General features: G+C 39.7%; 59 protein-coding genes, 5 tRNA genes, 2 pseudogenes, 1 CRISPR repeat array and 1 riboswitch (1 of these 68 running past the window's edge). Of the genes and pseudogenes, 56 read left to right on the forward strand and 10 right to left on the reverse strand.

Going from position 1 to position 57,671, the window contains the following annotated elements:
* The first annotated feature begins 572 nt into the window (after nt 1–572).
* The 4 genes from P0108_RS03115 (at nt 573) to P0108_RS03130 (ending at nt 3,803) form a co-directional block, all read left to right on the forward strand.
* Entirely contained in the window at nt 573–1,166 is a 594-nt protein-coding gene (locus P0108_RS03115; protein WP_004114736.1) for a DUF4097 family beta strand repeat-containing protein, read from the forward strand.
* A 91-nt stretch (nt 1,167–1,257) separates the two neighbouring features.
* The gene (locus P0108_RS03120) at nt 1,258–1,542 is read left to right on the forward strand and encodes a hypothetical protein (RefSeq protein WP_004114737.1); all 285 of its coding nucleotides are present in this window, start codon (nt 1,258–1,260) and stop codon (nt 1,540–1,542) included.
* Nucleotides 1,543–1,650: 108 nt separating this feature from the next.
* Nucleotides 1,651–3,129 (forward strand): Lsa family ABC-F type ribosomal protection protein, encoded by a 1,479-nt coding sequence (locus P0108_RS03125; RefSeq protein WP_102704483.1) that lies wholly within the window; start codon nt 1,651–1,653, stop codon nt 3,127–3,129.
* 410 nt (nt 3,130–3,539) lie between these two features.
* Nucleotides 3,540–3,803 (forward strand): hypothetical protein, encoded by a 264-nt coding sequence (locus P0108_RS03130; protein ID WP_004132019.1) that lies wholly within the window; start codon nt 3,540–3,542, stop codon nt 3,801–3,803.
* Between the two features lie 126 nt (nt 3,804–3,929).
* Here the strand turns inward: P0108_RS03130 and P0108_RS03135 are convergent, their stop codons facing one another.
* Nucleotides 3,930–5,111 carry an alpha/beta fold hydrolase gene (locus P0108_RS03135; protein WP_274980781.1) on the reverse strand — a complete coding sequence of 394 codons (1,182 nt, stop codon included), beginning with the start codon at nt 5,109–5,111 and terminating at the stop codon, nt 3,930–3,932.
* A gap of 38 nt (nt 5,112–5,149) precedes the next feature.
* Nucleotides 5,150–5,671, reverse strand: a complete 522-nt coding sequence (locus tag P0108_RS03140; protein ID WP_064621679.1) for an HXXEE domain-containing protein — start codon at nt 5,669–5,671, stop codon at nt 5,150–5,152.
* Nucleotides 5,672–5,800: 129 nt separating this feature from the next.
* Between P0108_RS03140 and P0108_RS03145 the strand changes: the two genes are divergently transcribed.
* The 5 genes and pseudogenes from P0108_RS03145 (at nt 5,801) to P0108_RS03165 (ending at nt 10,659) form a co-directional block, all read left to right on the forward strand.
* Complete coding sequence (locus P0108_RS03145; protein ID WP_064621680.1) at nt 5,801–6,358, forward strand: TetR/AcrR family transcriptional regulator; 558 nt, start codon at nt 5,801–5,803, stop codon at nt 6,356–6,358.
* Nucleotides 6,359–6,547: 189 nt separating this feature from the next.
* Nucleotides 6,548–7,374 (forward strand): annotated as a pseudogene (locus P0108_RS03150) (exonuclease domain-containing protein).
* Between the two features lie 686 nt (nt 7,375–8,060).
* Nucleotides 8,061–8,945 (forward strand): GIY-YIG nuclease family protein, encoded by an 885-nt coding sequence (locus P0108_RS03155; RefSeq protein ID WP_004113326.1) that lies wholly within the window; start codon nt 8,061–8,063, stop codon nt 8,943–8,945.
* Between the two features lie 297 nt (nt 8,946–9,242).
* On the forward strand, nt 9,243–9,590 hold the full coding sequence (locus P0108_RS03160) for a hypothetical protein (RefSeq protein WP_102704480.1): 348 nt from the start codon (nt 9,243–9,245) through the stop codon (nt 9,588–9,590).
* A gap of 214 nt (nt 9,591–9,804) precedes the next feature.
* Nucleotides 9,805–10,659 carry an Abi family protein gene (locus P0108_RS03165; protein WP_102704479.1) on the forward strand — a complete coding sequence of 285 codons (855 nt, stop codon included), beginning with the start codon at nt 9,805–9,807 and terminating at the stop codon, nt 10,657–10,659.
* A gap of 580 nt (nt 10,660–11,239) precedes the next feature.
* Here the strand turns inward: P0108_RS03165 and P0108_RS03170 are convergent.
* Nucleotides 11,240–12,043, reverse strand: a complete 804-nt coding sequence (locus tag P0108_RS03170) for a sulfite exporter TauE/SafE family protein (protein WP_102704478.1) — start codon at nt 12,041–12,043, stop codon at nt 11,240–11,242.
* 129 nt (nt 12,044–12,172) lie between these two features.
* On the opposite strand from P0108_RS03170, the gene P0108_RS03175 reads away from it, so the two are divergent.
* The 11 genes from P0108_RS03175 to P0108_RS03225 all read left to right on the forward strand — a co-directional run bounded on the left by P0108_RS03175 (nt 12,173) and on the right by P0108_RS03225 (nt 20,610).
* Entirely contained in the window at nt 12,173–12,511 is a 339-nt protein-coding gene (locus tag P0108_RS03175) for a hypothetical protein (protein WP_102704477.1), read from the forward strand.
* Between the two features lie 46 nt (nt 12,512–12,557).
* Nucleotides 12,558–13,049: an NUDIX hydrolase gene (locus P0108_RS03180; RefSeq protein ID WP_004136327.1), complete on the forward strand. Its 492-nt coding sequence runs from the start codon at nt 12,558–12,560 to the stop codon at nt 13,047–13,049.
* A 174-nt stretch (nt 13,050–13,223) separates the two neighbouring features.
* A complete protein-coding gene (locus tag P0108_RS03185) occupies nt 13,224–13,403 on the forward strand; it encodes a hypothetical protein (protein WP_041160496.1) in 180 nt (59 codons plus the stop codon).
* A gap of 349 nt (nt 13,404–13,752) precedes the next feature.
* A complete protein-coding gene (locus P0108_RS03190) occupies nt 13,753–14,187 on the forward strand; it encodes a cytidine deaminase family protein (protein WP_064621773.1) in 435 nt (144 codons plus the stop codon).
* Nucleotides 14,188–14,315: 128 nt separating this feature from the next.
* Complete coding sequence (locus tag P0108_RS03195; protein WP_428994836.1) at nt 14,316–15,227, forward strand: Fic family protein; 912 nt, start codon at nt 14,316–14,318, stop codon at nt 15,225–15,227.
* 596 nt (nt 15,228–15,823) lie between these two features.
* On the forward strand, nt 15,824–16,387 hold the full coding sequence (locus P0108_RS03200) for a hypothetical protein (RefSeq protein WP_064621777.1): 564 nt from the start codon (nt 15,824–15,826) through the stop codon (nt 16,385–16,387).
* A 9-nt stretch (nt 16,388–16,396) separates the two neighbouring features.
* Nucleotides 16,397–17,323 (forward strand): hypothetical protein, encoded by a 927-nt coding sequence (locus P0108_RS03205; protein ID WP_064621779.1) that lies wholly within the window; start codon nt 16,397–16,399, stop codon nt 17,321–17,323.
* A gap of 488 nt (nt 17,324–17,811) precedes the next feature.
* Complete coding sequence (locus tag P0108_RS03210; RefSeq protein ID WP_473730747.1) at nt 17,812–18,129, forward strand: recombinase family protein; 318 nt, start codon at nt 17,812–17,814, stop codon at nt 18,127–18,129.
* Nucleotides 18,130–18,244: 115 nt separating this feature from the next.
* Nucleotides 18,245–18,739: a recombinase family protein gene (locus P0108_RS03215; RefSeq protein WP_180963745.1), complete on the forward strand. Its 495-nt coding sequence runs from the start codon at nt 18,245–18,247 to the stop codon at nt 18,737–18,739.
* A gap of 57 nt (nt 18,740–18,796) precedes the next feature.
* Nucleotides 18,797–19,573 carry a hypothetical protein gene (locus tag P0108_RS03220; RefSeq protein ID WP_102704474.1) on the forward strand — a complete coding sequence of 259 codons (777 nt, stop codon included), beginning with the start codon at nt 18,797–18,799 and terminating at the stop codon, nt 19,571–19,573.
* 311 nt (nt 19,574–19,884) lie between these two features.
* Nucleotides 19,885–20,610 (forward strand): hypothetical protein, encoded by a 726-nt coding sequence (locus P0108_RS03225; RefSeq protein ID WP_102704473.1) that lies wholly within the window; start codon nt 19,885–19,887, stop codon nt 20,608–20,610.
* A gap of 166 nt (nt 20,611–20,776) precedes the next feature.
* Here P0108_RS03225 and P0108_RS03230 read toward each other — a convergent pair whose 3' ends face one another.
* Nucleotides 20,777–21,076, reverse strand: coding sequence for a hypothetical protein (locus P0108_RS03230; protein WP_102704472.1), 300 nt, complete (start codon nt 21,074–21,076; stop codon nt 20,777–20,779).
* Between the two features lie 367 nt (nt 21,077–21,443).
* Here P0108_RS03230 and P0108_RS03235 point away from each other — a divergent pair.
* Nucleotides 21,444–21,611: pseudogene (locus P0108_RS03235) on the forward strand (ATPase); the annotation flags it as partial.
* A 268-nt stretch (nt 21,612–21,879) separates the two neighbouring features.
* Here the strand turns inward: P0108_RS03235 and P0108_RS03240 are convergent.
* Both P0108_RS03240 and P0108_RS03245 read right to left on the reverse strand, forming a co-directional pair.
* Nucleotides 21,880–22,212 (reverse strand): type II toxin-antitoxin system RelE/ParE family toxin, encoded by a 333-nt coding sequence (locus tag P0108_RS03240; RefSeq protein ID WP_064621866.1) that lies wholly within the window; start codon nt 22,210–22,212, stop codon nt 21,880–21,882.
* The gene (locus P0108_RS03245) at nt 22,209–22,523 is read right to left on the reverse strand and encodes a type II toxin-antitoxin system RelB/DinJ family antitoxin (RefSeq protein ID WP_064621864.1); all 315 of its coding nucleotides are present in this window, start codon (nt 22,521–22,523) and stop codon (nt 22,209–22,211) included. The genes P0108_RS03240 and P0108_RS03245 overlap by 4 nt, the downstream gene beginning before the upstream one ends.
* Before the next feature lie 415 nt (nt 22,524–22,938).
* Here P0108_RS03245 and P0108_RS03250 point away from each other — a divergent pair, with 415 nt between their 5' ends.
* From P0108_RS03250 to P0108_RS03260, 3 genes are all read left to right on the forward strand, one after another.
* Entirely contained in the window at nt 22,939–23,997 is a 1,059-nt protein-coding gene (locus P0108_RS03250) for a hypothetical protein (protein WP_410311223.1), read from the forward strand.
* A gap of 185 nt (nt 23,998–24,182) precedes the next feature.
* Nucleotides 24,183–25,481, forward strand: coding sequence for a hypothetical protein (locus P0108_RS03255; RefSeq protein WP_410311222.1), 1,299 nt, complete (start codon nt 24,183–24,185; stop codon nt 25,479–25,481).
* Nucleotides 25,376–27,646 (forward strand): LPXTG cell wall anchor domain-containing protein, encoded by a 2,271-nt coding sequence (locus P0108_RS03260; protein WP_473730748.1) that lies wholly within the window; start codon nt 25,376–25,378, stop codon nt 27,644–27,646. Before P0108_RS03255 ends, P0108_RS03260 begins: the two co-directional genes overlap by 106 nt.
* 115 nt (nt 27,647–27,761) lie before the next feature.
* On the opposite strand, the gene P0108_RS03265 is transcribed toward P0108_RS03260, so the two are convergent.
* Nucleotides 27,762–28,127 carry a hypothetical protein gene (locus P0108_RS03265; protein WP_162861110.1) on the reverse strand — a complete coding sequence of 122 codons (366 nt, stop codon included), beginning with the start codon at nt 28,125–28,127 and terminating at the stop codon, nt 27,762–27,764.
* 384 nt (nt 28,128–28,511) lie between these two features.
* Between P0108_RS03265 and P0108_RS03270 the strand changes: the two genes are divergently transcribed.
* Both P0108_RS03270 and P0108_RS03275 read left to right on the forward strand, forming a co-directional pair.
* Nucleotides 28,512–29,000, forward strand: a complete 489-nt coding sequence (locus P0108_RS03270; RefSeq protein WP_226988337.1) for a hypothetical protein — start codon at nt 28,512–28,514, stop codon at nt 28,998–29,000.
* The gene (locus P0108_RS03275) at nt 28,984–30,276 is read left to right on the forward strand and encodes an MFS transporter (RefSeq protein WP_410311220.1); all 1,293 of its coding nucleotides are present in this window, start codon (nt 28,984–28,986) and stop codon (nt 30,274–30,276) included. The genes P0108_RS03270 and P0108_RS03275 overlap by 17 nt, the downstream gene beginning before the upstream one ends.
* Nucleotides 30,277–30,684: 408 nt before the next feature.
* Here the strand turns inward: P0108_RS03275 and P0108_RS03280 are convergent, their stop codons facing one another.
* Complete coding sequence (locus tag P0108_RS03280) at nt 30,685–30,807, reverse strand: hypothetical protein (protein ID WP_255358933.1); 123 nt, start codon at nt 30,805–30,807, stop codon at nt 30,685–30,687.
* A gap of 78 nt (nt 30,808–30,885) precedes the next feature.
* Here P0108_RS03280 and P0108_RS03285 point away from each other — a divergent pair, with 78 nt between their 5' ends.
* The 13 genes from P0108_RS03285 (at nt 30,886) to P0108_RS03345 (ending at nt 39,190) form a co-directional block, all read left to right on the forward strand.
* Nucleotides 30,886–31,434, forward strand: coding sequence for a hypothetical protein (locus P0108_RS03285; protein ID WP_230454556.1), 549 nt, complete (start codon nt 30,886–30,888; stop codon nt 31,432–31,434).
* Between the two features lie 563 nt (nt 31,435–31,997).
* A complete protein-coding gene (locus P0108_RS03290; RefSeq protein WP_013399326.1) occupies nt 31,998–32,237 on the forward strand; it encodes a hypothetical protein in 240 nt (79 codons plus the stop codon).
* 28 nt (nt 32,238–32,265) lie between these two features.
* On the forward strand, nt 32,266–32,577 hold the full coding sequence (locus P0108_RS03295) for a hypothetical protein (protein WP_009993405.1): 312 nt from the start codon (nt 32,266–32,268) through the stop codon (nt 32,575–32,577).
* Nucleotides 32,578–33,197: 620 nt separating this feature from the next.
* Nucleotides 33,198–33,530, forward strand: a complete 333-nt coding sequence (locus P0108_RS03300; RefSeq protein ID WP_009994572.1) for a hypothetical protein — start codon at nt 33,198–33,200, stop codon at nt 33,528–33,530.
* 11 nt (nt 33,531–33,541) lie between these two features.
* On the forward strand, nt 33,542–34,009 hold the full coding sequence (locus P0108_RS03305; protein WP_013399328.1) for a single-stranded DNA-binding protein: 468 nt from the start codon (nt 33,542–33,544) through the stop codon (nt 34,007–34,009).
* Between the two features lie 115 nt (nt 34,010–34,124).
* Nucleotides 34,125–34,436: a type II toxin-antitoxin system RelE/ParE family toxin gene (locus tag P0108_RS03310; RefSeq protein WP_009994575.1), complete on the forward strand. Its 312-nt coding sequence runs from the start codon at nt 34,125–34,127 to the stop codon at nt 34,434–34,436.
* Nucleotides 34,430–34,786 carry an addiction module antidote protein gene (locus P0108_RS03315; protein WP_064621519.1) on the forward strand — a complete coding sequence of 119 codons (357 nt, stop codon included), beginning with the start codon at nt 34,430–34,432 and terminating at the stop codon, nt 34,784–34,786. Before P0108_RS03310 ends, P0108_RS03315 begins: the two co-directional genes overlap by 7 nt.
* A gap of 713 nt (nt 34,787–35,499) precedes the next feature.
* Nucleotides 35,500–35,844: a hypothetical protein gene (locus tag P0108_RS03320; RefSeq protein WP_231875268.1), complete on the forward strand. Its 345-nt coding sequence runs from the start codon at nt 35,500–35,502 to the stop codon at nt 35,842–35,844.
* A gap of 421 nt (nt 35,845–36,265) precedes the next feature.
* Complete coding sequence (locus P0108_RS03325) at nt 36,266–36,607, forward strand: hypothetical protein (protein WP_162037913.1); 342 nt, start codon at nt 36,266–36,268, stop codon at nt 36,605–36,607.
* A gap of 696 nt (nt 36,608–37,303) precedes the next feature.
* Nucleotides 37,304–37,639 carry a hypothetical protein gene (locus P0108_RS03330; protein WP_009994580.1) on the forward strand — a complete coding sequence of 112 codons (336 nt, stop codon included), beginning with the start codon at nt 37,304–37,306 and terminating at the stop codon, nt 37,637–37,639.
* A gap of 345 nt (nt 37,640–37,984) precedes the next feature.
* Nucleotides 37,985–38,302: a hypothetical protein gene (locus tag P0108_RS03335; protein ID WP_009994582.1), complete on the forward strand. Its 318-nt coding sequence runs from the start codon at nt 37,985–37,987 to the stop codon at nt 38,300–38,302.
* A 59-nt stretch (nt 38,303–38,361) separates the two neighbouring features.
* The gene (locus P0108_RS03340) at nt 38,362–38,667 is read left to right on the forward strand and encodes a hypothetical protein (RefSeq protein WP_009994584.1); all 306 of its coding nucleotides are present in this window, start codon (nt 38,362–38,364) and stop codon (nt 38,665–38,667) included.
* Nucleotides 38,642–39,190, forward strand: coding sequence for a DUF6036 family nucleotidyltransferase (locus tag P0108_RS03345; RefSeq protein WP_016637681.1), 549 nt, complete (start codon nt 38,642–38,644; stop codon nt 39,188–39,190). Before P0108_RS03340 ends, P0108_RS03345 begins: the two co-directional genes overlap by 26 nt.
* A gap of 274 nt (nt 39,191–39,464) precedes the next feature.
* Nucleotides 39,465–40,224: direct repeats of the CRISPR family, unit length 28 nt; unit sequence GTCTTTCCCGCATACGCGGGGGTGATCC.
* 288 nt (nt 40,225–40,512) lie between these two features.
* On the opposite strand, the gene P0108_RS03350 is transcribed toward P0108_RS03345, so the two are convergent.
* Nucleotides 40,513–41,091, reverse strand: a complete 579-nt coding sequence (locus tag P0108_RS03350) for a hypothetical protein (protein ID WP_146012663.1) — start codon at nt 41,089–41,091, stop codon at nt 40,513–40,515.
* 125 nt (nt 41,092–41,216) lie between these two features.
* Nucleotides 41,217–41,411, reverse strand: coding sequence for a hypothetical protein (locus P0108_RS03355; RefSeq protein ID WP_102704468.1), 195 nt, complete (start codon nt 41,409–41,411; stop codon nt 41,217–41,219).
* 152 nt (nt 41,412–41,563) lie between these two features.
* Here P0108_RS03355 and P0108_RS03360 point away from each other — a divergent pair, with 152 nt between their 5' ends.
* The 17 genes from P0108_RS03360 to ligA form a co-directional block, all read left to right on the forward strand.
* Nucleotides 41,564–43,807 (forward strand): KAP family P-loop NTPase fold protein, encoded by a 2,244-nt coding sequence (locus tag P0108_RS03360; protein WP_102704467.1) that lies wholly within the window; start codon nt 41,564–41,566, stop codon nt 43,805–43,807.
* A gap of 550 nt (nt 43,808–44,357) precedes the next feature.
* Nucleotides 44,358–44,519, forward strand: a complete 162-nt coding sequence (locus tag P0108_RS03365) for a hypothetical protein (RefSeq protein WP_102704466.1) — start codon at nt 44,358–44,360, stop codon at nt 44,517–44,519.
* A gap of 10 nt (nt 44,520–44,529) precedes the next feature.
* A complete protein-coding gene (locus P0108_RS03370; RefSeq protein ID WP_064621701.1) occupies nt 44,530–44,859 on the forward strand; it encodes a hypothetical protein in 330 nt (109 codons plus the stop codon).
* Nucleotides 44,860–45,337: 478 nt separating this feature from the next.
* Entirely contained in the window at nt 45,338–45,625 is a 288-nt protein-coding gene (locus P0108_RS03375) for a hypothetical protein (RefSeq protein WP_004125146.1), read from the forward strand.
* A 405-nt stretch (nt 45,626–46,030) separates the two neighbouring features.
* A tRNA-Gly gene (locus P0108_RS03380) sits at nt 46,031–46,103 on the forward strand.
* A gap of 28 nt (nt 46,104–46,131) precedes the next feature.
* A tRNA-Cys gene (locus tag P0108_RS03385) sits at nt 46,132–46,202 on the forward strand.
* 30 nt (nt 46,203–46,232) lie between these two features.
* A tRNA-Val gene (locus P0108_RS03390) sits at nt 46,233–46,304 on the forward strand.
* Between the two features lie 39 nt (nt 46,305–46,343).
* A tRNA-Val gene (locus P0108_RS03395) sits at nt 46,344–46,416 on the forward strand.
* Nucleotides 46,417–46,685: 269 nt separating this feature from the next.
* Nucleotides 46,686–46,775, forward strand: a riboswitch (TPP riboswitch).
* Between the two features lie 145 nt (nt 46,776–46,920).
* Nucleotides 46,921–48,162 carry an allantoate deiminase gene (gene allC, locus P0108_RS03400; RefSeq protein ID WP_064621700.1) on the forward strand — a complete coding sequence of 414 codons (1,242 nt, stop codon included), beginning with the start codon at nt 46,921–46,923 and terminating at the stop codon, nt 48,160–48,162.
* A gap of 328 nt (nt 48,163–48,490) precedes the next feature.
* The gene (gene allW, locus P0108_RS03405) at nt 48,491–49,975 is read left to right on the forward strand and encodes an allantoin permease (protein ID WP_082915470.1); all 1,485 of its coding nucleotides are present in this window, start codon (nt 48,491–48,493) and stop codon (nt 49,973–49,975) included.
* Between the two features lies 1 nt (nt 49,976).
* Nucleotides 49,977–51,353 (forward strand): allantoinase AllB, encoded by a 1,377-nt coding sequence (gene allB, locus P0108_RS03410; RefSeq protein WP_064621699.1) that lies wholly within the window; start codon nt 49,977–49,979, stop codon nt 51,351–51,353.
* A gap of 60 nt (nt 51,354–51,413) precedes the next feature.
* Nucleotides 51,414–51,611, forward strand: a complete 198-nt coding sequence (gene thiS / locus P0108_RS03415; protein WP_004106666.1) for a sulfur carrier protein ThiS — start codon at nt 51,414–51,416, stop codon at nt 51,609–51,611.
* The gene (gene thiF / locus P0108_RS03420; protein WP_004106663.1) at nt 51,612–52,235 is read left to right on the forward strand and encodes a sulfur carrier protein ThiS adenylyltransferase ThiF; all 624 of its coding nucleotides are present in this window, start codon (nt 51,612–51,614) and stop codon (nt 52,233–52,235) included.
* Complete coding sequence (locus P0108_RS03425; RefSeq protein WP_004108959.1) at nt 52,225–52,992, forward strand: thiazole synthase; 768 nt, start codon at nt 52,225–52,227, stop codon at nt 52,990–52,992. The genes thiF and P0108_RS03425 overlap by 11 nt, the downstream gene beginning before the upstream one ends.
* Before the next feature lie 143 nt (nt 52,993–53,135).
* Nucleotides 53,136–53,211 (forward strand) — tRNA-Gly (locus P0108_RS03430).
* Between the two features lie 201 nt (nt 53,212–53,412).
* Complete coding sequence (locus tag P0108_RS03435; RefSeq protein WP_064621702.1) at nt 53,413–56,856, forward strand: tetratricopeptide repeat protein; 3,444 nt, start codon at nt 53,413–53,415, stop codon at nt 56,854–56,856.
* 133 nt (nt 56,857–56,989) lie between these two features.
* On the forward strand, nt 56,990–57,671 hold the start of the coding sequence (gene ligA, locus P0108_RS03440; protein ID WP_064621698.1) for an NAD-dependent DNA ligase LigA. The gene runs 2,207 nt beyond the window's last position; 682 of the gene's 2,889 nt are visible here — the first part of the coding sequence; its start codon is at nt 56,990–56,992; its stop codon lies beyond the right edge, outside the window.

Below are 57,671 nucleotides of genomic sequence, written 5' to 3' on the forward strand. Positions count from 1 at the left end.
TAGGTTCAGCGTAACTTTTAAATCAGAGATTAGTGTGGATATTGAAAGGGCATCGTAAAAGCCAAAAGAATGTGAGCGTTTGAAATGTTACAAAAGTCAGCCTAGGGGGAAATCCTCTCTAGGCTGTTTTTTATGCTCAAGAATCAAGCTATTAAACCAATCTTAAACATTTTAACGATAGCTTTTCCTATCGTTAAAAAGTGCACCCAATATCCATAGTGTGCACTCAAAAAAGTGTAGATATACTACCCGTTCACTCAATCCACGTGGAGACTGTCGTATTGATGTCAAAGGCTGATTAGGTGGGTGCATTTTTGCCCTTATGTAGCAGGGTTTAGCGAGGGCTATCGTTAAAAGGTTTAATGTGCGGCGGCTTTAAGCTGGGTTCTCGTGATTTTTGAGTGCAGTTTGGCTGTTTGAGGGAAGATGTCGACGCTCTAGGGTTGAGTGCACAGGATGTTAACGTTAAAAGGTGCACACACTTTGCACCCACCCTGTGAAGTGGGAAAATATAGCTCAAAAGGTAAAATGAAACCTGATTATTAGTATGTGCACGAGGAGGTGCTTAAGGAATGGATAATAAGAAGTTTATCGCAGAGACGAAAGATGTTCGTTTAACGGTGAAACGTGCTGATACCTTTGGCGTGAGTTTTGTTAACTGTGAACAAGATATATTGAGGGTTGAGGAAGCGCAAAATGTTATAAGGCTTATTCAAACTAAAAAAGTTTCAGCTTCGAATTGGCTGAGGTGGTTTACTCAGGGTATGCCTGAAATTGTTGTGAGTTTGCCACATGATGTGGAAGTTTGTGAGGTTGAATCTGATTCTAATCAAGTGCTCATCACAGATATTGAGATTGGTAAGCTTTATGTAGAAGTGAACAATGGCAAGGTAGAAGTTGTTAATTTGAAGGCGGATGATGTCTTTCTTAAATGTTATAATGGGCTGGCTTCAGCAACAAACGTAGAAGTAACTCATGTTTGTACGCTTGATACGTTAAATGGCATGAGTATTTTAGAAGGAACAATCACCAAGGATGCAAGCCTTGAAGTAGATTGTGAGAATGGTGTCACCGAGGTTTCAGATAAGAAGAAGGTAAATTGTAAAAACGATGGATTTGCGCATTACATGGTGCACTGTCTTAATGGGAAAGCTATTGCGAAGTAGCAGACATATAGATCAAAAAAGAAGCAATAAAACTTGATATAAGTTGGAATTAGAGCGTATATAGACATACCGATAAAGGAGGAAGCCGTATATGCTCTATGTAAAATTTGATGATTTCGAAGATGTTAGCGTCATGGGAAATGAGAAAGATCATGGAATGTTTATTCCGATTAAGGATGGGAATGTGTATGCTGAGTGCGAACGGTGCGGTGTAGTTGAAAGGATCACCTCACCATGCGAATTCATTGCTAGCACATTTAGGTCAAGAGTGAACTTCAATGAAGGTTATGAACTTTGCGAGAAGTGCTTGCAAGAGGTTGAGTTTGTTACTGTTGCTTTGAGAACTGGAAAATTACCTAATCGAGAATTGAAATAACTGAAAAAGCAAAGCAGTGATAACCGTAGTAATACAGGAAAAACTAAACGTTAAAAGGTGCACACACTTTGCACCCGGGCGGTAAATGATAATTTAGGGAGGCGTTTTATGTCAGTAATTAAAATTGAAAACCTCACTTTTTCATATTATGGATATGTAAAACCCATATTTAAAAATGTATCGTTTTCCTTTGATACAAACTGGAAAACGGGATTGATAGGAAGAAATGGAATCGGTAAATCAACTCTATTTAAGTTACTTTTAAATCAAGAAACTTATCAAGGTAAAATAAGCAAGGATGTTGAATTTATTAAATTTCCACCAAATATAAGCGATACTTCAAAATTAGGAATTGAGTTATATAAAGAACTAATATCAGATGATGAAGAATGGAAGTTATTTAGAGAACTCAGTTTGCTAAATGTAGATGAGAACCTTGTTTACAGAGAGTTTGAAACGCTTTCTAAAGGGGAACAAACAAAAATCCTTTTAGCTATTTTGTTTACAAGAGAAGATGGCTTTTTACTTATTGATGAACCAACAAACCATTTAGATATGGACGGAAGAAAAATTGTAAGTGAATATCTGAAAAGTAAAAAAGGATTTTTGCTTATATCTCATGATAGAGATTTTTTAGATGGTTGTATCAATCATGTTATTTCTATTAACAGGAATTCTATTGATGTCCAATCGGGAAATTTTACATCATGGTATGAAAACAAAGTGATGAAAGACCAATTTGAAATTAGTCAAAATGAGAGATTAAGAAAAGATATTAAACGATTAAAAGAGTCTGCAAGACAAAGTCAAATTTGGTCTGATAAAATTGAAAATACTAAAAATGGTGTGAAAGTATCAGGTGTAAAACCAGACAAAGGACATATAGGTCATCAATCAGCCAAGATGATGAAAAAATCTAAGAATTTGGAGAATAGACAAAACAAGGCAATAGAAGAAAAACAGAGTTTACTAAAAGATATCGAAATAAAGGAAAGTCTATTACTGCATCCGCTACATCATCATAAAAATCCTCTAATATCGGTTAGCGAGTTATCATCATGCTATGGAGAGAGACAGATCCTAAGTAATGTAAGTTTCGAGATAAAGCAAGGCGACATAGTGGCTATATATGGGGGTAATGGTAGCGGAAAATCAACCTTGATTAAAATTTTATTAGGTATAAATCACGAGTATACAGGTGAGATAAAATTAGCGGGTAATTTAAAAATCTCGTATATTCCTCAAGACACGTCTAATTTAACAGGTAGCCTAAATGAATATATTCACAAGCAAGATGTTGATGAAACATTGTGTAAAACAATTCTAAGAAAATTAGATTTTTCAAGAGAATTATTTGAAATGGATATGAAGAATTATAGTGATGGACAAAAAAAGAAAGTTTTAATTGCTGTAAGTTTCTCAAAGCCAGCTCATATATTTGTTTGGGACGAACCACTGAATTATATAGATGTAATATCAAGAATACAGATTGAGGAAATTATAAAAGAAGCAAAGCCTACACTCATATTTGTGGAACACGATAAGCGATTTGTAGAAGATATCGCTAATAAAATAATACAATTTTAAGTAAAATCCAAATCCCAGTTTGTAGTGCCTTAGACTTTTATCATCATACGACATTCCCCTTGCCAGTTTCTCTCCTGCAATGAACGTTAAGGCTCTTTTATTGATGCATGGTTATCATAAGGGTAGTCTTGATACACGTGAGACTGTCGTATTGATGTCAAGGGCTTAATAGGTGGGTGCATTTTTGCCCTTGTGTAGCAAGGCTTAGTGAGGGCTATTGTTAAAAGGTTTAGCGTGTGGCAGCTTTAAGCTGGGTTCTTGCGGTTTTTGAGTGCGATTTTTCTGTATGAGGAAACATGTCGACGCTCTAGGGTCGAGTGCACAGGATGTTAACGTTAAAAAGTGCACCCACTTTGCACCCAGCTGGTGAAGTGGGAAAAATTTATGCAAAAGGAAATGTACCGTAGCATATGTGGGAGAAAAAATATACGAGTCTAGTGAACAGGTTCAATACTGTAGAATCAAGGCTTAAAGAAGTCAAAGCTACTATTGTTAATAAGCAAGCGAGGCATGATGAAGTTGAATATTTTATCGAGGATTTGAAAAAGCAGGACTTGTTAACAGTTTTCGATGAAAACGTCTGGCTCAGCATGGTCGACTATCTAACCGTACATAAAGATGGAAAGATTGAGTTTACCTTCCTTGATGGGAGCAAAACAGAATTAAAGCGTTAAGCTTATAGGAAATGTTAGAAGGCAAAATAAAAGCATATCAGCAAGCTGCTGACGTGCTTTTTGCTGTTAAAAGAGTTACACGTTGAGTATAATAGGATAGATGTACATGAGATTCTTGAAATGAATTCAATTCTTCCTAACTTCTAAATCACGCTGTTTTAAAAATGTCAACCATTGCAGTATCACATCTAAAGCCAGTTTGGCGTTTCCTAAATTGCAATGATTTCCCGCATTTTCTTTTTCAGTAAAAAGGCGAAATGTGAGAGAGTTCGCATTGGTAAGTGCGTTGATTTCTTTGCCGATCATTCGGTAATCAACGAGGTGGTCTTGGTTGGCACCAAGAATCAATACATCTTGTTCAATCATGGAGGCCACATCCATAATCTGATATTTACTCACTTTCTTCAGATAATCATAAATGCTGTCAGCTCCATAGGCGTACATTCCATGATTGACACCCCATTGAAATAATGGGTCATTCTTCCGTATCAATTTCATCATGCAAAGAATAGGGCTGAGAACGATGCGAAGATTATGTTTCAACATAAACCGAACGATACCGGCTACCTTTTTTGGTATTTGGTCGAGAACCACGTCAAGAAAGTCCGGAAAAACAGACCAAGATACAACCCTTGTAATTCTCTTATCAAGTGCAGCAGCACGCAGGGCCAGCATAGCTCCCAAAGAAACACCAATAATAATGACGTCATTCAAGTGAAAGAAATCTAATATTGCTTTGACCGGACGTTCCCAAGCATATGTAAAGTGTTTCCCTTGAACACGAAGAACGTTGCCTTGTCCAGGACCTTCAAATAGATATACATCATACCCGTGTTCAGAAAGATATAACATCAGCAAAAACATTTCCTCAAAGCATGAATCGTTACCACCGTGTAAAAGAATGGTGCCCTTACATTGTTTTTGAGTTTTTGCAACCATGATTGGCAGCATAACATCTTCATATGGAACTTGAATTATCTGGACACGTCCCTCATCGAAATAAGAATGGTAATACTCATAAAACAGTTCCGTGGCTTTTATATAGTATTCCTTGTTGCCAGGATTTCCATCAAAAAATTCGCTCATCTGGTAATATGCAATTGCCTGAGGGATTCTGTTTTGAGAGAGTGCATGATCCCCAAGGTAAATCATTTCCTGTTTCCAGCTTGTGCTGTCTGTAATCCTTTTGGCAGCCTGCATCACATCGTTTAAATCCCCTCCATCCCAAAGAATGACACGGTTAAGCTGAAAGTTAAAATTAGGATCAGGATTTAGGTGATACATACCTTGTTTAAATTCCAACTCCATGCAAAAGACCTCCTTAAAAATTTGCTATTTGTGGGTAATTAAACTTCCCACTTCTTGATAAAAGTTTCAAACGATTTCATACATCTATGCAAAACAGCCACCATTAAGAGCATCAAAATAGCGCCTACTACACAACTGATCCATAATTGAGCTGTGGTAAAAGAAAGGAATTTATTTGAAATCCAAAGGATATAAAAGCAAAACGGAAGTAACGGGACTGCGGTGACCACTCCGGGTACATAGCCTTTAAATTGCGACGCCAACATACAATGCACAATCAGGTGAATGGTAAATCCAAAAAATAATCCCAGCCACAAAAAGTACCAATCAAAGATACAAGCAGAGAGCGATAAAGCTGAAATAATGAAAAATTCAATCAATACACCAATGGAAAATGACGGGGTGCTTCCCAAATCGGCAAATGGAATCTTCTTCATTTTTGTTGTTTGTATTTTTCTTTTATATTTCCGTTTCCATGCCTCCACAAAAATAATCTCCTCGAAGTCATGCAGCATAAAAATAACCGGGAACAGCCAAACAATCGTATTTATTGTATTCATAAAATTGAGTCTCCTTTATCTGTCTCACTTGTGTCACTTTCTAATTTATATTATATTCAAAAAGACATGATTGTTAATGGAAGAAGTTCAAGTGCTACAATCCCAAAAAAGTGTGACAGGAGGACCAAAATGAGTTTGGTAGAAAAGGAAAAGAATCCCATCGCTGAGCAATCCCGTCAATGGTTGATGCAGTCCTTGTTGGATCTTATGAGCCAAAAAGACTACGCTCGTATTACCGTAACAGAAATCGCCGAACATGCGCTTTTATCAAGGAGAACTTTTTATCGGATCTTTGATTCGAAGGAGCAGGTATTACAGCAATGCTTCTTAGAAAGATGTGAGGACTACATTACTTATTTTCAAAAAGACAGGCACTATACACTGGAGCAGATTGTGGAAGTGTTTTTTACCTTTTGGGAGAAACAGATCAACTTTTTGCGTCTTTTGCAGCGGAATCATCTGTTCTATTATCTGCTGGAAGAATTCAATCGGGCCTTACCTGTGATTTATGACACCGTTCGTGGAAATCAAAATTTGTACGATAGCATCTTTGAAAAGAAAGCTGCACTGCTTGTCGGTGCCGGTGCACTTTGGAATCTTCTTTCCGAATGGATGCAAATGGAAAATCGCCCGTCTCCAAAAGAAATATCTAAAATGATGCTACAAATAATTGCATCTAATTCTTGAGTTTTTTAATAGTTAATCTGATACACTAACGGTAGTAATTGCGCGAAAAAGGCTGACAAAATCTTTATAAAAAATAGTTAAAACAGCCGGTCAATTATTACAATCGACCTGTTTTTATGCTTAAGGCACTTAGCTTTCAAGATATAATAAGTGCTAGACTGATTTCAATAGATGAAGGAGGTGCTTTTTATGTCCAATTCAAACTCAAATTACACTAAGCAACTCATTGATGATTACTGTGTGCTGGATACCGAAACGACCGGCTTATCTGCGTATTACGATGAAATTATTGAAATTGGTATTTTAAGGGTCAGGAACAATGAAATTGTAGATCGTTATGACCAGTTGATTAAACCAAACTTTGACATAGACGATTTTATTACAGCATTGATGACATTATCCTTGGTCATAACACCTCTTTTGATATGCGTTTTTTGAATGAAGGCTTTAAGGAACAATTGTCTAATCAGTATATGGATACGATGCAATTTGCTCGTAAACTGTATCCTGAGTTGAAGCATCACAGACTCTCCGATTTAACTGACTACTTAGGCTTACATAATAACGAACATCGTGCTTTATCTGACTGCGTATCAACAAAAGAATTATATGATGCTGTAAAATCTAGTATGGCTGATAAGAATCTCGCTATTGAAGATTTATGGCCTGTTAGCGGAAGTCACGGTGGTAAGGGGATAGATATCAAAGCCATTAAGCCTACTGAAGTGATCATTGATGAAGATGGATTTTTCTATAATCGACATGTGGTTTTCACCGGTAAGCTTGAGAAAATGCTTCGCAAAGATGCGATGCAGATTGTAGTGAATCTCGGAGGTATCTTAGATAATAGCGTGAATAAGCAGACTAACTATCTGATACTTGGTGACAATGACTACAATGCAATTCTTAAAGGTGAGAAGTCTTCAAAGCATACGAAAGCAGAAAAGTTAAAACTTGAGGGGCAAGATATAGAAATCATAGATGAGCGGACTTTCTATGATTTGCTGGAAGTATAGTCTCAGATATAAGCCGTAAATAGTAAAAGGAATATCAAGCATTAGATTTAAAAGTGTTAGGTTAAAACTCAGAATGGAAAGTCAAAGTTTCAGAGTACAGAGCAATAGTTTCAGAGTTATAAAGGCAAAGTTTCAGAGTTCAAGGACAAGGTTTCATTGTATCCAACACGTAATGAAACTAGATCCCAGTTTGTCGAGGTAATACCTTTTAGCGATAACCTTATGCTATCGTTAAAAAGCATGTGGATATGTTTCCACGTACAGACAAGACTTCATGATATACCTAGTGTTCACTCGTTTCAGCTTGTCGCCTAGTGTGTCCGAAATTCTGGGTCCATCTCAATGCTCAATAATCAAGCTATTAAGCAGGTCTTAAACCTTTTAACGATAGCTCCCTCCTATCGTTAAAAAGTGCACCCACTATCCATAGTGTGCACTCAAAAAAGTGTAGCTATACTTGGAGTTCTCTCAATCCACGTTGAGACTGTCGTATTGATGTCTAGGGCTTAATAGGTGGGTGCAAGTTTGCCCTTGTGTAGCAGGGGTTTGCGAGGGTTATCGTTAAAAGGTTTAATACGTGGCGGCTTTAGGCTGGGTTCTCGAGATTCTAGATGTGATTTAGCTGTTGTTAAAATCCCTACTCTTTAAGTATAATAAGCATAAATCTGTAGATGGTGAGATAGATTATGAATAGCAGCAAGAATTTAAATATATTTTTGATGGATGGCGATGTTACGGGCAGGATTAAATGCACGATGCCTGGCTGGAGCGGTTTAGCATATAAAATTCCTAGAATTTATTTAGATAAATGCAAAGATAGGGAACAGTTAAAACAGAGTGGTGTTTATTTTTTATTCGGTAAGAACAATTTTGATGAAGATGCGGTTTATATTGGACAGGCTGGTATTAGGAAGAATGGCGAAGGTGTTTTGTTCAGAGTCGCTGAACATTTGAAAGATGACTTTTATTTTAATGAAGCTGTTATGTTTACAACTAGCGGTAATTCTTGGGGTCCAACTGAAATAAGCTATCTTGAAAATAAGTTTACTAATTTAGCAATCGATACAAATCGTTATAAGGTTCAAAATGGAAATGATCCTAATCCTGGTAATGTAACTGAAGAAAAGGAAGCTGAATTAGAGATTTACGTTGAGCAGTTTAAGATAATGCTTGGCGTATTAGGATATAGGATTTTTGTGCCGTTAGTGAAAACACCGGAATCTGTAGTTGAAGAGCATGATGATGAATTAATCTTAGGTCTTTCTAGGAAAATCAAGAGGTCTCAAAGAAATATTGAAGCGTATTGCAAAAGAACTAATGAAGGTTTTGTTGTTTTGGCTGGTAGTCAGATAGAAGAGACGGATTCTGGATCTATACCAGATGTAATCAAAGAACTTAGAGAGCGTTGTAAGCAAAATAATGAGATAAAAGATGGTGTGTTGACTAGGAATTATCTGTTTAAGAGTCCTTCATATGCAGCTTCATTTGTTTTAGGTATGACTACCAATGGTAAAGTTGATTGGAAAACAGAAGATGGCACATCACTCAAAATGATAGAAGAAAACGCTTAAATCTGATATGAACATAGATGTTGCAATCATATACATATTTAATACTGTTGTAAGTAGGTAAAAGTCATCTTCTTATTACTTACAAATTTTGTGTTTTATACAGTATGTTGGTTTAGGTGTTATTTGTAGGACGGGGATTAGGCGCATTGACGAACAAATGACGCGCTTTTTTGGGAATTATAATTAAGGCATTCATTAACTATATTTTTTGAAAACTCAATTTGTTGAATATGAAGATTGAAGTAGCATAGTGAAAAACTAATTAGGGCATGATAGGACAGGATTAAATAATGATCCGTGGGAGGAATAGTTGTGAATAAGTTTGAATTGTTTTCTATGATTTATTACGCGTTAAATCATTATTGGAAAGAAAATAAAAGTGAAGGATTGACTTCATTTTTAAGTGATATGAATCCTTTTTTATTTGACGATATTGGCTCTGCTGTTCCTTCTGTGTATGCAAAGTATAGTTTGCTAGTAAATGAAGAGATTAGCATTGATAATAGTTTTAGTATTGCTTGTAAATATGTTGAAAGTTTAGGTTTGCAGGCTGTGACGGATGCGTTTGCTTGCGTTAGTGAAAATGATTGGAAAGCGAGGTGCGTGAAATACATGTCGTCAAATCATAAAGGGCAAAATATTTAGTACTCTGTGATAGTTTGTGTTTTCGTTCTATATTTGTTTATGTTCATGAAGTTGAGTGTAAGGCTAAATAATCTTGTTAGAAAGAAAAATTTGTGTTAGTTTGAAAGATTTAATAAAATACTCTCATTGGTGTAGCATATGTAGATAACAGTACCCGACGCGCCTCTTAACAATGCGGACCAAGTCGGGTCTTTTGATTTTTGAGGAGAGAAATATGAAGAAATCCTATCAACCTTCTATAAGCATTGATAAGCAAATAGAAAATTTAGTGTCTTTGGGATTAGAGATAAAAGATACAAGTTATGCTAAAGATGTACTTAATAGGGTTTCTTACTATCGCCTCATTAAAGCATATAGTATAACTCTAAAAGAAGATGGTAGATACATAGAAGGTACTACTTTTGAGAATATAGTCGAGTTATATCTATTTGATATGGAGTTTCGTCATATTTTATTTTCGTTGATAGAGCATATAGAAGTTTATTTAAGGGCTGTAATCACTAATTACTTTTCATTAAAATATGGGAATTTTGGTTATAAGAATCTTAATAACTATGCGAAAAATAATTATCAGAAGAATACTTTAGATGAGTTAGAAAGAGAAATTAATAGGAATAGGAAATCGCCTTTTATACGTAATTTTAAGGATAATTATGAGGGAGGGGAGATTCCTTTATATGCTGCTATTGAAGTAGCAAGTTTTGGTACTCTTTCTAAAATGTATAAGAATATGAAGAATGATGATAAAAAAGCAATTGCAACAACATTTGGCGTTGATTACGTTTATTTAGAGTCATGGATTGAAAATTTAGCTTATGTTAGAAATATTTGTGCTCACTACGGTAGATTATATGGTTCAAAATTAACTAAGACACCAAAATTATATAAAGAGTATTTAAAGAAAGGTGTATCGAATAATACTATTTTTGCTAGTATTCTTAATCTTAAAGTATTAGCTGAAAACGAACATTACAAGGAATTTTCTAGTAAGTTATCAAAGATAATTGATAAATATCCGTTAGTGGATTTGAAGCATTTGGGATTTGTTAATAAATGGCAAACTTTTTAACGATAGCTTTTCCTATCGTTAAAAGATGCACCCACTATCCATGCTGTGCACTCAAAAAAGTGTAGCTATACTAGGAGTTCTCTCAATCCACACAGAATCAGTGGCGCTTTTTACAAATCGCACTGAATCAAGATATCGTTTTGATTATTTCTACTGTGCTTGCAGCCTAGTTGATTCGTTTTTCCTTTGTGAAACAAGGGTTAGCGCGGTTGAATGTTAAAAGGTTTAGCGTGCGGCGGCTTTAGGCTGGGTTCTCGCGGTTTTTGAGCGCAGTTTGGCTGTTTGAGGGAAGATGTCGACGCTCTAGGGTCGAGTGCACAGGATGTTAACGTTAAAAAGTGCACACACTTTGCACCCAGCTGGTGAAGTGATGATATACAGTATAGTTTGCGTAATTATTTATCACGCAAAAAACATGATAATAAAATTTATACAAGCAAAAAGAGATGTTACTCAAATGGCATAATTGTAAAAAGTTACTTTATAACATTCTTCTATATCGTGGGGCTTAAATCTAAGCCCCACTTTTTATATTCAAAACTATTTTTTCAAATAAATAAAAGTCAAAGACTTTACATATTTAACGCTTATTCTTAGCTAAAATACCTGTTTTTAATATCATTTGTAAGCATACACTGAACAAAAAAATACAAAACAATATATTGCATATAAAAGGTGAAATACTGCGCGCAATTATTGCTCCTAAGTTTACAGTAAATGTCGCAAAAATACCGATAATAATTCCTTCAGTAAAATGAGTATAATGGTAACGAGCATTAGCAATACTACCACTTATAACTGTAGGAAGCGTGACAAGCAAAGCAGTTCCTCTTGCCATAAGGTCTCCCATGCCGAGCAAAAGTTGCACGCATGGCACTATAATTCCTCCGCCACCAACGCCTAAAATACCTGAAAAAATACCAGAAACAACGCCTATAAATATAAGACATATAGCTTTTAAAAAACTAACATTAAAATCTACATTTCTTAACGGAATCCAAACTTGACTAGAACATATAACTAGTAATACAAAAAGTGTAAAACACCAAGGAAATATTTTTTTAGGCAAAATATGTGAAAAATATACCCCAATTTGTGATCCGAAAACTGAACCTATTATTAGAAAAAATGCTGATAAAAATGACACTTTGCCGTTTAAACCGTAAACAATGCTTCCACAAAGTGACGTTATAATTATGGCAACAAGAGAAGTAGCAGTAGCATGACGCTGATCAAATTTCATAAAAACAGTTAATGCAGGAACTATCACCATTCCTCCACCTACACCGAACAATCCTGATAAGAAACCTGCTAATAGTCCAATGAAAACGATTAAAACAATATTATGGAAATTATATTTGGTTTTAAAAATATTTCTCAACATATATCTTTTCTTCACAAAATACCTCCTCGTACTGTATTCACTACTTTTACTATGTTATATGAAAAATAGAATATTTCTATACTAGTTCAATTGTAATTTATGTATTTATTTATCTAATTAACGTAAGTAATGGATAATAAGAAGTTTATTGCAGAGACGAAAGATGTTCGTTTAACGGTGAAACGTGCTGATACTTTTGGTGTGAGCTTTGTTAACTGTGAACAAGATATATTGAGGGTTGAGGAAGCGCAAAATGTTATAAGGCTTATTCAAACTAAAAAAGTTTCAGCTTCGAATTGGTTGAGGTGGTTTACTCAGGGTATGCCTGAAATTGTTGTGAGTTTGCCACATGATGTGGAAGTTTGTGAGGTTGAATCTGATTCTAATCAAGTGCTCATCATGGATATTGAGATTGGTAAGCTTTATGTAGAAGTGAACAATGGCTTTGTATCCACTGGAGAAAGATAAAATTCATATTTAATGAAATTGACAATCAGGCCTTATGGAGGGTTTTATGGCTGAGATTTGGGATGCGTATGATAAAGAATTTAATAAATTAAAGAATATTACATTAGTGAGAGGAGAACCAATTCCTGACGGCATGTATCATTTGGTGGGCGAAGTAATTGTTAAACATATAGATGGTACTTACCTTATTATGCAAAGAGATTTTGAAAAGAAATTCGGTGGAATGTGGGAGTTGACAGCAGGTGGTTCTGCATTGCAATATGAAACACCATTAGAATGTGCAGTAAGAGAATTAAAAGAAGAAACAGGTATTGAAGCTTCAAAAATTATGGAGATCGGAAGATTTGTGCAGGATGTTTACCACTCTCTTTATGTTGAATATCTATGCGTAACCGATTGTAAGAAAAATGCAATTGCTCTTCAAAAAGGAGAAACGGTTAATTATAAGTGGGTAGATAAAAAGAGCCTTTTGGAAATGAGCCAAGACGAGTTAGTATCATCAAGGGCAATCAAACTTATTAAAACAGTAGATATATAAATTCAAGTTTGGCTGTTTGAGGGAAGATATCAACGCTCTAGGGTCGAGTGCACAGGATGTTAACGTTAAAAAGTGCACACACTTTGCACCCACCCTGTGAAGTGGGGAAATATAGCTCAAAAGGTAAAATGAAACCTGATTGTTAGTATGTGTACGAGGAGGTGTTTAAGGATAATGGACAAGCTCGTTCGTTTTTGCCGTGAAGTAGCGACATTCGGCTTGACGGTTGCCTTAATCGCGATGCTGATTGCCTTAATATGGGATGGCACACTTGCTATTAGAATTGGTTTTACCTCTTTTGTTATTGGTGTCACAGTGATCTCGCTTAAGACTGTCCTTCGAAAGACTGATTGAATTTTGTTTGGTTCAAGTCAATAGTTGAATATCTCACGTTGGGTGACTATTACTGATCTCTGTCAGTAATAGTCACTTCTTTTTATGAATCTTAAAGTCAGGCTCAATGTCCGTCCTGTTTAGCCGGTGATTAGTTAGGGTAATCGGTCAAAAAGTGTGAGAGTTGAGTTGCCTTAATAGATGTCACTATGTTGAGTTGCCGAGTTAGATGTTGGTGTAGTTGTAGCTGTGAGATAGATGCCTAATTCGGATAATAGTTTTCGGCAGGAAAGATCATGATGAAACTGTAGTATATGCGAATAGGAAGGCCTATGCGATAAATTCAGGTATTTTAGGAGAAAAGGAATATATGGATATTTGGGATACAATGTATGAAAAGGCGAAGCCACAATTTCATCCAGAGGAAGTTTCTCCATTCATTTACGCACATCATGTTGTATGTGCAATAGAAGCTGAAAACGGAGAAATTTTCACGGGTTTCTGCATTGAGAGCTGCAGTGGTGTTCTTAATTTGTGCGCAGAACGCGTGGCCGCTCTTAATATGTATGTGAATAGCGGACAGACGAAGGTGAAGCGCTTTATCGCATTCCGCGACAAGGCACCTTATGGCGCGGGAAGCGGTATGCCTTGTGGAGCGTGTAGAGAGTTCTTTTATCAATTGAATGAAGAAAATGAAAAAATGGAGATTATGGAGGACTTTGAACAGCGGAAGACTGTCACGTTGAAGGAGCTCATGCCAAATTGGTGGGGCAAAGATAGATATGCTGAAGCGAAAGCAAAATGACCGTCCCGCTTGTATAGACAGATCAAGTCTCCCACACTGCCATCCCGGTTTCAAGCCTTCGCCATGATCTTATGGATCGAGCAAGGAGAATGGCGAGAGTGAATACTGCGCACCATCTGTGGGTTGACATGACGGATGAGGAAATGCTCAGAAGCTGCGGACTCATACTTGAGGATCCGGAAACGAACAAAGAAGGTATCACACTTGCGGCAGTCTTGCTCTTTGGTACGGATAACCGTATCATGTCCGTGTTACCTCAGCATAAGACAGACGTTATTTTCAGAGTGTTCAATGTTGATCGTTATGATGACAGGGATGTGGTGATCACAAACCTGATTGAAAGTTATGATCGTCTGATGGAATTTGGAAAGAAGCATCTGAATGATGTTTTTACATTGGATGGTGTCCAGCGGATAAGCGCCAGAGATAAAATCCTGCGTGAGATTATTTCCAACCTGCTCATGCATCGTGATTTTTCCAGTGGATATGTACCGAAGCTTGTCATTGAACGGAATAAGATTACAACAGAGAATGCGAACCTTGCACATGGACATGGCAACCTAAATCTGAACACATTCAAGCCATTCGCAAAGAATCCGCCGATAGCAAAAGTGTTCCGTGAGATAGGTCTTGCTGACGAACTGGGAAGCGGTATGCGCAACAGCTATAAATACACGAAGATGTATTCTGGTGGAGAGCCTGTCTTTACAGAGGCAGATGTTTTTACGACAGTGATTCCTCTTTCTGAGGCTGCAACTGCCAAGGTCGGGCCGACCGAAGAACTTGATCCAAGGGAACAAGATAGGGAACAAGATAGGGAACAAGTAAAGGAGCAAGTTACGATACAAGCTCTCCTTCAATTTTGTATCGTTCCTCGTAGTCGGAAAGAAATGCAAGAATTTATGGGGCTGACCGGTAGAAGAAACTTTTCTGAAAAATATATCAAGCCTTTGCTTAGTGCAGGAAAAATAGAAATGACGATACCAGATAGGCCAAACAGCAGGAACCAGAAATATAAAAAAGTGAACATTGAAGATTAAAAAGCGACCATTGGAGACAGAAACCATATATCGAATAGAGGAAAACGGACATTCAACGTACAGTATTGGTTTCACAAATAGGTATGTCAAGACGATGGGATTTCGGACTTATTTCCTCAGAGTGAAGTCTTGAAATGAACGTCAAATCTACGGATTTGCATATCATGGGTAGGAACATGGCCTTTGACCTGTTTCCGAGAACAGACAAGGGTAAAATCGGTGTGTTTTCCTCAAAAAATGCGCTTTGACCAATTCCTGCGAACGAGCACGAATCTGTCTATACACTCGACATTAAGATGAAGCAGTCGAGCCATACAGAATCAGTGGCGCTCCTTTACAAATCGCACTGAATCGCAATAGCGTTTTGATGATTTCTACTGTGCCTGCAGCCTGTTGTAGCGTTTTCGTTCTGACATTTGTTTGTGTTTGTGAAGGTGAGTGTAAGACTAAATAATCTTGTTAGAAAGAAAAATTTGTGTTAGTTTGCAATATTTAATAAAATACTCTCATTGGTGTAGCATACGCAAATAACAGTACCCGACGCGCATCTTAACAATGCGGATCAATTCGGGTTTTCTGATTTTTGAGGAGAGAGAATGATGCGTAAAGCAACGAAAATGTTATCTGTACCGATTATTAGTATCTCACTAGTATTGTGTTCAGCTGAAGTGTCTTCCGCTAACACATTGACAGAGCGCGGTAACTTCACATATGCTGCTGGTAGCCTATCTTCTACTACAACTATGACAGATGCAGACTTGGATGCGTTGATCCGTGCATTTGAATCAGTGCCTGCTGATTTGCAGTATGCTAATCCACGTACAACTTCAAATTATGAAACACGCTTAAATGCAGCATTGCATGGCTTAACGTTTAAGTCACTGATGCGTAGGAATAGGGTTTCTATTGGACATTACGCGCCGATGGTTAATTGGGTCGGATGTGCATTAGCGATAGCTTCGTTTGTATTTCAATATGGTGTGCCTATTGCTAAGGCACTTGGTTGGCTGAAGCGAGCGAAGCAAATATATAGAACTGTGTCGGCTATCTGGAAAGCATTTAAGCGAGGAGAGCTTCTAGCTCATCTTGGTTCTGATGGAGCTAAGTTTTTGGAAAGTATTCTCGGTATCGAGCCAATTACTCGTAATTGCCTTTCCTAGGGTTAGATGATGAGTGAGACAAATGTAAGACCAGTGCTTTTCAAACATGCTTTTTGGGGTCATGTGATTACAGAAACTGTTGCTAGCATTTGCACGCTTATTATTTCGCTGCTCGTACAGCAGTTCGTGGGGCACCGCGTACTAGGTTGGGAAACTGTGGTCATACTCGCGTTGAGTGTTGTGGTGTTTTCTCTGCTAAGCACAGCGTATCTGCAGTGGGACAGGCATCGTAGACCAGATGACAGGTCTGGTGATTTGCTCATCGGAATCATCGATTTTGTGCTCAGGCTTCTGGTGACCTCTGGTATTGCTTCATTGCTTGTTTCCAATACTACGCTGCTAAGCATTATTATTGGCGCAGCGATTACTAGTGTGTTGCTGTTTGTTTTTGAAAAGCCTTGGCAGCCAGGTATGACGGATGCGCAATTACAGGAAGCTTCAAAGAAATCGGTTGAGCTTGGCGTTCAAATGCTTGAAGAAGAGCGCGTAAAGCGCGCCGAGGCGAGAAACATGATTGCATTACAGCATGCGAGCGCAGGTAAAACAGGCACTCCTAGAAGTACGTCTTTAACATTCTCCTCGTTAATCGTTGCGAATATGCTGATGGAAGCAGTATGCGATGTTGTCACATTTTTGCTTGCATTGATGCTGCAATGGTGGATGCTTTGTACTATCGATGGCTGGCGCACGCTACTCGTCATATTCTTGGGCAATATGCTATTTTCTTGCGCGGCGGCTGCGGTTATGGTTCTGATGGGCGCATTGAAGGCTGATCAACAGAAATGCCTAACAAAAAGTTGGCCTTTCTTGGTTATTGTTGTACTGCTTCGACTGCTGATCTTTGGTGTTCTCGCTTGGCTTCTTACGCCGAGTTTGGCATGGGTAAGCGTAGTTGTTGGTATTGTGCTTACCGATATTGTTCTCGTTATCAAGTAGCACCCATGGAGAAGAACCGCAGTAGACGCATAAGATTTTATAAGACTGTTTTCTTCTCTTTTAAGCAAAAAACTCTACGCACGTCAAAAGCGTTGTATTGATGTCAAGGTCTGATTAGGTGAGTGCAAATTTGCCCTTGTGTAGCAGGGCTTAGCGAGAGTTATCGTTAAAGGGTTTAGCCTGTGGTGGATTTAAGCTGGCTTTGCTCGGTTTTTGAACGTATTTTGACTGTTTGAGGGAAGATATCAACGTTCTAGGGTCGAGTGCACAGGATGTTAACGTACTTCGCTCGCGTTGAAAGCACACTGTGCTTTCAACTTTGAGCAAGCTCAGCGAATCGAAGTGCATTCGCGAATTATATTTAATCGCTCATGCAAGTCGATTCGCCACTTTGCACCCAGCTGGTGAAGTGGGAAAATAAGGTTTAGGCTAATTATCATGGAGAAGAAATCTAAGTTTCGTTAGTCTAAAAATAAGGAGAGATGGCTATGGATAAGATAGATGAGCTAAATAAAGATGTGATAGTCATCCATCCTCAGCGTGTAATTAAGGATTATGCTGTGGGTATTTATGCTCGTGTGAGTACGAATCGTAAAGAGCAGCTGGATAGTCTTTCGACTCAAGTGTCTGGTCTTACTCGTCTTGCTGCTTCTCACATGACTTGGTTTGTTGCTGATATTTTTCTTGATGTTGCTTCAGCTAAGGTTGGATCTTCAAGAAACGAGTTTAATCGAATGATTGATGAGTGTGAGAAAGGTAATCTTGATATTATTCTTACTAAAAAGTGTGAGTCGTTTTGGTCGTGATACAGTAGATGTTTTAGAAGTATTAAAAGTAATAAAACAAGCCTGTGCAAGAATTATCTTTGAATAAGAAAACCTAGATAGCCAAGAAGATGATACAGATATGATCATATCCATTATGGAATCATTAGCACAATCAGAAAACGAACAGAGAAGTGAAAATATACAATGGGGTCTGAAGCAAAGAGCAGCACAAGGCACATCAAAACTTTATAATCGAAAGAGCTATGGCTATAATCATGATGAAAATGGAGAGTTGATTATAAATTTCCAACAAGCAAAAATAGTCAAGAAAATATTTAATTGGTACTTAGATAGGAAAAGTATCATAGGCATTGTCAAAGAACTTGAAAAAGAAAATATTAAATCTCCAACAGGGAAAAACAAATGGCCAAAAAGAAGTATTGAAACCATGTTAGAAAATGAAAAATATACAGGTTCTGTAAAACTATTAGATTCAGTAAATAAAGAAAATTATTATCTTCTAAAAGACAATCATGAAGCAATTATTACAGAGGAAGTATTTAATAAGGTTCAAAAAGAAAAATCAAGTAGAAGTAATCTTAATGAGGACAATGTTAGAAAGAGCAGAAAATATAGTTCAAAAAAATAAAGTTATGTTATAGTACATCAGAGGATAACACAAAATTGTAAATATAAATGAGGTAAGATGGTGAAAAGAAAACAATTTGATGATTTTTATTTTGTTAAAGACGTTCAATTTCATGAATTAGATGAAGTTCAAGAGCATTATGAAAAAAATAACGGTGACATATCTTATTATAAAGGAAATATGAGATGTCCAGAATGTAAAGAAGCCAGACTAGCTTTTACACACAAAACATCAAAGAACCGTGAATACTTATCAAAAGAGCCTACTTCGAATCATTTAGACAACTGTTCCTATAATTATGATTATGCTACTAAAAAACAAATAATTGAGTATGTAAAAACAATTAATGAAGACCAAATTCAAGATAAGCTCGAATCAGCATTAAATATGCTGATGAATAGAGACACATCAACAGACATTAAGATAAATAGTCACACACAAAGAGATAATCCACTTATTATAAAAAGTTCTAACGGGGGCAATTCAATACAACGAACAATCCCAAGAAAGAGTTTTAGTATGCGGTTAGATAAAGAATATGAAGGTAAAGTTTTTATATTCTATGGTAAAGTTAAATTAAAGGTTGAGCCAGTGAAACAAGCAGAGCAAGAGGGACGAGTTGAGCCATCTGAAGAATTTTTCAAACTATTGATTTATACCAAAAGAAGAGATGAGACATGGGGATATAAAACAAAAGTATTTCGTGGAAGAGTTGAAGATAAAATAGATGAAACTAAAGAATATGATATAGCAATTTTAGGGTATCTCGACTTTTCTTATGGGAATACACCAGAAATAAAGCTGGTAAAATACAACTCATTACTATATAGATAAAATCTTATGAGAGAGGTTATAACGAAATAATAATTATTTTTTAGCACTTTCTATAGTTGAGTCATATATTAGCCTAATCAAAAAAATAGTTGGTGCAGACGATAATGATGTAAAACAAGAATAATTAGCGGTTTTATGAAATAAAAATGAGATAGAATATAACCTAACTATCACACGTGGAGTGTGTTTGCCTAATGTCCAAGGCGTAATGTCGAGACGCGTGGAGTGTACAAGATTGATGTAAGAAAAATGCACACCATTTGCACCTGGCTTTATATGTGGATTTTACGCAGAAGGAAAGAGAGTTTATTATGGGTAATGGTAGTTCGAAAGACGAGTTAACTGCTGAAATAAATAATGCTAGAGAAGCATATTCTGAGATAAAAACATTGAATAAGTATTTAAGTAAATTTGCAACAATTAAAAATAAAATTAACGTGTCTAGAGGAGCATCTATATCAAAATTATTAAAAAATTTATATTGGTGGGAAATAAAACTAAAAGATAATGTGGATGTGGATATTTACAGGATTAAATATAACAAAATTCTTTTAATGCCATATACTTTTGGACTTACAGAAGATGATTTAAATACAAATACAAGTACGGAAATAGATTTGAAAAATTATGAAGAAGATGATTTCTTGGGAGATAATCGCTTATTTGATATCATAAGTAAGGAAAATAGAAAAGAAAAATATAAAAAAGCTAAAATACATTCTAACAATTATAACGTAGATATAACTACAGGTAATTTTCACCCACATGATGCTTTGAAGGGAGTAATAAAAGAAAAAGAAATTAAACAAATCATGCTAGTAAGAAATACCAATGAAAATGGGTCTCACTACGGAATTTTATACAACGGATTCGATAATTGCCCTTGCCCTAAAGGCGAAGAAAAAAATTTCATAATTTTAAGAGATGAAGCCAATAAATTACGCTACATTCCTAAAAAATGCATAAAACCAGTAAAAGAAAACGAAGAATTAGGAAAAACACTTATTGATTTTTTAAATTCCATAGGAGTTGAATAAATAATATTACTTAGAACTAAGAAATAGTTATCAGATGTAAATGTGATGTACCCCACAAAAAAGTTAGACTTTTGTGTTTGAAAAAATAGGGGGTATTTGATAATTTTACGTAAGAAAATAAGTAAAGCTGCTATAGGCTATAAGAAAAAATAATATTTGTATATCCCTATTTTTCATATTCGTGTATAACACGTTTTATAAGAGCTTCTTTACCAGGGCCTGGTTCAATCATTGATAAGAAATGACGGGATGAAATTGTGGTCAGCAGATCAATTAGATATCTCACGCTTTCATCAGGTCCAAGAATAGTATCTTCTTTACCAATATGTTTAAGGATGTAATGCTTGTAGTATTTAGCCGTACTATTGGGTTTCCAACCATTTTCTTTTAGTTCATTGTATAATTTGTCAAGATTTAAAGTAATAGTGACCTTCGTAGGTAAATTAATGTTTTCATTTTTATCCATGAATTTGTACCTCCTATTGCTGATAACATACTTCAATGTAGAAACAAAGGCAACAAAATTAAAAAGTGGTAGGTAAAAATCTCTAAAGACCTATTATACGCTACGCAAAAAGACTGTATAAAGCTTCAGGATAAAGAAATTTTCAGATCTCAGGAATGGTTGACATACCACATATTGATGCTCCAAATTATATTGTTGTGTCTAGTGGTCTTGTGCCGTTTTCTCAAAGGCAGTGTAGCTGTGATAAGCAAGACTTTGTTTGCTTTTACGAGCATGACATAAAGTTTAGAGATATTTTGACGCATACGGAAGATTACTTGATGTTAACACGTGGATGTCGTTGTTAACTAGTAAAGGTAATCCAGACAGACCTAGTTTGAAAAAGTTTAAAGAATTATTCCCTAATCAAACGAAATTACGTATACGATTCTCGCTGAATAATCTCAAACTAGACGATGATATGTTGAATATTCCGTTATTTATGGCTGATTACACGGATAAGCTTATAGAACTTGCTCTGAAAGAGAACGATTGATAAAGAAAGATAATTAAAAAAAGGAACGATTAGAAGACATAAAAATAAACTAGTGCAAAAGTTAAAAGAGTGTCAAATCCCACGAAACGTTGCAACCAGCCTAGGGGAGCTTCTAGGCTGTTTTTTATGCTCAAGAATTAAGCTATTAAACCAATCTTAAACCTTTTTGCGATATTTTCCTATCGTTAAAAGGTGCACCCAATATCCATAGTGTGCACTCAAAAAAGTGTGAATACGTTGCCAGTACTTTTCTATCCCCAATCGTGCATTAATTGTTTGAGTCGTTAACAATGTTTTCAATATTTCTGCCTGAGTAGAAGATACGAATAACTGTTACAGTCATTTGGTTTTCGTCTACTTGGTAAAAAACTGTGTAGTTATCGACTGAAACTCTGCGTATTCCCACAGAATGCCAGGGTTCCCTCGCTACAGGAGGATATCGCATAGGCATAGTCTCAAGAGAACGTATAGCATACTTAATGCGGTTGACTTGTTTTTCAGCTGTTTTTGGAACTTGTAATGTAAAGCGAATGTATTCGTATAGTTCTGTAAGATCAAGGAACGCTTGCGGAGAATAGATGATGTTATAAGTTGTACTCATGCACCATATTCCTTTGCAAAGAACTGATCTACTTCATCTGCACTATATTGTTTGCCAGTCGAAATAGAGTCGATGCCTTTTTGTAATTCTGCATCCAGTTCGGCTCGAGTTAAATTACCTAAAGCAAGCGGTTTTTCTTGTGTATTAGTCGGCAGACGAAGTTCAAATGGCATGCCTTTTTGTAAAACGATTTGACTATAAAGCATTTGGATTGCTGAAGACGGTGTTATGCCAAGCTGGTTCAATATGCTTTCAGCGTTTTCTTTAAGATTTGTATCTATTCTTGCATATACAGCGTTTGTGTTTGTCATTGTGTTCGCATCCTTTCTGACCTTATTTTACAAAATAGTTGCAAGCATACGCAAGCAGATGAAAGCAAAAGTTTAACTACTATTCAGATTATAGCTTTCCGTTGTTGGTTTAGGTGTTTTTTGTTGGATGTGAATTAGGCGCATTGACGAACAAATAACGCGCTTTTGGGGGTCATGTGATTACAGAAGCTGTCCGCCTCTAAAACAAGACAACATGAGGGAAGCACACAAGCATATTGACTTTATATCAAAAAGTTGTCAATCGCATTCTCACTACTATGTATAAAGCAAAAGTCATCGAGATTAGGAAAGAAAAATTAGAACGACACTAAGTATGTATACATCTTTCACCTGAATACTTACGAATCAAATAAAAATGTATAGTAAAACATAGATAGAAAGACGAAGGATAATTATGGCTAATATGGATAAAAATCAGATTATTAAACAAGAAACCGAGATTACGAGACTAGATGCTATTTCTGGTCACGGTGACCAGAAGCCAGAGAGCAAGAAGAAGCGTAAGCTTATCATCATTATTACAACGGTTGTTGTAGTTGTGGCTTTACTGGTTGCTGGCATGCTGGGTGTGAAGTCTTTAAGAGATTCCAAGACTCAAGCGTGCGTGCAGGCAAACAGTGCGTACGCCAAAGCGTGGGCAGAGTACGAAAAGGCACGCAAGCGTGCTGATGAAACTGCTAAGACTCTGACTAGTGTGGAGCAGGTTGCAAACGCTAAGACCTACACCACATTCGCTGCTGAATATGGTAAGGCTAAGAAAATGCGCAAGGCGCAGTCTTTGAATTGTGCTATCTCCTACACTCAGGCTTTCAACGCGACCACGTCTAGTCTTGATAAGACTACAGCACAGCTTAATAAGACCACTAAGGCTCTGAAAAACTCAGTCGTTCAGGTCACAAAGTCGAAGGATGTGAAGGATCTTGAAAATGCTAAGAATATGGCGAAGGCGAAGCTTGATGAGATGAATAATCTCTTGAACTCGTCTAACGGGCAGGTTGCAGACAACAGTACTCGTGATAATTTGCAGAACCAGATTAATGCTGTTACTGCCGCGTTGAATGATAAGAAAGCGACCGTGGAGTCGTTGAATAAAGCGTTAGAGCCAGTTCAAAGTGCTATTGATGGTGTGAACGCGAGTATACAGGCGAAGCAGCAGGCAGACGCTGCCGCAGCGGCAGCAGCGCAAGCAGCTCCGCAGGCTCGTTCCCAGTCTTCGGCTCGTACTAGCTCGGGAGCTCCTCGTTCAAGTACTCGTGGTGGGTCTTCTTATAGTGCGCCAGCACAGAATAAGAATTCGGGTGCGGTCGACTGGGATAAGTACCTTGCTGACGGGAAAGCATATAATGAATCACATAGAACGCCTAATCAATGTCGATATATCTATCGCTGTGGCACTGGATGGAATACCGATGGAACACCAGATGGTGACGGTGATGTAACTAATAGCAAATAGTTTCCATCTTTACTCATTTTCCTTTTACATAGTGGTTGGTTTTAGACGACTTCTAAAACCAACCATTTTTATCAATACCAAATTTTTATTGATATAAAATAAAATTTTTTCATTTTCTCATTACTGAATGTGAAACTTTTTGGTTTCGCATTTCATAATAAGTAATTTGAAAAAGGGAGACTTTTATGTCGCTTTTCGCTAAGCATAAAAGTATGAGAGACAAGATCCGACAAGGTTCACATCGCGCTCTTGCTGGTATCGTTGTCGCATCAACAATGTTGACAGGATCCGCATTTGCCGCTGGCGGTGCCGGATGGACAGGTGGAAACACTGGCGGATCTGGCACATATAAATCGAATACATTCTGGGTTACCGATGATAACCTAGGTTCCGCATCAGATAATGAAGCAGTGGTGCGCGCTATCCAATCAGAAGGTGTAGCCATCGGTAGCTCTGCTACCCGAGAAGCAGCAGCTAGAGCGCAAATTAACGCTGCATTATCGAAGGCTCGTGGTGATTGCGAGACGGAATACGCTGCTCGCGGTGGTACGGGTAGTGCGGATTGCCGTATCTGGGGTGTAGGCTTCACCGCAACAACAGCAGGACCAGGAGTCACAAAACCAGAATATAACAATACTTCTAGCGCGCAAGCAACTGGCGCTCAATGGTTATCAGCATGGAACAATGAAACACAGAACGGTACCAGAAAATATAATCACGGCGGTAGCGAATACACAGTGTTTGATGATATTGATTCAGCTAATACACTCGCTTCATTCGCTGCTCAGGGTATGAGTACGCCAAATACTGATTTGATTGTTATCGTTCTTGCAAAAGATCAGCCGAAACTGTGGGACTTCACACCTGATAAGTCCTGGGTCAAATACGTGAACGGTAAATGGGCAACCGTTATTGACGCAAAGCATACAAACACGACCGGTGCGGATGCTTCTACTATCCTTGATGGCGACAAGCTCGGCTCTGTGGTTAACGGTAGCTTGGGTGAGAACCTGGGAGATAGCCTCGACACATTCACCCTGTCTGATGATTATACGGCTGCTGACTATTTGTGGGATCCAGACATGAATGATGTGCATGTGTATGCTGCTCCAATCCCCGAGGCATCAACTACCGTCTCCTCAGTCGATGACATCATCACTAAGGGTACTGATGTGACGAGCCAGTTCACTATCCAACAGACTGGCACGACCATTACTGCTACCATGACCAGTCAAGCTCTTGCTGCTGCACGTAGTCTTGCTACCCCTATGCAGTACACGCTTGTTATCGGCGGTAAAGCGAATTATGCGAATGGTAAGGGTGCAGCCCAGGTACGCGCTGACGCAGTCAATTCATATCTACCGTTTGTTGCAGTAGTATGCGTGCAGCCCAGGTACGCGCTGACGCAGGCAAAAAGTCTACGGATGAAGTCGAGTTTTGTGCTGATCCAACCACAGGCGCAGCCCTCAATTCTCATGGTTTGAAGAATAAAGGCTCAGAGTCTGCCGCGGGCAAGACAAAGACTACGAACGAACCATACGTGTGTGGTTACGTTCCACCAGTAGCAAAGGCAGTCATATCTGAGGCCTCTCAGGGTGGTGACCAGGACGATATTAATGGTAAGAGTGTCATGCCAGGACAGAAGCTGGAATACGAACTCACTAGCGAACCAACCATTCCAAACAACCTGAGTTATGCTATCGAGTCTGTTGCATTCACTGACACGTATGACCAGTATCTTGAGCTTGACAAGCAGACTATCGAGCTGCGTGACCTTGAAACCGGTCGCACCATCAGTAAGAAGAACTACACGCTTACTGCAGATACCGAGAAGCATGAGTTTACTATCGAACTCAACAAGGATTACGGGACAGCGAATATGACCGCGGGATCTAAGCATCGTTTCCAGGTTCGTTTCGAAGGCACGGTATCCAAGAACGCTCCAACAGACCATAGTGTGGATAATCAGTGGGGTTTGAAACTCAACAATAGTTTGACCTCGTCTAACGTGGTATCGAATAAGCCGGTAGAGCCAAAGCCTGAAAAGAAGGATGAAACCAAGACTGGTATCAATATTGATGGCAAGACCGCATACGTAGGAGACGATATTTACTACCGTCTCACTTTAAGCGCAGCCACGTTGAAGGACACTGCGTATAAGGTTCACCGTCTCGGCATGATCGATGACTATGATGATGAGTACTTGCAGCTCAATGACAAGAATATCGAAATCCTAGACGCAGCCGGTAAGGACGTCACCAACAAGTTCAATATCCAGGTTAAGGATGGTGTCGTCTACGTGTTCGCTAAGACCGTAGACACGGAGTATCTCGGAGATATTCTTCCAGGGGATCCACAACCAACAGATTTAAAGGCCTACGCTGGCAAGGTATTGGATGTGACAAAGGATCCTGCAATCGACCAGTCTCTCCTTGGTCAGGATTACACCATCGTGCTTCCTATGACAGTCAAGCAGGTCAAGGACGGGTATGTAGTGAAGAACACTGCCACCCAGATTACAAACGATCGCAAGGATGTAACGAACACGGTAACTAACCCGTTAAAGGTTATTAACCCGAAGAAGGATGTGACTGTTAAGGTTAATGGCGAAAGTGCGAATGGTAAGAGTATTTATAAGGATCATCAGTTCTTGTATCGTCTCGATAGCTCCAAGATCGCTGGTAACCGTGCCTACAAGCAGATCAAGAATTGGCGCATCGTGGATGATTATGATGAAAAGTTTGACAAGCTAACCGGCCAGTGGGCAGTCTATGTCAACAACGACATTAAGCTCGCTGACGGCACTGTGATCTCCAAGGGTAGCCGTATCGACGGTAGCGGTGTTGATGCCGGATATTTCACTTTCACCGAGGCTAATGGTGCGTTTACTGTAGAGGCAACACAACAGTTCCTTGATATTGTATCTGCTATGGATAGTGACTTGTCCTGGACAGCGTACGTGCAAATGACCCGTTTGGGCGTAAGCGATCGCGTAGAAAACACGTTCGTGGAAACCATGAATGATGTTGAACGCGAATCCAATATGGTGTGGACCAAGACCCCAGACCAGACCCCTGCTATTAAACTCATCAAGTACGACGCAGCATCTGGTCTTGAAGCGGGAGACCGTAACACACCAAGCGAAGCCTTGAAGTCTACCAAGAACGGCACCAAGATTGTGTTCCGTATCATCAACACCGGTAAAGTCAACCTGACCAAGATCACGTTAGATGATAAGACTATCGCAGGCTCCGGTACGGTAACTAATCTGGAGTATCCAGCAAACTGGTCTAACCTGGTATTAAAGCCTGGCGAATACGTAGAAGTCAAGGGCACGTTGACTGGTATGAACACGATGAATCATAACGACCGTGGTCACACGACTGGTACACCTATCGTGCCATGCGCATCCCATAACGATCACCCATTCGACCCAAACGGTGGAGATAATGGTAATGGTGGTAATACGGGTGTGTGCTATGACACTCCAGTCGAAGATTCTGATGATTGGAACGGTGTTACTGCTGCACCATTGGCTCAGACTGGTAGCGCGGTCGTGTCTATCGCTATCGCTGCTCTTGCAGCCCTGGGCGCAGGAGCAAGCATCATGATCACTAAGCGTAACAAGGAAAATGCTCGTAAGCATTAACCCGTAAACACGCTTAGTATTAACTGGCGAGGGGTCGCACATGCACACGGGACTATCTCCGTGCAATGGTGTGGCCCCTCACTCTATATTTTCTTCTTCCTCTATTGATTTCTTATTAATCTTTCACACGTAACGGTTCATACTCATGAGTAGAAAAGACACAGCCTTTACCCCTAGTCAACGTGCTTATCTCAACAGTCTTCCAGCTATCAAACACGCGACAGCCACACGAATCTACTACACAAGCCAATTCCACAAAGACGCTGTCCAGCAATACGATAACGGTGTCAGACCGTCTGTTATTTTTGCACAGGCTGGAATGCCGTCCACCCTCATCGGGCGCAAAAGGATTGAACGCTGCATCAACAGGCGGGAAAACACCGACTACACACAGTCCGGCATGCCAGAACAAGTACACAAGCAAGTCAGCATATTCCTCGACCAGATGGCGAGCAGAGTTGAGGGTTTTGATTGAAGCCAAGCGTTACACCTTATCCACCAATTCCACAGAAAGAATCCTGACATACGAATAGCCGGACTCTGCCAAACAGTAGGGATATCAGAAAACACGTACTACGAGCTGAGACTGGTAAATAGTTAAGGTCTAATAATGTACTACTAATTTTTATATAAAATTATTCCACAATAAGAGACACACTTGGAAAGAATGCGAATCCTGTATTAGGATTATTTGTATCTTCATAGATGAAGATGCAAATAAGATACAGCATTGTTCTTATGAAAGAAGGCAAAGATGAACAAGAATAGCAAGCGCGGCGGAATCAACCCACGACCTCGACCATATCCTCATATGATTTAGGCATAATTTATCCGCACATATTCACACCAAAGGTTAATAATGAACATGACTTCGTACGAAGAAATGTTTGATGAGTATGTGAAATCAAGTGCAGCATATTGCGCTTCTCTATTTGAAGCAACAGAATATTTTTTCAAAGCAAATGCTGCACTTGAAGCCACTATCGTCAGTACAAACACAGCGAAAACATCCACCATCCATTCAATACAAGAATATTTCGAGACATGTAAAATATCGCTTATTAAAACAATTGATTTGCTACGGACATTCCAAGAAATACATACGACTATCCCTGGAGAGCAAGTAGAAGTCGATTTCGCACAACAATACTTCTATATAAAGAAAACATTATCTTGCGTCGAGCAGATTATTCAACTCTTTAGCACAGTGCGTGATGACAAGAACCTACAGCAACAGATTTGGGATAACGACGACTTTACAACATACTTCACTACTAGTGCCGATAGCATCTCTCAAGCAATAATTTGGCAATGTAATTTCGCGAAACGAGCAAACCTTGACGAATCTATTTAAACCTTACCGCGGATATCTGCGTTTAGCAGCTAGTGATTTTCTTTCTAACTATGCAACTACACTAGCCTCAACTACTATTCAATTATGGCTATTGAACTCACTTTTTATCGGTTTTCAGCAGTCAAGCCATTATTTATCGCTTTACCTCACCCTCACTGCAATAAGTGAATTAGTAGCAGGCCTTTTCTCAGGAGCACTAGCTGAGCATGTAGGAATTTTCAGGACAACAGTTGCTGCATGCTTAGCAAGAATGATTGCGGGATTATGTATTATCGCAATTGTATCGGTATCCTTCTCAACCCCATCTGCTAACAAGTTGCTCCTATTTTGGTGTGTTTGTATACTTGTAATGGTTACGACAGCATGTGATACTTTCTATTTTCCTGCTATTACTTCCTTTGTTAATCGTGTAACAAAAAATGATGATCTTATTAATGTTCTTTCACTTCTTCGCTTTACAAGCCTCATGGGTACATTAGTAGGACCAGCAGTTGCAGGTTTTGCGAGTAGTAAATATTTATACATTCCAATTCTATTTACAGAAACTATCGCATTAGCAGGAATAATAATTTTTATTTATTTTATTTACAAGCATGCAGTTAGAACCGGAATTTATACTTCAGACGTCGCAGATGAAAATCCAGAATATTCTCAAGGCTTTTTGGCAACTTGGGCTAGGGGAATGGCAACATTTGTAAAAAACCAAATGTACAGGACTTTAGCTCCATTTGCAATACTCGAAGCTATCGCATCTACTGGCATAAGCTTTGCTGGAGTCCTCTTATTCTCAATGGTTCTACATAGTGCAGAAGGATATGGCTGGTATTTAAGCGCAATGTCACTTGGGTATGCCCTCAGCTATCTCATCGCGCCAAAAGTGTCCAGCAAAATGTCCTTCTCTATGCTACTCACTCTTTCACATATACTAGTGACTCTTTCTATAATAGGACTGGCATTAGCGCCTAACGCTATAGCAGCAGCCGTGTTTGGTTTCCTTTTTGCTTTCTTCCAAGGAGTAGTAAATCCACCATTCCAAACAGTATTTATTCATGCAGTAGATGATAATCTCGTTGGACAGGTAATGTCTGTATTCATCTCAGTTGTTGCCGCTATAGGAGCAGTAAGCTATCCGCTATGGGATTACGCTTATTCCCACATGACCATTCCATCTCTACATGCAGAGTCAGGAATAATTGTCATAGCTGCTCTTATCCACTTTATACTGGTGCTTATCTGCATATTCGATAAGCGATTGCGTTCAATTAAAGCAGAATAAGATGCAATAAATATTGTAAATACGAGCACAACTACAAGCTGCGCTGTGAAAGTTCACTACAGAAGTTTCACAGCGCAGCTTATTTTTAAATTAGAACGCTTTCAATTCAGACATCTAAGTTAACCGAGTGAACCATACTTTATCTGTCATAGAGTGTTCATTTGTGCCGTGAGCAAATAGCACCAACATCTATATCTAGGATATTTATAACTGATGTCCCGTCTGTAAATTCTTTTGACTAACATCATGAGAATTAAAAGAAATATCAGCACCATACCCGGATCCACTAAAAAGTCTGGGCGGCTATTGTCTCCACGAGTTTCACTCGTGGAGACTGTACTGTTGTGGCGCAGCAAGAATGCTGCCACCGGTCGCCGCCCCCACTTTCTCGTGTTGGTAGCCCAGAGTCTAGCACACCCAGTCCAAAGACCACACGCCAGCCTTGTCACGCCACCCAACAAGCTCACCCCTGCCAGCCCATTCCACAACATGTTCCACGGGCTGACCGGAGTCGAGCCTGGAGCGTCGCACAAGGACTGGGAGTGTTCTTGTGGGTTTACGGGTGTGCCTGCCCTGGAACTACCAACACACAAGGAAAGGATAAAAAAAATGGTTACCATCAACAGCGACCACACGGTCACACTCCTAATAGGAGAGGTAGAAGCTCTCGTAGCATTCCACAACTACCTAGCAGGCTTTACCACGAAAGGATTGGACGAGAACACACTACGCTACGGTATCCAAGCATTAAGCAGTCTCCTCATCGTGCGTGACATGTTCCTTATTGATAGTTTCCATGGCTGCACCATGCAAGACTTCCTCGATAACGTTGAGCACCCATTCGCTGAGAAAACTGTCCACTATGTGCGTTCAAGCCTCGACCTGGTTTTTAGAGATGACAATTTCACCCTCGACACACGGCGCATCCATCGTGCAATAGCACTGCTGACCACCATGCTGGAACTTAAAGGATTAAGTCAGAGGGAAACTGTCACAGTCTATGGCACACTGTCATACTTGTATTGGCTGAAAAATGACACGACAAACGCTCGTATCACAGCCCAGAAAGCACTCACGATAGACGAGAAGTACGGGCTTGCACGCATCACTACTACAGCGCTCCTTCACCACATCACACCCCACTGGTGCCAGAAGTAAGCAGAGGGTTTGCTGGCAGAAAAAGAAGCGCAACTTTTTCTGCCAGCCCCTGGTGGCTTATCGCAGCCACCCTCCCGCGCGGGGCGCGTCTTACCCCTAGGGCATGCCCTGAACAAAATTCCATAAATTTTAGGGCATTACCCCCAGGAGCAAGCCGCGCTATTACCACGCGAGAAGGGTGGCTACTATGCTTCCATAAGTTCACACAAAGATGTGTGAACCAGCCGCCACCAGCAGAACAAAGAATCTGCCACCACTATCATGGCGGCAGACCCATTATCATCGCATGGAACACCTGCGGTGTACTCTCATTTTTTGCTTTTTATGACGTGTTCTTGACACTTCCCACTCTAAAAAACGGGTCACTTCCGCCAACTTCCCCGCGTCCTCCACTCGCGTTACGGACACGCGCGAAGCTAGGGCCCGCAAGGGGTTGGCTCCAGCGCATTCCGTTTTTGTCCCTTCCAGTGTTCAACAACACGAACGAAAAATAATCACACCAGGGTTTTTATATAAAACCAAACCATAAGAAAAATCATATACAAGTAGAAAGGAAAACAAGAATGAAAATTAACAGCAAGCCAGTCACCGGCACAAGCTTCGCATACGACGGATGCCACAAAATCTACATCTGCGAAAACACACAAGATGAGCAAGACGCGCAAAAAACCGGATACACCATCCACCCCATAAGCGAGCTTGAAAACACATACGAAAACTCGTGCGACCTACGCTTCATCCACAACTGGACACTCGATAAAGACTATGTCTCCCAACTAGAGCCCGCCTTATTCCAAGAATAACCAAAACTACAACAAAGAAAGGTCTTTTATGCTCATTCGTATACTCGCAGCATTCATCCTAATAAATGCACTTATTGCATACAGCGGTCTTGTAACCTACATGGCACATCTCATGCAAGAGAGCGCGAACAAGACACATACGCCAAAAACACGATGGCAAAAACTCACACTCGCACTAATTTTTACCAGTGTGACCGTCTGCGTACTCGTAGAAACACTATCAGACAACCAGACTATACGAACGATTACTCTCGCAGCCTTTGCATTTCTTATCGGCAACTTTTCAGGTGGCATGTATCAAAAAATCAAAACGAGCAACGAAAAGAAAGAACAAGAATGAGTGAACAAGAACGTAAAGTCCGTCTCGTCATCCGTATCACCCACACCATCGATATGAATGACAGTAACGGGTGGACACCACAATTAAGCTTCATCAAAACAAGAGAATCTTAAAAGGAGAATTATCATGGAGTTTACACTAGACAACGGGCAGCGTGACCTTCTATGGCTCGTCTTAGCACCCGCTGCCCCTGCCTTATGCTCACAAATAGGCCACGGCATGCCACAGTGGGCAATCATACTCGCAAGTATCATCTCATGCTGGATCCTCCTTGCTACAGCATACACAGAAACAAATAGATTATGGAAAGACAGCAGTCGAGTACGCAATTGCCAACACCAGACAATTATTCGCGCATGGACAGTACTCTTAAGCGTTCTCGCAGTAACCATAACCCTCGTACTGGCAGCAGCGCTTTATAACAGTTTTCTCCCTACAAACACGCAAACCTTTATTATCTTTAGCTCAATCAGTGTCATCGGTATGATGGCATTCTTTGCCCACTACTACTTCTACCAAGCCTGGATACCAGAAAAACGGGTATCCCTCAAAGAAATAGCAGCCACACACGGAATAGAACCATACACCAGTAACCACAATAAGACGAAAGAAGACTTGCAATGAGTGAACAAGAACGTAAAGTCCGCCTCGTCATCCGTATCACCCACACCGTAGACATGAATGACAGTAACGGGTGGACACCACAATTAAGCTTCATCAAAACCAGTATCCTCACCCCAGAAAAAGCGAAAAACATCGCGGCAATCCTGAACCGTCTTGAAGCATTCCGCGCATCCAAACTCGGAAACACGCAAGGCGTCCTGTGGATCATCAACGCGACCGACACATACGATCTGGACCGTATCACAAGCCAATTCGGACTCGATGAGCTCAAAAACCTACCCGAAGTCTTAAACCCAGTCACAGAAATAAGCCTCAACAACCTCAACTAAAAAGGAGAACAATGATGAAAACGACCATCGCTCAAACTATCGAAGGAAACCTCACCGACAATCACACCTACTTCCCGCCAGCAGACCGTAAACGCGCTATGCTCCAATTGACCATCGCATCACAAAACAGACGCCAGGAAAATGGGCAGTGGGTCGACGGACCAGCAGACTTCATCCAGGTAAAAATATTCGGTAGGTCTGCGGAAATCCTCGAAACCCTATGGAACAATGGGCAACTGGGTAAAGGCATGCCCGTCATTGCGATAGGCCGGTTCGATCCACGCCCATCCGCATGGATAGGCAAAGACGGCAAAGCCCACGCCCAAGTCAGTTTTAATGCTGAAAACCTTACAACCAATATCGCACTGCTCGCTATGCGGCAAAACCGCGACACCACACCTGTAGCTGCTCCAGAACAACCAGCCTCATCAGAGGACGATTGGATGACTGGTTACGACCCAGGTGATATGCCATTCTAAAGGCTGTAGTTTAAGTTAAAGAGTGCGGGTCTCTCTACCTAGAAGAAAGGTAGAGAGACCCGCGCTCTTATTGCTTCAGATTGACAAACTGTAAGAAATATCTTACAATTGATGTGTGAGAATAATAGAAACAGAAGAATTTACAAAATGGCTAGAAAAGCTTAAAAATAGACGAGCTCAACTAGCTATCGGCTCTCGACTCTTCCAGTGGAAAAATGAGAGCATGGTTTTCGGAGACGTTAAAACCATACATGGCGAACTCAAAGAAGCACGATTCCATATCGATGCAGGGTATCGCGTGTATTTCGCCCAAAAACAAGACAAGATAGTTCTCCTTGTCTTTGGTGGAGACAAATCCACACAAGACAAGGATATCAAGAAAGCAGACGCTCTCCTTAAAGACATGAAAGAAGCAGGACAATGGTAAAGACACGAGAATTCGATATTCAAAACTATCTAACCGACCCAGAATCTATCATTTATTTCCTTAATGCGGCATTAGAAGCTAACGATGCGCACTTCTTTACTCAAGCACTAGGCGAAGTAGCAAAATCTGAGGGAATGACAAAGCTTGCGCAGCGTTCCGGAATTCCACGCGAAAGCTTGTATCAAATCCTTTCCGGCAAAGGCAACCCACGTTTAGATACTCTTATGCGTGTTCTTGACAATCTCGGGTTTAGTCTCTCACTACGTCCACTAGAGGAAAACGAAGAGGAAACATCCAAAGATCACAAGAACAAAGAAGGCATAGTATATAAAGAACCTACATACGCGTAAACACCCTCTAAGGAATCAAAAATCGGGTGGTTGGCTTGTCCTTTGATAGAAAACCAACCACCACCAAAATGGAAATGGTCGACATTACCGCACGTGAGATCGACCATTACTCATATATTCCTGACCTATATATCATGTGGGGCTAATGCCAACCCTTAAAGGGTTGTCTGTATGACACGGGTGCAGCAAAGATGCTGCACCCCGGCCGCCCCACATGAGCTTTGTGCGTGCCAGCGCCAAGACAAGCACACACCCACCACAATCCACACACACCACCCCGATAAGGATTCTTGCAGTTCGCGCCAGACACCATCGTTTTTCAGGCTCCCCATGCCTGCAAAAATTGCAGACAGGGAAGCCTTTCCACGGGTGTGGGCGCGCCCCACAAGAACCCATATCATTTTTAGAGGGGTGGCGGAGTGTCTTATGGCAACGGGTTGTGTGCTGCTTAACGCTTGTCACGCACACAGTGACACACATAAGAAAGGACAATTATTATGGGACACTCCAGCATTCTCTACTCGTTCACCAGTGAAAAAGACGCTATCGAAGCACTCAAAAAATATGCCAGCTACGACAACCTCATCGCCACTTTTCTCCAGTCGGTCGATCCCCTTACCCTCGAAAAAGACATAGCCGATGAAGCTGACTATGTTGACTTCATCGACACATGGAACAATCCACGCGATATCGTCGACTTGGAAATACAGTACATGCCATACACGCTTACCAGTAAGAATGACGGTATCGTTCACCTACACGCTGATAGTGAAAAGATGAATAGTCTTGCACATGAAGCTGCGGAAACATTCCACCACGCTGCACGAATCGTAACCGATTACGGGTACATGCCACACTACGGTGCGCACAGTGAGCTAGACAGGCATGTCATGCGTGACTACCGTCGTCTTACACAACCGTATGCGACTACTCGTATTATCATCATGAACCCGTCAAACTTATCATGGACAGTCCTTGAAAGTAGCCTTGACTATCTCGACCCTCACTATCGTGACCTGTACATCATGACTACAGTAACCGGCGACTACCACATCTAAACGCACCGCTATACCACTAGAAGGGTTACCCATTAGGGTAGCCCTTCTTACTTTCTCATCTTGATAGTTTCTCTCACACCCCACACGCTGACATGGCCTTTTCCTTGCATCTATGCACTTAGCTAAGGATTACGCATACGAGGCGCCTCGTGCGGTAAGACAATACTTCCTTCCTTAAAAAATGTGAGTGGCTGTTTACCGCTTAGGCCTTCTTTTGTTTACCGATGAATGCTCGCTGCGCCTAGCGACATATGTCAACCTGTCCGTCGTGTCTTTCACTTACGTTGCAGCCACGCGTGCCAGGTCACGCACCCACAAGGGGTGTGACATATGCCGCCAGTCGTAGCGTGAACCGCAATCATCAACAAAAGAAAACCCAAGCGAAACAACCACTGTTTCACTTTTAACGGAAAGGATTATTATGACTACCACACTCGAAGCACCAGTAACCCGCAACTCCATTAACGTGCACGGCGCTATGGAAGGTGACATCCTCGTCGCAACATGGGGGTATGACCAAACCAACTGGGATTATTACGAAGTCATTCACGTCACCTCTAAAACAGTCACTCTCTTCGACTTGCGCCACCATACGCTGCTCAAGGGTAAGCGCACCCAGCCAGGCTATTACACGAACATTCCAGGCCGGTACGGTGTGCGCATCAATACCTTCAGCAACGCGTACTTCAATCCTGACGACCCTCAAGGCACGCATGCTCGTGAAGACGAGAAACGCTACTGGTCTATCAACATGGGTCACTAAAGCCCTCGTGGTGGAACACTCACGAAAAAGGTGGGTGCTCCACCACCTTTTCATTTCTCTTGTATAAGCCAGCCTACGCTTTCGTGTCGGTTTTCTTCTCACAAGAATGCCCATGACGATAAGCCAAAGACCTGGAACCATGCACTATTAATACGCTCATACAGATGGATATACAAGCACACCCCACAACCGATAGGTTGAGCACACGCATACACGTCTACGCGCTACTGGTAAGAGTGGTGCCAGAAGAATAGTTTCTACACATTCACTCTCCATCACACGTGTATGAGCCGCACCCACCCCTGCACGCATGGAACACAATCTTTTTCTACCACACAATCCTCTGCACTATTATCCTTCGCAAAACCATCAGCTACTCTGCCCGTGTACTTATAAGAGTGAGGAGATTATGCGCATTCAGTAAGAGCGACTGCTCACTCTTTTCCTTTTCATAGCTGGAGCACGTGTTTTCTCTACCCGTGTTTGTTTTACCGATGAATGCTCGCCCTACCAGCGGACGCATGTCAACCCATCCGAGCGTCTCTCAACAATAAATTGTTTCGGCCGCGCGAGCTGGGTCAAGCACCCCGAGGGTGTGAAACGCATCCACCGGCAGGACGTGAAACGCAATCATCAAAACAAACACAACGGGGAAGAGAAAAGCCTCTTCTCCCCACTTTTTGAAAGGAAAACACAATGAGCACCACAATCACTATGCCACAAATCTACAATCCACTCAAAGACTACGGGTACACGCCAATCACTACTTTCTGGGAAGACTTCACCATAGCAGAAGCATTTGGTCTCGACGCTATCGAAGATACTTACCAGCGCGCTTTTAATGAGTGGCACAGCAATTACAAAATGATGACCGAGCTTGTCATGGTGTTGAACAATAAAATCTGGCAATACCATTTCTACAACGAGGATAAAGCACGTGTATACAACGACCTGTATACGACCCTGGCAGCATGGTGCGAAGATAACTTCACAAGCGACCAGCTTGACTACTATTACACCACCACAGACTAAAACCTATAAAAGCACATGGGGTGAAGGATTCATATTCTTCACCCCTATTTCGTATGTACTTGACGACTCAATAGACAGGAATATTGTGTTGCACACGCTAAAGCGTGTACAACCATTCTTTTTCGTATGGAACACCTGCGGTGTACAAAAAATTTTCTTTAAGGTTTGTCAATTTCCTTGACACTTACGATCCTATCGCCACGTTCCTCCACGCAACGCCCGCGATGTCCCTAAAGGTCCACGCGCAGCTTATGCGCTACGTCACTTCACGGCGATATGTCTTCAGTGTTCAAGGAACTTGAACAAAAAAATGTCACAGACACCCCGAGGAAAAGGAGAGATGAAATGTGCACATGGTATGACGGGAGCGACATCGAAAACGTACTCGAAGAATATCCACAATTCAAAGATTGGTTCGACGCGCACCACACCATTGACGAAATTGACTGCTTTACCGTGTGCGATGTCGAAGAATGGTTTGAAGACTTTAGCGAGACGTGGATAACTCCCAAACTTGCCCAGCATAGTGAGCTTCCTTATTCGCTTCTCTATCACAGTATCGATATTGAACTTCTTGCCCAGAATTGTTCCGAAGTTGAAGACGGTGGCAGAGCATTCACCTTCGATAAGGCAAGCGGCTTATGCCTATGCCTAGCATACTAAAAGTTTGTGTGTTGTCCGATTAGAATAAGAATCAGGTAATACACAGAAGGAGACGACACATGCACACGTGGTACGAGTATATGATTCAAGCAAGTAAGAATAGCGAACGAGATGGGGATTTATGGTTCCGCTACCTGTACAAAGTTATTCAAGACAATGGCACGAAACTCACCAGTGATGATGTCACACGGTTACTCAACAGCACCGTGCTGACTCCCTTCCAAAAAATAACATTGCAAGACGCACTCACTGACGGCACACACACAAGAGAGCACGTGCTCCAAGCGAATCGTAAAGCACAACCAAAAAATATTCTGCAACTTTTCAAAGAAGGACGTTATGGACAAGACACCACTGTTCGCTGAACTCAATGACAATCTTGCGAACGAAAATATCACACTCGAAATTATTTGTGCTGGTGGTTTCGTTCTTGAGTATTACAATCTTCGAGGCACGCAAGACGTTGATGCCTTCTATACAGAAAATGAAAAAATCAGAAACATAATTCAACAGGTCGGTGAGAAATATAACGCGAACGAGCCAGATGAATTATGGCTTAATAATTCTGTTGCGAACATGAACCGCATCCCACCGCGCAAAATTTGCACTCCTGTTTTTCAATTCTCTCATCTTACCGTGCTCATGCCGCCGCTTGATTATATCCTTGGTATGAAACTAGAAAGTGGCAGAGAAAGAGACAAACACGATAGCGCTGAAATTATTCGCAGGCTCAAACTCACATCAGTAAAACAAGCACAAGATACTCTCCACAGTTACGGATTCCATACAGACTTATCACTCTTGCTCGAATCCTTTGAAGAAGCCTACGGCATGAACTGGCTCGCTGACTACATGGCACAGCACATGAATGAACTCGACGAACTGTAAAAACAAAAATCTTATTTTGCCTCGACTTAGTAAACAAGTCGAGGCAATTTTCTTTTATCCCTATAAAATTTTTGCTCGTGTTTTGCTTGGCTCTGTGGTTTCTTGTGCGCGTGATTTTCCGTGGCACTGTTTTCATAAAAAGGTTCTAGGGTTCTTCAAAAATTTTTCTTCTCTTTTATGAAAAATTCTTCTAAGAATTTTTCATAAAATCACTCCACACTTTAACCCATTTTTTCTTAAAACTATCCACAGATTTTTCTTCAGAAACATAAAAGTCTTTCCCGCATACGCGGGGGTGATCCATTTATAGCATCAAACGACATCTTAAGACTCTTGTCTTTCCCGCATACGCGGGGGTGATCCCCCTTCTATGACCTGCTTAGCTCCATGGCAAAAGTCTTTCCCGCATACGCGGGGGTGATCCTAACGACACGCCGAGGCTCCGAAATCCGCCCCGGTCTTTCCCGCATACGCGGGGGTGATCCTTTTTGCTTTGCCTTTGCTTGCTCCGGAAATCAGTCTTTCCCGCATACGCGGGGGTGATCCTCATGCAGAGGAGAAACGAAGGCAGGCAGCTTCGTCTTTCCCGCATACGCGGGGGTGATCCCCACCCAGCAATGGAGTAGCATTATATCAAATAGTCTTTCCCGCATACGCGGGGGTGATCCCAAATTATGTGCTCAGACTATAAAGACATTTGCGTCTTTCCCGCATACGCGGGGGTGATCCAACAGTGGAGTAGTATTGTATCAAATAATTTGAGTCTTTCCCGCATACGCGGGGGTGATCCTTCTCCAGTGTCCTTTACATCGGAGTCGTGAAGGTCTTTCCCGCATACGCGGGGGTGATCCCTCCCCCCTTCGGGGGAGGTTTTATATAAAAGAGTCTTTCCCGCATACGCGGGGGTGATCCCTCCCCCCTTCGGGGGAGGTTTTATATAAAAGAGTCTTTCCCGCATACGCGGGGGTGATCCCAGTGGCGATGCGCAAAGGGAATTTTATAGCATGTCTTTCCCGCATACGCGGGGGTGATCCCTCGTCGGTGTGTTTAAGCTCCGTAAGCATTTTGTCTTTCCCGCATACTCTGGTGCAATCACAAAAGTGCGTTTATCTAAAAAGAAAAAGGTTAGCTTGTTGTTATTGTTTAGCTAGATTTATCATACGTAATACGCGCAAGTATCAAAACTGTTTCCTTAACGCAACAATTTTGATACACTTGCGCACTATATATATAAATTAGATTTAATACACAAACAAAGTTGTGCAATAAAGCAATATTTGATATCATGAGTTGTAGGAGTCTTCCTGCGTTGAAAGTCGGCTTCATGCCGTCGGTGACTTTCTCATCTTAGGCGTCGTGTGGGCTCCTTTATTTTTGGTTTTCAGCCAGCAATCAATATTTAGAGGCTTGCGCTTTGTATGGTAATTTTCCGAATTTTTATAATGCTCTGTATCATACAGGTCAAGCACAAGAGGAATTTTATTATTATCTAGAAGTAAATTATAGAAATATAAATCACCCTTTTCAAAGACTCTCTGAACTGCCCACAATGCGTAGTCGGTTATTGCTAATAACGGCTCATTTGAGTACGGTTGCGTATTGAATTTAATGTTTGACGCATATATATCCGGAAGATTATTAGTACTGTTTCTAGTTCTTTCTTGCGCAATTTCTAACGAACGTTTCAGATTAACATTTGATGTAGTGTTTCCTCTTCCAGCTATATTTAGTACCAATTTAGGATATTTTCCTTTATCCTTAATCAAGTGAGACATTAAATTGGCATACAATTCTGCTTCTAGATTATTTTTAGGTAAAAGGTTCGATAAATATGTAGATTTTCTAGCAACTACAACTTGTGTAGTGAAATCAATATTTGAACATATAAAGTTAAAAAACAAATCTCTTAATTGTTTAGGATCATTTTTTGCGTGAGGATAATATTTTCCTTCTTTTTTAATAAGCTTTTTTACGCTTTCAATATTATTGAATCTGCTGTCATTCTGTACTTTTTTGCAAAAATCATTTATTTTTTACGAGCTTCGCCAAGATCTTCTTTAATATATGTCATACCAATCATAAAAGATGCAGACGCACCTAGCCCAACAATGATTTTACGTCCACCCTTTACCTTCTCATGCTGAAAAGTCATGTCTCCAGACTCATCAATGAACCTGTGAAAATCTTGTAGCTCATATTTTTTAATCGTCTCTTTTTCCATGTGTAGATTTTACCACATGAAAGCTAATGCAATTATTTAAAATTATCTCTGTTGATAACTTTTTATTAAACACAGATACTTAATCATTTATATTTTTAAAACAACCGCATGAATATAATATATTGCAAAGAGACACATAATGGAGAAAGTATATGAGCTACGTTGCAGATAAACCTATTGAAAAAGCTGATGAAGATTTATTGGGAAGATCTGATTTTGCGAAACAATTTGGAAAATCGATTTGTGAATATGATAGCAAAGATGGTCTTGTAATCGGTTTGTATGGAAAGTGGGGTAGCGGCAAGACATCTATTATTAACATGGCAATATCCGAAATTCCAGTAGATGAATCAGAGAAGAAAAAATGGTATTCAAGAGTATACAAAAGAATCAAAAAAATTTTTACTTCACAAAAAACTGAAGAAGAAGATCAATGTCATTATCCAATAATTATAAGATTTTCGCCATGGAATTATTCAGATAAAAACAATTTGATTAGTTTATTTTTCCATGAATTGAAGAATAAACTAGGTGTAGCTAAAGGAGAAGAGAATAAAGAAAAAATCGGAAAGGCTATAAGTCAATATTCCGATATTATTGACGCTTTGTCATCTATTCCAGTAGCTGGGCCTGTAATCGCTCATATACTGAAAACTACATTCAAAGCAGCAGGATCTAAATTAATGAAAACGCCTAGTTTGGATGAAGCTAAAGAAAAACTGTGTAAGGCGCTAGAAGATTTTAACCACAAAATAATTGTTTTTATTGATGATATAGATAGATTGACTACTCCTCAAATTAAAGATATTTTCCAATTGGTTAAACAAGTAGGCGATTTTCCAAACATAATTTATGTTCTTACAATGGATAGGGAAATTGTTTGCAATGCTTTGTCTGAATATCACAATATTGACGGAGATGAATATTTAAAGAAAATTGTTCAAGTTTCTTTTGAAGTTCCCGAAATTGATAAAACAACAGTGCATGAAATATTAAGAGATCGCCTTAATGATATTGTTCATAAAAGCAAGAATGAAGAAGAATTTGAAAATAATGAATATTTTGAAACAGTACTTGAAAACTGCGTAAATCCATATGTAAATAATATAAGGGATGTAAATAGATTACTTAATGCTTTCCACTTCAAGTATGGCGCTTTATGTGAAGAAACATCATTTGTTGATTTATTAGCTATTACTGCAATAGAAATCTTAGAACCTAAGCTATATGAATGGATTTTCAACAATAAAGATTTCATTTGTAGTGGAGATATTAATTCTTCATTACGAAGACGATCTGAATTACATCAATATATTGAAAAATGTAATCAAGAATTTGACAGTTTTGGATTGTATAGCAAAATGGCTTTTGATATTGTTTCAATTCTGTTTCCTACATTTGCGTATGATACAAATCATAAATTAATCAATGAAGATATATCAGAATCAGAACTTATTAGCAGGAAACGTATTGGATCTACAAAAACAATAGGTTTATATTTTAGCTTTAATTTATCTGATATAAAAATTCCAAGAGAAGAAATTATTAAATGCGTGAACAGTTATAGTGGATTAAGACTTTTGCAAAAGATTAGAGAATTTAATAAAGATGGCAATATTTTATACTTTTTGGAAAATGTAGAATCATTGTTTAGTGATAACAAAATATCAAACGATAGACTCACTTTAATTGCATATGTTTTATTAGAACTTCAAAATGAGCTTGTAGATCAAAGTAAGTTAACAGATTACTATTCAAATAATATTGTAGTCAATATGATAATTTCTATTAAAGAAGAGGAAGTACGTTATGAAATTATCAATTTCATTGTTGAGAATATTGATAAAAATAATATTGCAACAAAGTCTATTCTTATTAATCAAATAGTTCAAGATTGTAGAAAATCTGACGATGAAGATAAAAATTTGCAAATTATAACTCCTGAACACCTAAAAAATATTGGAAAAATTTATGTAGAAAAAATTGAATCAATCTCAAATTCTAAAAACATTTTAAGTTTATCTGGATTGGATAGAATATTTTGCTTATGGAAAGAATTAGATAGTAAAAGTGCTGAAGTATACGTTAAAAATCTGTTTAAAGATGATGTAAATAAGCTTAAATTCTTATGCTTAACAACATATAATAGTTTAACGGGCTGGGAATTTTATTCAGAAAATTGTTTTAACTTAGTTTCTGAAGAAGAATTTTATGATTCTATAAAAAATTTTGATAAAAGTCGATTAGATGAATTTACTAAAGAAGAACAAATAAAATTAGCATCGTTTACTATAAACTATGAAAATAGAGATAACGATCATTTTCTTTATGCGCAAGAAAAACAAGCTATAGAACTCATAAAAAAGTGGAAATCTGAAAGCAACTTAGCAAAATAATAATCATATTGGACACTAGCACACTGCAGTTAGTGCCCAATATTTTTGCCACTTACACTATTTGGTAGCATGAGCTATAGGAGTCTTCCTGCGTTGAAAGTCGGCTTCATGCCGTTGACTGCTTTAACACTTTAGGCGCTGCGTAGGCTCCTTTACTTTTGGCTTATAACGCATTAATCATTAAAGATTATAAAACAGTTGGAATATACGAAAGCTAGTCATACCCTCAAACCAACTCATTACGAGATTAAAGGGAAAGAGGAGCCCTAGCATTCATTTCGATTCTATCATATGAGTCTTTCCCGCATACGCGGTGGTGATCCTATTTTTGTTCACCCCCTTGCTTATGTTCTCATATTGTGATAATATTTAATTATGAAAGGAGGTGAACATGGAAACAAAAGATTGGGTAGCGCTCGCGCTCAACATTCTAACTATCATCATCATGATTTGGTTAGATTTACGACACGACAATAAGCGCAAGTAAAAAACGGGGGTTCCAACCAATGATGCTGGCTAGAACCCCTAGCCTCAATCTTTCCACACGATTATGAGTAGAACAAGAGTATTAGGTATTATTTCGGCAATATGCGCTATTACCGCGGTAACAAACGTTATTTTGCAAGTGCCATTCGCTGGTATTGGGTTCACTCTAGCAGCTGGCATTGCTGGCTTATCCGCTGGCTTAACAGGCAGTAGCAAAGAAAAATAAGGAGCATATTATGTTAGATGAGAACGGACAAACAGTACTCGTATCACTACATGACATTGCGCGACTTCTTGGTGTTAGCTACGAGTCTATGCGCCAGTATCTCGTGCGCTCTAGGCGCGCCGCCTTAAAAAACCAGAACGCGAGTGAGTTACGTGGTTTAATTCCACTACCAACACACTCGGTTGGCGTACTAACAACAAAGCCCGCGTGGGATTATGACACTATCCGCAATTGGGCTGCACGGCGGCCACATCGCCCCGTAACCCTGCCATCATCATGGCAAGAGTTAAAAGAGACTGTTGGTAAAGCAGCTAAAACCGAGTCAAACAATCAACAGTAAAAACAAACAAGGGTAGGCAAGTTTTATTTGCCTACCCTATAATAAAAAACACTTAGCGCGCGCGATACGATGCGCCGCGGCGTGCTCTAACTGCCGCATGCGCGTTCGATTTCATATCCGCTACGATACTGCTGCAACCGCAATGATTGCATGTGTGTCTTTCCCGCATACGCGGGGGTGATTCTACGCAGTGGTAATCCTTGAAGCGCAATAAGTAAATAAAGGGTCCCGAACAGTCGAAGTGTCCAGGACTCACTATCCACTATACTGCAGGCTCATTATGAAATTAGACGCAATAGTATCTGCTATGTTCTCACTCGTTATTATCGCTGGAGTGTGGTGTCATTTTTCGCCTTGGCTCACGGTCTTTCCCGCATATGCTGATGCTATCCTAGAAGTGCGTTTATAAAAAAGAAAAAGATTGGAGCGTCAATACCGCGTTCTCAGTTGTGGAAAATAAGAGAGGAGTGAAAAGCTAATGGATATGATGAAAATTTGTTATGACATGGTTGAGAAACTTCGACCTTATGCTGAGCCATACATGGATAAGTTTTCTAAAGAAGAAGCCAATAGTGCTATTCGAGCAGGCGAACCATCGATTGCAATTGATATTTATTTAGTAGACGCGTGGCTACACAAGAGTGCACCTAAAGAGTTGCTAATCGAAGCTTACAATTTATTAGACCCTTATGAATGTGGCGATAACTACGACGATATAGCAGACGATTTAGGAGTCCCGCGTAAAGTCCATTCCCCAGATGAATAAATAAATTTTGGTCTATAACCCTAGAACCTATAACCCTAGAAAATATACTTAAAATGAAGATTGCGAAGCTGGGAATATTAAGCCAAGTTCTAAACACCGTTACTAATTCAGTCAACGAACTGAGAAAATAACACTCACAGCCCAAACACCGTTAAAAACTCAGTCAACAAACTGAGAAAATAACACTTGCGCTCGCAAATGCTCCAATACCATACGCATAAACAAACCTCCAACCAACACGCGCAAACGAACACACCGAAAGACACGCCTACGAACACGCCAAAAAACACACCAACAGAAACACCAAACGACACGCCAAAATAGGCAAGGGCTTGCATTTGTAAATATTTCGGGTATAGTAGTTACTCGTGCTTCGGCGCTGACATTGTTCAGTAAAGTTGCATTGCGGACATAGCTTAGTTGGTAAAGCGCAACCTTGCCAAGGTTGAGACCGCGGGTTCGAGTCCCGTTGTCCGCTCTAGGTCCGATGAGTTATTCGACCTTACGGTGGGTTAGCCAAGCGGTTAGGCAGCGGCCTGCAAAGCCGTATAGATGAGTTCGACTCTCGTACCCACCTCGATTAAGCTTCAAGCTTAATAAACAACCTGGGCGGTTGGCGCAGTGGTAGCGCACTTCCCTGACACGGAAGGGGTCACAAGTTCGAACCTTGTATCGCCCACTCGAAAGGATTGCCTTTCACGCATAATTAAAAAATTTTGGGTGATTGGCGCAGCGGCTAGCGCACTTCCTTCACACGGAAGGGGTCATAGGTTCGATTCCTATATCACCCACAATATGTTCGCAGTGTAGAAGCACTGCGTTTTTTGTTATCTGGCTATTTTTTATTTCCTAACTTACATATGAAAATTTTTTGCAGCCGAACATACCTGCAACCACAAATGGAAGCAATATCTCATATCAGTCAACAAATCAACCAATCAATCAACCAGCCAAGCAAGCAACCAGCCAACCAGTCAACCAAGCATTTCTTCACAAAAACACACATGATAATGTTCATTTTGAGTTCATTTAATATCGTGCTATACTCATCCGAGTACAGTGAAAATTGCAGGGGTACTGGAAACAGTTGAGAAACACCCTTTGAACCTGTTTTGTTAAGACATGCGTAGGGAGCAATTACAGTAAGTGATTTCTTTCTGTCACGATTTTCGTGATATCTTGCGTTGCCACAAAGTAGTAGCAATTACACGAGTATCAACTAAACAAAAACCAAAAAATATCCGCCTGAATGTCACTTTTGGGAAAACTTGCACAAGTGAGGAGGAATACTGCACATGATTGATAGCAGCATAAGTGCTGAAACTATAGAATCAGCCATAAGCTGGCTTGCAGGATTCACAGAAAAACCAGGAGAACAAGGAGTTACTCGACCTCTTTACACAAAATCTTGGAAACAGGCTCTTTTTGCTCTTCGTCAACGATTTGAAAAACTCGGTATGACTGTGGAATTCGACCAAGTTGGAAACCTAATTGCAACTGTTGAAGGATGCGAAAAACCAGAAAGCATAATAGCTTGCGGATCGCATATTGACACAGTTTCAAGAGGAGGTCGTTTTGACGGCCAACTTGGAATAGTTGCAGCCTATTTAGCAATTAAGAATTTACTTACTAGATATGGAAAGCCAAAGAAAAGTCTTCGCATTATCTGCTTAGCAGAAGAGGAAGGCTCACGTTTCCCATACGTATTCTGGGGTTCAAAGAATTTCTTCGGGCTAGCCAAAAAAGAAGACGTAGAAAATATTTGCGACAGTGAAGGTGTTCCTTTCGAAACAGCAATGCGTGAAGCTGGGTTCAATTATCAAACAACTCAACCTAAGTTCGCAAATCTTGAAGCCTGGATTGAGCTACACATTGAGCAGGGACCAACGCTTTACAGCAATCACGAAGATTTAGGTATTATCACTAGCATTGCCGGTCAGCACCGTTGGGATGTTCATCTTAAAGGCGTACAAAATCACGCTGGCACAACAATGATGTCCTACAGGCACGATGCAGTAGATTGCATGTCTCATATAATCGCCAAGAATCTTGACAAAGCTAAGCAAGCAGGCGACCCACTGGTACTTACTTTCGGTAGAATCAGCGTAGTTCCAAATCAAGTAAATATTGTTCCTGGAGAAGTTACTTTTTCAATGAACTGCCGTCATACAGATAAAGCTTTTCTTGATAAATTCTTGCAGGAACTCGACGAGGACATTCACGAAACTGCCAAGTCTTATGGCATTACAGCGCAGATTGATAAGTGGATGTCTGACGATCCTACACCACTTAGCAACGATATTATTAATCTTTTGAAAGATCAAGCTAATAAGCAAGGTTATGCGTACAGAGTCATGCATTCAGGTGCTGGTCAAGATACGCAAATTTTTGCTCCGTTTGTAAAATCCGGAATGATTTTCGTTCCTTCAAAAGATGGTATTAGTCACGCTCCAGAAGAGTACACAGATCCACAAGACGCTGTTCACGGAGTAAAGCTTTTACGAGATGCTCTGCATAGTTTGGCTTATGAGGACTAACGAAAACCAACTAAAAGATAACGGAAACCAAACGAAAACCAAACGAAAACCAAAAAGAAATAGAAATTTAGGAAGGACGTAAAAGGCATATACGATGCAAACTTCACTGCTTAATTAATCGCAGCGAAGAAAAGTGAATATCGAATGAGAGTACAACGCTTATTCACGAATAAGAGGCTGATACGAAGGGGCGCACCACCACGGGTACGATATCCTTTCGTATCTTTTTTATTTTTGAGCAAAGTTGCGATTATTACTTTCAAAAAACTCAAAACACAAAACACAAAAAAGAATCAAATTTACAAACAAGAAAAGTAAGGAGGTGCGCATGCAAATTAGTAAACTGCTACAAGACGAGCCAGTAGCTAGTAAAAACTTGGAATGTTACCGCGAGCGCGGCTACACTAACGAAGATTTACTGCCAAAGCCGCAAGAAAAACGCACAATGAGCGCTCTTAATTTTTGCACTTTGTGGATGCAGTCTGTACACAATATTCCTAATTATGCTGCAGTTGGCGCGTTCCTTTTGATGGGATACTCTCCAATTTACGTAATGATTGGTATCATGCTTGGCGCAATTCTTACAGCAATTGTCATGGTTGCTAACGGTGTTGTAGGATCCAAATACGGCATACCGTTTTCTATGCATTTGCGCGCAACATACGGAAAAGCAGGCGCTCAACTACCAGGATTCCTTAGGGGAGTAGTTGCTGCAATATGCTGGTATGGCATTCAAACATATATAGGCGCGAAAGCTTTAGAGATTCTAGTTGGCAAAATTTGCCCTGAGTTTCTTACGCTTGGAAGCAAAATACCATTTGTAGGTTCGCACATACCTATTATTATCTCCTTCGCAATATTTTGGTTGCTTAATTTGGCGATTGGCTTAGGTGGAGGAAAGACTCTTAATAAGCTAACTGTAGTATTAAGCCCACTTATTTACGTTGTTTTTGGTTGCATGAGCGTATGGGCTATTAGCTGTGCTGGTGGATTATCTGCAATCATGCAATATCATGCTACTGTTCAAGCGCCAACTAATTGCGGTCTTGGGCTTTTCATGATGATGGTTGTAAATTCTGTACTGGGCGTTTGGGCTGCTCCTGCCGTTTCTATTGCTGATTTTACGCAAAATGCAAAGTCAACTATGGCTCAACTAAAAGGTCAAATTGCTAGCTTCTTGCTAAGTTACGCGCTTTTTGCCTTTACAAGCGTAGTTATTTTAGTGGGCGGATCGCTTTTTTACCATGAAACCATTACAGATGTTCTTGTTATCATAAACAAGTGGGATAGTCTTCCTGCAATTGCAATAGCTACTGGGTTGCTTCTACTTACTACAGTTTGTACAAATGCTACTGGCAATATTGTTCCTGCAGCATACCAGCTAACTGCTTTAGCTCCGCGATTTGTAAATTATAAGCGTGGCGTAGTTATTGCAGCTCTTGTAAGCACTGTGTTAATGCCATGGAAGTTTATGGCTAATATTACAGGCTTCTTGAATCTTATTGGCATGCTTTTAGGCCCTATTGCAGGTGTTCTACTTGCCGACTATTACGTAGTAAAGCGCACGCATATTGATCTTGATCAAATTTATTACGATACAAATAGCTCGTCAAAATCTGCTTATTCTGGAACTAACTGGATATCTTATACTTCTACGATACTTGGGCTTTTATTTGCTCTTTCCGGGCAGATAATTCCTCTACTTTCACCACTTACTCAAATCTCATGGATTGTGGGATGCGCTGTAGGCTTCGTGTGTCAAATATTACTATCAAAAGTTTTTCAGCCAACAATGGCTAAAGAAAGGAAATAATATGAACTACAATGTAGTAATCACAAACGGTTTGGTTGTATTCGATAATGAAGCCACCAAAGCCGATATAGCAATTAAAGACGGCAAGTTTGCCGCTTTTGGAAGCAACTTTACAGCCGATAAAACTATTGATGCAACTGATTTAATAGTTGTTCCTGGAAAAGTTGATTCTCACGTTCATATTAACGCTCCAGGCGGCGGCGTTCGCGACGATTGGGAAGGTTTTGTAACAGCAACTTCTGCCGGCGCAAAAGGCGGTATTACTACAATGCTGCAAATGCCTTGCAATCAGATTCCTGCTACTACTGATGGAAAGTCATTTGAAGCAGTGCTTAAAGAAGCCGACGGAAAGCTCAAGGTTGATGTTGGTCAAACTGGTGGCTTGGAACCACAAAACCTCAATGGCGGAATATGCGAGCAAGATAAGCAGGGTGTCGTTAATTACAAAGCATTCCTTGGAACTACAGGCGACAAGGATTTGCAAGTTGATTTATACAATTGCGACGATTACTCCTTGTACACAGGTATGCAGCAGATTGCAAAAACCGGCAAAATTTTGATTATGCATTGCGAAAACGCTCCTATTACAGACCAGCTTGGAAAGAAAGCTCATCAAATGGGAGCTAGAAAGCTTTCTGAGTTCGTAGCAACCAGACCTGTTTTCACTGAAGTTGAAGCTATTGAGCGCGCTTGCCTTTTTGCTAAAGAAACTGGATGCAGAATTCATATTGTTCATGTTTCTTCACCAGAAGGTGCTCAAGCTGTTGCTGACGCTCGTAAGAATGGCGTTGACGTAAGCTGCGAAACTTGCAACCATTACCTGTATTTCGACACTTCTGAGCTTGACGAGATTGGAAATATCGCTAAGTGCACTCCGCCAATTCGTGACAAGGAAAACCAGAATGGCTTGTGGGAAAAGGTTTTTGACGGTTCTATTAACTTCATTGTTTCCGACCATTCGCCAGCTCCTTTGAGTTTGAAGCAAACTGATGATGCTTTCACAGCTTGGGGTGGTATTGGTAGCGTTCAAAACGATGTTGACGTGTTCTTTGATGAAGCTGTGCAAAAGCGCGGAATGTCATTAACTCAATTTGTGGCATTGAATTCTAGCAATTCTGCAAAACGCTTCGATCTGAAAGGAAAAGGAAGCATACGTTTGGGTTACGACGCAGATCTTGCATTCATTAAGCCAAACGCTCCTTATGTTCTTAAAGCTGAAGACCTTGAGTATCGAAACAAGTTCAGCCCATACGTTGGTCGCACTATTGGCTGCCAGGTGGTAAGAACTTTGCTTCGCGGCGAAGAAATTTACAGCCAAGAAAATGGCGTTTGCAAAGGCTTCAAGGGCAAGTTTATTCTTCATCCAGCTAAGGATTAGGTAGAATCTTTAAACGTAATATTTAAAACTTAAAGCATATTCTACAGAAAGGAGGTAAGTGTGCTGAAACTTAATCACGATACTGTGGATTATGTTGAGAACGAGAATTTACTTGAACTACTTAAGCGCGAAGGCTACGACAGTACTTTTGTTGCAATAGAAGTTGATGGTGAATTAGTAAAACGCAAAGATTTTGAAACTTTCATAGTTAAAGATAACGCAAAAATTGAAGTATTTAGCATTATGGGAGGAGGATGAATGGAAAGTGACGATATTCGCGCAAAAGTTCTTAAACGTCAGCTAAAGGAAGATAATGATTTGTTTGCTCAACAATCAGTTTCAATACTTGGCTGCGGCGGTTTGGGATCAAATATTGCGTTAATGCTTGCGCGAGCCGGCGTAAAAAAGTTGTACATTTACGATTTTGACAGTATCGAGTATTCGAATTTAAACCGTCAAAATTATACGATTAACGAAATTGGACAACACAAAGTATCTGCTACTAAAGCGCGGCTTAATGAAACTTTGCCGTACGTTGAAGTAGAAGCTTTCGTGCAAAAAGTTACGCCGGAATCGTTAGATGAGATTGCTGAGCGCTCCGACTTGTTTATTGAAGCATTCGACAATCGCGAATCGAAAGCAATGGTTCTTGACTATTTCATGAATCATCCTAACAAATATGTTATTACCGCTTCTGGCTTATCTGGACTAGGAGATATTAAGAACGTAAAAATTAAGCATCTTTCAAACGTGTGCTTAGTAGGTGATTTTAAGTCTTCTCCTGAAGAAGGCTTGTATTTGCCTTATGTTTCGATTATCGCAAGTTTAGAAGCGTTAGAAGCGTTGAAATGGATAAAAAATGGAGGAAATTATGGAGAATGAAGATTATTTAGAATTAGGTGGTAAGAAGTTTACTTCTCGATACATTTTGGGTTCTGGAAAGTATTCTGAGGAGCTTATTGATGCCGCAGTAAATAGTGCTAAAGCTGAAATGATTACTGTAGCAATTCGCTATAGCGAGAAAGCTGCAGGAATTTTAAAGCATATTCCAGAAGGCGTTACCATTTTGCCTAATACTAGCGGATGCGTAACTGTAGAGGAAGCAGTTAACACTGCACATATTGCTCGCGAAATGGGTTGCGGAAACTTCATCAAGCTTGAGATTATTCCTGATCGCAAGTATTTGTTGCCAAACAATGAAGCTACTTTGCAAGCAACAAAGATTTTGGCTGACGAAGGTTTTACTGTTCTTCCTTACATGTATCCAGATTTGTACTTTGCTAAGGCAATGCGCGACGCTGGAGCTGCCGCAATTATGCCTCTCGGCTCTTTGATTGGCTCTAACAAGGGTCTTGAAACTAAGAAGTTTATTCAGCTTATTATCGACGAAATCGATCTTCCTGTTATTGTCGATGCCGGCATTGGCGTTCCAAGCCAGGCTGCTGAAGCAATGGAAATGGGTGCTGCAGCTGTAATGGCAAATACTGGAGTTGCTACTGCAAACGATATTGTGCTTATGGCTAAAGCATTCAAGCTTGGTATTGAAGCAGGCCGCGCAGCTTATCTTGCAGGCCCTGGTCGAGTGCTTGAAAAGGGTGCAACACCATCTTCTCCAAAGCGCGATGACGAAAGCAAGTAAGCAAACAAATAAAATAAGTTTTCAACTTAAAACACTAAAAATCTGAAACAAGTAAGCCTTACAAGTGCAGCAAATACTTGTAAGGCTTGCGACATACCTAATTTGCACTTTTTATGAAAATGATATAAGGTATTCATTTGTTTGCGGACATAGCTTAGTTGGTAAAGCGCAACCTTGCCAAGGTTGAGACCGCGGGTTCGAGTCCCGTTGTCCGCTCCATTTTTTCTCAATATTCGAAGTCGTCGTATTCTCTTATTAGCAATCTATTGATGAAATAATTTCGATAAATAATGTCGCGCATTTTATAACATGCATAATTTCTTATATACTAAAATAATGTGATTAAACGCCACATTATGTGCGCTAAAAATATAAAACAAAAACTCACATGCCACAAAGCAAAGTGAAAGAATGGGGATTATGACTAACAACATGCAAACTACTGAAAATTCAGAATCTCAGGAAGATAGTATGTTGCAACTACAAGAATCTCTTAACTCGTTGTGGGCAGAAGGCAATCCAATAGATATTTCGTCGCGCGCTAAAAAGTACGTTATTAAAGATTTTCCACAAACAAATATCAACAATCAATTAGGCTGGGTTCAACTTAACAAGAAAAAAGAATACACATCAATTGGATTATTTAAAGAAGACGGAAAAAAATTCCTTCAACTAGCAGTAGCAGATTCAGAAGGGCGAATATTTCTCGGCAGCAAACTTAGCTACGAAGATATTCAAGACATGAGACCGCAACTTTCATTTGTAGAAAAAAATAATTCTTCACTGAAAGATTTACACCGTTTTTATGGAAAACAATATAAAAAAACAAAAATTACTCTAAAATGTGCATTTTTGGAAGCGTTTGACGAAACATACACCAAACATACAGACTATGACATGGATAATATCGTAGAATCCTATTTAAATGGCGACGCAACCGTAGAAGATTTTCTCGCTTCTTTAGAAAGCAGTAAGTCTAAAAGCGCATTAAAACCAGAACAACGCTCTAAAACTTTTGCCGGAAAAATAAACCACTTTTCTAAAACTTTTTCAAAAATTAGAAAAGAAAACGTATTTTGCGTATCAAACGGAGACTTAGTTTTACAACTTTCAGAAGATAACGGTTTAATTAAAATCGGATCATGGATCTCACACGGGTTCGGAACTAAAAAAACTTATACTCTCGAAGAGTTACGAACTAAACTTCCAGAAAACTTACGATGCAATCTTACATACAGAAATGCAATAACAATAGCATTCTTTGCAGCATTATTCATTCCAGACATGCACAAGTCTTTAACTGGATTTGGTTACAGCAATGTACTTCGCAGACTAGAACACGAAGCACCTTTAGGAGCAATACGAAGAAGTGTAGAAGACATAAAAATAGCGAAAAAAGAAAATTTAAGAGTTTCAGGTTTAGAAGAATATTTCGAAAAATTAATGCGCTCAACTGGAGCTTTAGAAACAGAACGCAGCCTGGAAGCAGTGCATGGTGCAGAACGCCTACACATGCAAAAATCTCAGCAAACAGAAGCAAACTACTTACTTTGGGATGATGCTTTGGAACCAAATGCTGCACTCAAAGTACTTAAAATAGAAGGTGCTATTAACCGTTTATATTCAATTTATGATTGTCTGCAAATTAACTCCATCGTGGGAGGAAAAACTTGCGAAAATACTATAAAAGAAGAGCAGGCATCACAAATCGACATGGCAATGATTAAAGATGTTGCTTTTGCAGCAAGCGGTTCAATAGGTATGCAATTTTTTGGCAATCCTCTGATGGACGACAAAATAAGACCTATTTTGCACATGTGGAGAAGAGCAAAGCAGGTAAAAAATAACGATAAGTATTTCAATAAGATAGATAACGACAGTGAATGGTCCTATAGACAGCGTCTTTCTAATCTTATTAGAAGCGTATACTTGCCGTTCCGTTTTGACGCGGAATTTAGATCTAATTTAGAAGATGGTAACGTGGCAATAAACCTTACTACAGCTGGAGCTGCACTTATGCCATCTGTAGCTTACGTTAATGAGGATAAATCTTGGAAAAATCTGAACGACGACGATAAAGAAAAACTAGCTACAAACTACAATCTTCAAGTTGGAATGATAATGTCTACTCTAGCTTTTGGAGCAAGCGGTAAAGTAAAAAATGTTTCTATACGCTTAGATTCAATAGGCTTAGAAGAGATGGTTACAGCACAAAACAATGCTATGAACAATCTTGTAAATCGTACTCTTAATGCGCTTAACGTTATGAATAGTGACGCTGCAAATAATGATTCATCCAAGCCAAAAGGAGATCCAAAAGACGGTGACATTCATGGAGACCCGTCTAAATTGCAAGAAATGCAGCAGACTAATATTAGTAACGCAAACAAGACAAACAATAATGTCATATCAATGCATGCGAGCGCAAGCAGCCAAGAATTAAACTCAGAAACAGGCACAAACGCAGATTCTAACGAAAATCAACTGTCCGAAAACAGCATGGATAAGTCTAAAGAAGAAAATTCATTTGCAGCTTTTACTACAGCACCATCCATACGAGCTCTAACTACAGTTACGTTTAGCAGAGACAGATTTATAAAACTTATTCACCAAAACGGATTAAATAATCCTATAAAAACATACGAAAAATTTAATGCCAAATTAAACATTGATTCTCATGGAAAATTAAATACCATCGAACCAGATTTTGATGTTCACAGTAGCCGCTTTTCTCCTCATGGATCACAAGAAGAACCTGAATTTTCTGACAAAATTTTTACAGCAGATCAGGAAAGCATACTGGGAACACAATACGCACAAGGGCTTTCTATACAACGTGAAGATCTTCTGCAACAAGCTGTTGCCGACTTCCATCATATTGCTTCAGAACTTATGCCAACAACTGCACAAAAAGCTCACGAAGCTATGAGTATTATTGAAAGCATTGACGATCCTGAACTTAACGCTCAAGCAGATTCAATAACGCGAGCGCTAATTGACGAAACAGATTTACCTAATCTTTCATTTACTACAGCAAAACGTATAAGAGATATTCGTACAAAAGCTCACGAACAGTTTATGAATGGGGACCTTAGCGAGGCTTTAAAAGAGTACGAAAATTCTGTAGCACAATTCGATACTATGTTTACTAGCAGCGAAGCTGTACCAAGATACTTTAATTCCTACGCTGAGAGAGTAATTTATAATCATCTATTTGCAACTAAAGAAGAACGAACAAGACTTATTCCTGACGGTCTTTTCTACGCGCATATGGAACTTGCTGATTTACTTTCGCAATTAAACCAACATGACGAAGCTTTACGCCATTTAAATATTATGGTTTCGTACGCTCCTACTTACGCTCTTTCTCATTTAAGATTAGCTGATATACTTGCGCAAAAAGAGGATTGGTCATCTGTTATTGCAGCTTGCATTAACGCTTTGAATGTGTCTCTCGATAGGGATGATGCTGCTTTTGCTTACTATAAGCTCGCTTATGCGGAATGGATGCAGAATAATTTCCTCATTGCTGCATCTTCATATAGAATGGCACAATACTTAGCTCCAGGAAAGATTGAGCCGCTAGAAATGGAACTTGATGAGCTTCTTTCTAGAATGAGATCGCAGTGCAAGCTAATACCGAGCAATATACATGAAGCACAGATGGCTCTTCTTTCTGAAGACGTACCAGCTTGGCCTGATATTGAAGCAGAAGAGATTATTGATAAAGCAGCAAAATTAACTGTGAACGATGGAATGTTTGTAATTGCAAGAACTTTATGTGTTGCAAATATTCGAATGACTTCTAACGAAGATCTAAGTAGCACAGTACAAACACAGTTCTTAAGATCTTTAAACGCTTAAGAAATAGAGCAAGCAGTTTTAAAATTTATTAGCTTAATACTCAATACATCATTGAATAGTTTTTACTGTGCTTATACAGTCTTATTAGATACTGTTTATAGGCATTAGTAAAACGTAGCTGAAGGGAATATTCATGAGTGAAAATAGTATTCGCGAAGAGTCAACAGAGAGCGAACAGTTATCGCTTTTTTACGATTTTGACGAGCAAACTATATCTCATGAAGCGCCAAAAAACGAAACTAATAGCATAAGTACAGTTAAAACAGGGACTGTTACTCAGGCTGATAGCAAAACTGATAACAAAACTGACATGCATGAAGCGAATGAGTGGAACTCTACAATAGACACCGAAAAGTGGATTGCAAACTTGAAACCAACAGACACTGATGCGTTGACTCTTGGAAATTTGCAGCCAGCGACACTTACTATAGAGCAAGCTGCGAAGCTTTGGGCGAAATTGGCAGCTTGGGCACAATCTGATCAAATTGCTTATTATGTAGAAGATTCTCCAACTAGTTCAGACGCAGCATACGATGCAAGAATGCGAGCGCTAAGCTCTTTAGAAGCTGCCTTCCCAACTTTAGATACTCCTCAATCTCCAACACATCGCGTAGGTGGAACTTTTTCTAATGATTTTACTTCTGTAAAGCATCCGTCTCGAATGATGAGTTTGGATGACGTATTTTCAATTGAAGAATTACATGATTGGTATAACAGCGTAATTCGCGATTTACAATGGGATGAATCTCAACCTCTTCCTATGACTTGCGAAGTAAAAATTGATGGTCTTGCTTTAAATCTTATTTATCGCAACG

The organism is Gardnerella sp. c10Ua_244 (assembly GCF_055818055.1).

Excerpts from the sequence above, each read along its gene's own strand:
- P0108_RS03115 (WP_004114736.1), top strand. The coding sequence starts at position 573 with ATGGATAATAAGAAGTTTATCGCAGAGACGAAAGATGTTCGTTTAACG.
- P0108_RS03120 (WP_004114737.1), top strand. The coding sequence starts at position 1,258 with ATGCTCTATGTAAAATTTGATGATTTCGAAGATGTTAGCGTCATGGGA.
- P0108_RS03125 (WP_102704483.1), top strand. The coding sequence starts at position 1,651 with ATGTCAGTAATTAAAATTGAAAACCTCACTTTTTCATATTATGGATAT.
- P0108_RS03130 (WP_004132019.1), top strand. The coding sequence starts at position 3,540 with ATGTGGGAGAAAAAATATACGAGTCTAGTGAACAGGTTCAATACTGTA.
- P0108_RS03135 (WP_274980781.1), bottom strand. The coding sequence starts at position 5,111 with ATGGAGTTGGAATTTAAACAAGGTATGTATCACCTAAATCCTGATCCT.
- P0108_RS03140 (WP_064621679.1), bottom strand. The coding sequence starts at position 5,671 with ATGAATACAATAAATACGATTGTTTGGCTGTTCCCGGTTATTTTTATG.
- P0108_RS03145 (WP_064621680.1), top strand. The coding sequence starts at position 5,801 with ATGAGTTTGGTAGAAAAGGAAAAGAATCCCATCGCTGAGCAATCCCGT.
- P0108_RS03155 (WP_004113326.1), top strand. The coding sequence starts at position 8,061 with ATGAATAGCAGCAAGAATTTAAATATATTTTTGATGGATGGCGATGTT.
- P0108_RS03165 (WP_102704479.1), top strand. The coding sequence starts at position 9,805 with ATGAAGAAATCCTATCAACCTTCTATAAGCATTGATAAGCAAATAGAA.
- P0108_RS03170 (WP_102704478.1), bottom strand. The coding sequence starts at position 12,043 with ATGTTGAGAAATATTTTTAAAACCAAATATAATTTCCATAATATTGTT.
- P0108_RS03175 (WP_102704477.1), top strand. The coding sequence starts at position 12,173 with ATGGATAATAAGAAGTTTATTGCAGAGACGAAAGATGTTCGTTTAACG.
- P0108_RS03180 (WP_004136327.1), top strand. The coding sequence starts at position 12,558 with ATGGCTGAGATTTGGGATGCGTATGATAAAGAATTTAATAAATTAAAG.
- P0108_RS03185 (WP_041160496.1), top strand. The coding sequence starts at position 13,224 with ATGGACAAGCTCGTTCGTTTTTGCCGTGAAGTAGCGACATTCGGCTTG.
- P0108_RS03190 (WP_064621773.1), top strand. The coding sequence starts at position 13,753 with ATGGATATTTGGGATACAATGTATGAAAAGGCGAAGCCACAATTTCAT.
- P0108_RS03195 (WP_428994836.1), top strand. The coding sequence starts at position 14,316 with ATGACGGATGAGGAAATGCTCAGAAGCTGCGGACTCATACTTGAGGAT.
- P0108_RS03200 (WP_064621777.1), top strand. The coding sequence starts at position 15,824 with ATGATGCGTAAAGCAACGAAAATGTTATCTGTACCGATTATTAGTATC.
- P0108_RS03205 (WP_064621779.1), top strand. The coding sequence starts at position 16,397 with ATGAGTGAGACAAATGTAAGACCAGTGCTTTTCAAACATGCTTTTTGG.
- P0108_RS03210 (WP_473730747.1), top strand. The coding sequence starts at position 17,812 with ATGGATAAGATAGATGAGCTAAATAAAGATGTGATAGTCATCCATCCT.
- P0108_RS03215 (WP_180963745.1), top strand. The coding sequence starts at position 18,245 with ATGGAATCATTAGCACAATCAGAAAACGAACAGAGAAGTGAAAATATA.
- P0108_RS03220 (WP_102704474.1), top strand. The coding sequence starts at position 18,797 with ATGGTGAAAAGAAAACAATTTGATGATTTTTATTTTGTTAAAGACGTT.
- P0108_RS03225 (WP_102704473.1), top strand. The coding sequence starts at position 19,885 with ATGGGTAATGGTAGTTCGAAAGACGAGTTAACTGCTGAAATAAATAAT.
- P0108_RS03230 (WP_102704472.1), bottom strand. The coding sequence starts at position 21,076 with ATGGATAAAAATGAAAACATTAATTTACCTACGAAGGTCACTATTACT.
- P0108_RS03240 (WP_064621866.1), bottom strand. The coding sequence starts at position 22,212 with ATGAGTACAACTTATAACATCATCTATTCTCCGCAAGCGTTCCTTGAT.
- P0108_RS03245 (WP_064621864.1), bottom strand. The coding sequence starts at position 22,523 with ATGACAAACACAAACGCTGTATATGCAAGAATAGATACAAATCTTAAA.
- P0108_RS03250 (WP_410311223.1), top strand. The coding sequence starts at position 22,939 with ATGGCTAATATGGATAAAAATCAGATTATTAAACAAGAAACCGAGATT.
- P0108_RS03255 (WP_410311222.1), top strand. The coding sequence starts at position 24,183 with ATGTCGCTTTTCGCTAAGCATAAAAGTATGAGAGACAAGATCCGACAA.
- P0108_RS03260 (WP_473730748.1), top strand. The coding sequence starts at position 25,376 with ATGCGTGCAGCCCAGGTACGCGCTGACGCAGGCAAAAAGTCTACGGAT.
- P0108_RS03270 (WP_226988337.1), top strand. The coding sequence starts at position 28,512 with ATGACTTCGTACGAAGAAATGTTTGATGAGTATGTGAAATCAAGTGCA.
- P0108_RS03285 (WP_230454556.1), top strand. The coding sequence starts at position 30,886 with ATGGTTACCATCAACAGCGACCACACGGTCACACTCCTAATAGGAGAG.
- P0108_RS03290 (WP_013399326.1), top strand. The coding sequence starts at position 31,998 with ATGAAAATTAACAGCAAGCCAGTCACCGGCACAAGCTTCGCATACGAC.
- P0108_RS03295 (WP_009993405.1), top strand. The coding sequence starts at position 32,266 with ATGCTCATTCGTATACTCGCAGCATTCATCCTAATAAATGCACTTATT.
- P0108_RS03300 (WP_009994572.1), top strand. The coding sequence starts at position 33,198 with ATGAGTGAACAAGAACGTAAAGTCCGCCTCGTCATCCGTATCACCCAC.
- P0108_RS03305 (WP_013399328.1), top strand. The coding sequence starts at position 33,542 with ATGATGAAAACGACCATCGCTCAAACTATCGAAGGAAACCTCACCGAC.
- P0108_RS03315 (WP_064621519.1), top strand. The coding sequence starts at position 34,430 with ATGGTAAAGACACGAGAATTCGATATTCAAAACTATCTAACCGACCCA.
- P0108_RS03320 (WP_231875268.1), top strand. The coding sequence starts at position 35,500 with ATGCCATACACGCTTACCAGTAAGAATGACGGTATCGTTCACCTACAC.
- P0108_RS03325 (WP_162037913.1), top strand. The coding sequence starts at position 36,266 with ATGACTACCACACTCGAAGCACCAGTAACCCGCAACTCCATTAACGTG.
- P0108_RS03330 (WP_009994580.1), top strand. The coding sequence starts at position 37,304 with ATGAGCACCACAATCACTATGCCACAAATCTACAATCCACTCAAAGAC.
- P0108_RS03335 (WP_009994582.1), top strand. The coding sequence starts at position 37,985 with ATGTGCACATGGTATGACGGGAGCGACATCGAAAACGTACTCGAAGAA.
- P0108_RS03340 (WP_009994584.1), top strand. The coding sequence starts at position 38,362 with ATGCACACGTGGTACGAGTATATGATTCAAGCAAGTAAGAATAGCGAA.
- P0108_RS03345 (WP_016637681.1), top strand. The coding sequence starts at position 38,642 with ATGGACAAGACACCACTGTTCGCTGAACTCAATGACAATCTTGCGAAC.
- P0108_RS03355 (WP_102704468.1), bottom strand. The coding sequence starts at position 41,411 with ATGGAAAAAGAGACGATTAAAAAATATGAGCTACAAGATTTTCACAGG.
- P0108_RS03360 (WP_102704467.1), top strand. The coding sequence starts at position 41,564 with ATGAGCTACGTTGCAGATAAACCTATTGAAAAAGCTGATGAAGATTTA.
- P0108_RS03365 (WP_102704466.1), top strand. The coding sequence starts at position 44,358 with ATGAGTAGAACAAGAGTATTAGGTATTATTTCGGCAATATGCGCTATT.
- P0108_RS03370 (WP_064621701.1), top strand. The coding sequence starts at position 44,530 with ATGTTAGATGAGAACGGACAAACAGTACTCGTATCACTACATGACATT.
- P0108_RS03375 (WP_004125146.1), top strand. The coding sequence starts at position 45,338 with ATGGATATGATGAAAATTTGTTATGACATGGTTGAGAAACTTCGACCT.
- allC (WP_064621700.1), top strand. The coding sequence starts at position 46,921 with ATGATTGATAGCAGCATAAGTGCTGAAACTATAGAATCAGCCATAAGC.
- allW (WP_082915470.1), top strand. The coding sequence starts at position 48,491 with ATGCAAATTAGTAAACTGCTACAAGACGAGCCAGTAGCTAGTAAAAAC.
- allB (WP_064621699.1), top strand. The coding sequence starts at position 49,977 with ATGAACTACAATGTAGTAATCACAAACGGTTTGGTTGTATTCGATAAT.
- thiF (WP_004106663.1), top strand. The coding sequence starts at position 51,612 with ATGGAAAGTGACGATATTCGCGCAAAAGTTCTTAAACGTCAGCTAAAG.
- P0108_RS03425 (WP_004108959.1), top strand. The coding sequence starts at position 52,225 with ATGGAGAATGAAGATTATTTAGAATTAGGTGGTAAGAAGTTTACTTCT.
- P0108_RS03435 (WP_064621702.1), top strand. The coding sequence starts at position 53,413 with ATGACTAACAACATGCAAACTACTGAAAATTCAGAATCTCAGGAAGAT.